General features: G+C 42.0%; 53 protein-coding genes, 3 tRNA genes and 3 pseudogenes (1 of these 59 cut by a window edge). 32 read left to right on the forward strand and 27 right to left on the reverse strand.

The window, feature by feature from the left end:
• The first annotated feature begins 13 nt into the window (after positions 1-13).
• Complete coding sequence (locus G8D99_RS01050; protein WP_166321819.1) at positions 14-259, forward strand: hypothetical protein; 246 nt, start codon at positions 14-16, stop codon at positions 257-259.
• A gap of 96 nt (positions 260-355) precedes the next feature.
• On the opposite strand, the gene aqpZ is transcribed toward G8D99_RS01050, so the two are convergent.
• Positions 356-1,045 carry an aquaporin Z gene (gene aqpZ, locus G8D99_RS01055; RefSeq protein ID WP_166321821.1) on the reverse strand — a complete coding sequence of 230 codons (690 nt, stop codon included), beginning with the start codon at positions 1,043-1,045 and terminating at the stop codon, positions 356-358.
• Positions 1,046-1,154: 109 nt separating this feature from the next.
• A complete protein-coding gene (locus tag G8D99_RS01060) occupies positions 1,155-2,198 on the reverse strand; it encodes an AraC family transcriptional regulator (protein WP_166321823.1) in 1,044 nt (347 codons plus the stop codon).
• A 248-nt stretch (positions 2,199-2,446) separates the two neighbouring features.
• Here G8D99_RS01060 and G8D99_RS01065 point away from each other — a divergent pair, with 248 nt between their 5' ends.
• A complete protein-coding gene (locus G8D99_RS01065) occupies positions 2,447-3,055 on the forward strand; it encodes a sterol desaturase family protein (protein WP_166321825.1) in 609 nt (202 codons plus the stop codon).
• A gap of 122 nt (positions 3,056-3,177) precedes the next feature.
• Here G8D99_RS01065 and hisF read toward each other — a convergent pair whose 3' ends face one another.
• Positions 3,178-3,936 (reverse strand): imidazole glycerol phosphate synthase subunit HisF, encoded by a 759-nt coding sequence (gene hisF / locus G8D99_RS01070; protein ID WP_166321827.1) that lies wholly within the window; start codon positions 3,934-3,936, stop codon positions 3,178-3,180.
• Between the two features lie 113 nt (positions 3,937-4,049).
• On the opposite strand from hisF, the gene G8D99_RS01075 reads away from it, so the two are divergent.
• From G8D99_RS01075 to G8D99_RS01085, 3 genes are read left to right on the forward strand one after another with little or no spacing between them, the layout of a single operon-like run.
• Positions 4,050-5,000 carry a homoserine kinase gene (locus G8D99_RS01075; protein ID WP_166321829.1) on the forward strand — a complete coding sequence of 317 codons (951 nt, stop codon included), beginning with the start codon at positions 4,050-4,052 and terminating at the stop codon, positions 4,998-5,000.
• Between the two features lie 27 nt (positions 5,001-5,027).
• Complete coding sequence (locus tag G8D99_RS01080; protein WP_166321831.1) at positions 5,028-5,657, forward strand: DUF1294 domain-containing protein; 630 nt, start codon at positions 5,028-5,030, stop codon at positions 5,655-5,657.
• Positions 5,658-5,699: 42 nt separating this feature from the next.
• Positions 5,700-6,092, forward strand: a complete 393-nt coding sequence (locus G8D99_RS01085) for a DUF4870 family protein (protein ID WP_166321833.1) — start codon at positions 5,700-5,702, stop codon at positions 6,090-6,092.
• A 337-nt stretch (positions 6,093-6,429) separates the two neighbouring features.
• Here G8D99_RS01085 and G8D99_RS01090 read toward each other — a convergent pair whose 3' ends face one another.
• On the reverse strand, positions 6,430-6,789 hold the full coding sequence (locus tag G8D99_RS01090) for a transposase (RefSeq protein ID WP_166321835.1): 360 nt from the start codon (positions 6,787-6,789) through the stop codon (positions 6,430-6,432).
• A gap of 97 nt (positions 6,790-6,886) precedes the next feature.
• Between G8D99_RS01090 and G8D99_RS01095 the strand changes: the two are divergent.
• Positions 6,887-7,456: pseudogene (locus tag G8D99_RS01095) on the forward strand (APC family permease); the annotation flags it as partial.
• 22 nt (positions 7,457-7,478) lie between these two features.
• Here G8D99_RS01095 and G8D99_RS01100 read toward each other — a convergent pair.
• Together G8D99_RS01100 and G8D99_RS01105 are read right to left on the reverse strand one after the other, a co-directional pair.
• Positions 7,479-8,015: an IS630 family transposase gene (locus G8D99_RS01100; RefSeq protein WP_166321837.1), complete on the reverse strand. Its 537-nt coding sequence runs from the start codon at positions 8,013-8,015 to the stop codon at positions 7,479-7,481.
• Positions 8,016-8,018: 3 nt separating this feature from the next.
• Complete coding sequence (locus G8D99_RS01105; protein ID WP_166321839.1) at positions 8,019-8,396, reverse strand: IS630 transposase-related protein; 378 nt, start codon at positions 8,394-8,396, stop codon at positions 8,019-8,021.
• Between the two features lie 51 nt (positions 8,397-8,447).
• Between G8D99_RS01105 and G8D99_RS01110 the strand changes: the two are divergent.
• A pseudogene (locus G8D99_RS01110) lies at positions 8,448-9,212 on the forward strand (APC family permease); the annotation flags it as partial.
• 45 nt (positions 9,213-9,257) lie between these two features.
• Positions 9,258-10,670: an NAD(P)/FAD-dependent oxidoreductase gene (locus tag G8D99_RS01115; RefSeq protein WP_166321841.1), complete on the forward strand. Its 1,413-nt coding sequence runs from the start codon at positions 9,258-9,260 to the stop codon at positions 10,668-10,670.
• Between the two features lie 63 nt (positions 10,671-10,733).
• Here G8D99_RS01115 and G8D99_RS01120 read toward each other — a convergent pair whose 3' ends face one another.
• The 3 genes from G8D99_RS01120 to G8D99_RS01130 all read right to left on the reverse strand — a co-directional run bounded on the left by G8D99_RS01120 (position 10,734) and on the right by G8D99_RS01130 (position 13,188).
• Complete coding sequence (locus G8D99_RS01120; protein ID WP_166321843.1) at positions 10,734-11,636, reverse strand: DMT family transporter; 903 nt, start codon at positions 11,634-11,636, stop codon at positions 10,734-10,736.
• Between the two features lie 77 nt (positions 11,637-11,713).
• Entirely contained in the window at positions 11,714-12,445 is a 732-nt protein-coding gene (hisA, locus tag G8D99_RS01125) for a 1-(5-phosphoribosyl)-5-[(5-phosphoribosylamino)methylideneamino]imidazole-4-carboxamide isomerase (protein WP_166321845.1), read from the reverse strand.
• A gap of 68 nt (positions 12,446-12,513) precedes the next feature.
• Positions 12,514-13,188: a 3'-5' exonuclease gene (locus G8D99_RS01130; protein ID WP_406741502.1), complete on the reverse strand. Its 675-nt coding sequence runs from the start codon at positions 13,186-13,188 to the stop codon at positions 12,514-12,516.
• A 100-nt stretch (positions 13,189-13,288) separates the two neighbouring features.
• On the opposite strand from G8D99_RS01130, the gene G8D99_RS01135 reads away from it, so the two are divergent.
• On the forward strand, positions 13,289-13,714 hold the full coding sequence (locus G8D99_RS01135; RefSeq protein ID WP_166321847.1) for a helix-turn-helix domain-containing protein: 426 nt from the start codon (positions 13,289-13,291) through the stop codon (positions 13,712-13,714).
• Positions 13,715-13,793: 79 nt separating this feature from the next.
• On the opposite strand, the gene G8D99_RS01140 is transcribed toward G8D99_RS01135, so the two are convergent.
• The 3 genes from G8D99_RS01140 to hisB form a co-directional block, all read right to left on the reverse strand.
• Entirely contained in the window at positions 13,794-14,324 is a 531-nt protein-coding gene (locus tag G8D99_RS01140) for a DUF805 domain-containing protein (protein ID WP_166321849.1), read from the reverse strand.
• A 176-nt stretch (positions 14,325-14,500) separates the two neighbouring features.
• Positions 14,501-15,118 (reverse strand): imidazole glycerol phosphate synthase subunit HisH, encoded by a 618-nt coding sequence (gene hisH / locus G8D99_RS01145; protein ID WP_166321851.1) that lies wholly within the window; start codon positions 15,116-15,118, stop codon positions 14,501-14,503.
• Positions 15,118-15,711, reverse strand: coding sequence for an imidazoleglycerol-phosphate dehydratase HisB (gene hisB / locus G8D99_RS01150; RefSeq protein WP_166321853.1), 594 nt, complete (start codon positions 15,709-15,711; stop codon positions 15,118-15,120). Before hisB ends, hisH begins: the two co-directional genes overlap by 1 nt.
• Before the next feature lie 94 nt (positions 15,712-15,805).
• On the opposite strand from hisB, the gene G8D99_RS01155 reads away from it, so the two are divergent.
• From G8D99_RS01155 to G8D99_RS01170, 4 genes are all read left to right on the forward strand, one after another.
• The gene (locus tag G8D99_RS01155; RefSeq protein WP_166321855.1) at positions 15,806-16,183 is read left to right on the forward strand and encodes a GNAT family N-acetyltransferase; all 378 of its coding nucleotides are present in this window, start codon (positions 15,806-15,808) and stop codon (positions 16,181-16,183) included.
• 232 nt (positions 16,184-16,415) lie between these two features.
• Positions 16,416-16,491: transfer RNA gene (locus G8D99_RS01160), tRNA-Phe, on the forward strand.
• A 141-nt stretch (positions 16,492-16,632) separates the two neighbouring features.
• A tRNA-Phe gene (locus G8D99_RS01165) sits at positions 16,633-16,708 on the forward strand.
• A 186-nt stretch (positions 16,709-16,894) separates the two neighbouring features.
• Positions 16,895-17,707, forward strand: coding sequence for a class I SAM-dependent methyltransferase (locus G8D99_RS01170; protein ID WP_166321857.1), 813 nt, complete (start codon positions 16,895-16,897; stop codon positions 17,705-17,707).
• 57 nt (positions 17,708-17,764) lie between these two features.
• Here G8D99_RS01170 and G8D99_RS01175 read toward each other — a convergent pair.
• Positions 17,765-18,184, reverse strand: a pseudogene (locus tag G8D99_RS01175) (GNAT family acetyltransferase).
• A 275-nt stretch (positions 18,185-18,459) separates the two neighbouring features.
• Here G8D99_RS01175 and G8D99_RS01180 point away from each other — a divergent pair.
• Complete coding sequence (locus G8D99_RS01180; RefSeq protein WP_166321859.1) at positions 18,460-18,915, forward strand: hypothetical protein; 456 nt, start codon at positions 18,460-18,462, stop codon at positions 18,913-18,915.
• A 91-nt stretch (positions 18,916-19,006) separates the two neighbouring features.
• Here the strand turns inward: G8D99_RS01180 and G8D99_RS01185 are convergent, their stop codons facing one another.
• The 3 genes from G8D99_RS01185 to ompR all read right to left on the reverse strand — a co-directional run bounded on the left by G8D99_RS01185 (position 19,007) and on the right by ompR (position 23,185).
• Positions 19,007-20,524, reverse strand: coding sequence for an acetyl-CoA hydrolase/transferase family protein (locus tag G8D99_RS01185; RefSeq protein ID WP_166321861.1), 1,518 nt, complete (start codon positions 20,522-20,524; stop codon positions 19,007-19,009).
• A 205-nt stretch (positions 20,525-20,729) separates the two neighbouring features.
• Positions 20,730-22,190, reverse strand: a complete 1,461-nt coding sequence (locus G8D99_RS01190; RefSeq protein WP_166321863.1) for an ATP-binding protein — start codon at positions 22,188-22,190, stop codon at positions 20,730-20,732.
• Between the two features lie 230 nt (positions 22,191-22,420).
• Positions 22,421-23,185 (reverse strand): osmolarity response regulator transcription factor OmpR, encoded by a 765-nt coding sequence (gene ompR / locus G8D99_RS01195; protein WP_166008748.1) that lies wholly within the window; start codon positions 23,183-23,185, stop codon positions 22,421-22,423.
• 534 nt (positions 23,186-23,719) lie between these two features.
• Here ompR and G8D99_RS01200 point away from each other — a divergent pair.
• On the forward strand, positions 23,720-26,095 hold the full coding sequence (locus tag G8D99_RS01200) for a Tex family protein (protein WP_166321865.1): 2,376 nt from the start codon (positions 23,720-23,722) through the stop codon (positions 26,093-26,095).
• A gap of 77 nt (positions 26,096-26,172) precedes the next feature.
• Here the strand turns inward: G8D99_RS01200 and G8D99_RS01205 are convergent, their stop codons facing one another.
• Positions 26,173-26,490: a hypothetical protein gene (locus tag G8D99_RS01205; RefSeq protein WP_166321867.1), complete on the reverse strand. Its 318-nt coding sequence runs from the start codon at positions 26,488-26,490 to the stop codon at positions 26,173-26,175.
• A gap of 654 nt (positions 26,491-27,144) precedes the next feature.
• Here G8D99_RS01205 and G8D99_RS01210 point away from each other — a divergent pair.
• Complete coding sequence (locus G8D99_RS01210) at positions 27,145-29,328, forward strand: SulP family inorganic anion transporter (protein ID WP_166321869.1); 2,184 nt, start codon at positions 27,145-27,147, stop codon at positions 29,326-29,328.
• A gap of 97 nt (positions 29,329-29,425) precedes the next feature.
• Here G8D99_RS01210 and G8D99_RS01215 read toward each other — a convergent pair whose 3' ends face one another.
• The 3 genes from G8D99_RS01215 to G8D99_RS01225 form a co-directional block, all read right to left on the reverse strand.
• Complete coding sequence (locus G8D99_RS01215; protein WP_166321871.1) at positions 29,426-29,758, reverse strand: hypothetical protein; 333 nt, start codon at positions 29,756-29,758, stop codon at positions 29,426-29,428.
• A 156-nt stretch (positions 29,759-29,914) separates the two neighbouring features.
• Entirely contained in the window at positions 29,915-30,802 is an 888-nt protein-coding gene (locus tag G8D99_RS01220) for an SDR family NAD(P)-dependent oxidoreductase (RefSeq protein ID WP_166321873.1), read from the reverse strand.
• A 320-nt stretch (positions 30,803-31,122) separates the two neighbouring features.
• The gene (locus G8D99_RS01225; RefSeq protein ID WP_166321875.1) at positions 31,123-32,400 is read right to left on the reverse strand and encodes an O-acetylhomoserine aminocarboxypropyltransferase/cysteine synthase family protein; all 1,278 of its coding nucleotides are present in this window, start codon (positions 32,398-32,400) and stop codon (positions 31,123-31,125) included.
• A 294-nt stretch (positions 32,401-32,694) separates the two neighbouring features.
• Here G8D99_RS01225 and ettA point away from each other — a divergent pair, with 294 nt between their 5' ends.
• A complete protein-coding gene (ettA, locus tag G8D99_RS01230) occupies positions 32,695-34,356 on the forward strand; it encodes an energy-dependent translational throttle protein EttA (protein WP_166321877.1) in 1,662 nt (553 codons plus the stop codon).
• 88 nt (positions 34,357-34,444) lie between these two features.
• Here the strand turns inward: ettA and G8D99_RS01235 are convergent, their stop codons facing one another.
• Positions 34,445-34,798 (reverse strand): SEL1-like repeat protein, encoded by a 354-nt coding sequence (locus tag G8D99_RS01235; protein ID WP_166321879.1) that lies wholly within the window; start codon positions 34,796-34,798, stop codon positions 34,445-34,447.
• Positions 34,799-34,990: 192 nt separating this feature from the next.
• Between G8D99_RS01235 and G8D99_RS01240 the strand changes: the two genes are divergently transcribed.
• Positions 34,991-35,980: a cation diffusion facilitator family transporter gene (locus G8D99_RS01240; RefSeq protein WP_166321881.1), complete on the forward strand. Its 990-nt coding sequence runs from the start codon at positions 34,991-34,993 to the stop codon at positions 35,978-35,980.
• Between the two features lie 138 nt (positions 35,981-36,118).
• Here G8D99_RS01240 and G8D99_RS01245 read toward each other — a convergent pair whose 3' ends face one another.
• The 4 genes from G8D99_RS01245 to G8D99_RS01260 all read right to left on the reverse strand — a co-directional run bounded on the left by G8D99_RS01245 (position 36,119) and on the right by G8D99_RS01260 (position 38,765).
• Positions 36,119-36,460 (reverse strand): zinc-ribbon domain-containing protein, encoded by a 342-nt coding sequence (locus G8D99_RS01245; RefSeq protein WP_166321883.1) that lies wholly within the window; start codon positions 36,458-36,460, stop codon positions 36,119-36,121.
• A gap of 104 nt (positions 36,461-36,564) precedes the next feature.
• A tRNA-Glu gene (locus tag G8D99_RS01250) sits at positions 36,565-36,640 on the reverse strand.
• 111 nt (positions 36,641-36,751) lie between these two features.
• Complete coding sequence (gene gltX / locus G8D99_RS01255) at positions 36,752-38,260, reverse strand: glutamate--tRNA ligase (RefSeq protein ID WP_166321885.1); 1,509 nt, start codon at positions 38,258-38,260, stop codon at positions 36,752-36,754.
• 172 nt (positions 38,261-38,432) lie between these two features.
• Complete coding sequence (locus tag G8D99_RS01260; protein WP_166321887.1) at positions 38,433-38,765, reverse strand: DUF4179 domain-containing protein; 333 nt, start codon at positions 38,763-38,765, stop codon at positions 38,433-38,435.
• Positions 38,766-39,141: 376 nt separating this feature from the next.
• Between G8D99_RS01260 and G8D99_RS01265 the strand changes: the two genes are divergently transcribed.
• Positions 39,142-40,155, forward strand: coding sequence for a sulfate ABC transporter substrate-binding protein (locus G8D99_RS01265; protein WP_166321889.1), 1,014 nt, complete (start codon positions 39,142-39,144; stop codon positions 40,153-40,155).
• 197 nt (positions 40,156-40,352) lie between these two features.
• On the forward strand, positions 40,353-41,372 hold the full coding sequence (locus tag G8D99_RS01270; RefSeq protein WP_166321891.1) for a sulfate ABC transporter substrate-binding protein: 1,020 nt from the start codon (positions 40,353-40,355) through the stop codon (positions 41,370-41,372).
• A 72-nt stretch (positions 41,373-41,444) separates the two neighbouring features.
• Here G8D99_RS01270 and G8D99_RS01275 read toward each other — a convergent pair whose 3' ends face one another.
• Positions 41,445-41,789 (reverse strand): hypothetical protein, encoded by a 345-nt coding sequence (locus G8D99_RS01275; RefSeq protein ID WP_166321893.1) that lies wholly within the window; start codon positions 41,787-41,789, stop codon positions 41,445-41,447.
• Between the two features lie 341 nt (positions 41,790-42,130).
• Between G8D99_RS01275 and rsmH the strand changes: the two genes are divergently transcribed.
• From rsmH to G8D99_RS01310, 7 genes are all read left to right on the forward strand, one after another.
• The gene (gene rsmH, locus G8D99_RS01280) at positions 42,131-43,045 is read left to right on the forward strand and encodes a 16S rRNA (cytosine(1402)-N(4))-methyltransferase RsmH (protein WP_166321895.1); all 915 of its coding nucleotides are present in this window, start codon (positions 42,131-42,133) and stop codon (positions 43,043-43,045) included.
• Between the two features lie 10 nt (positions 43,046-43,055).
• Positions 43,056-43,391 carry a cell division protein FtsL gene (ftsL, locus tag G8D99_RS01285; RefSeq protein WP_166321897.1) on the forward strand — a complete coding sequence of 112 codons (336 nt, stop codon included), beginning with the start codon at positions 43,056-43,058 and terminating at the stop codon, positions 43,389-43,391.
• Between the two features lie 13 nt (positions 43,392-43,404).
• Entirely contained in the window at positions 43,405-45,231 is a 1,827-nt protein-coding gene (ftsI, locus tag G8D99_RS01290) for a penicillin-binding protein PBP3 (protein WP_166321899.1), read from the forward strand.
• Between the two features lie 11 nt (positions 45,232-45,242).
• Positions 45,243-46,739, forward strand: a complete 1,497-nt coding sequence (locus G8D99_RS01295; RefSeq protein WP_166321901.1) for a UDP-N-acetylmuramoyl-L-alanyl-D-glutamate--2,6-diaminopimelate ligase — start codon at positions 45,243-45,245, stop codon at positions 46,737-46,739.
• 10 nt (positions 46,740-46,749) lie between these two features.
• Complete coding sequence (locus tag G8D99_RS01300) at positions 46,750-48,159, forward strand: UDP-N-acetylmuramoyl-tripeptide--D-alanyl-D-alanine ligase (RefSeq protein ID WP_166321903.1); 1,410 nt, start codon at positions 46,750-46,752, stop codon at positions 48,157-48,159.
• Positions 48,160-49,278 (forward strand): phospho-N-acetylmuramoyl-pentapeptide-transferase, encoded by a 1,119-nt coding sequence (gene mraY, locus G8D99_RS01305; RefSeq protein WP_166321905.1) that lies wholly within the window; start codon positions 48,160-48,162, stop codon positions 49,276-49,278.
• 68 nt (positions 49,279-49,346) lie between these two features.
• Positions 49,347-50,153: a putative RNA methyltransferase gene (locus tag G8D99_RS01310; protein ID WP_166327430.1), complete on the forward strand. Its 807-nt coding sequence runs from the start codon at positions 49,347-49,349 to the stop codon at positions 50,151-50,153.
• An 80-nt stretch (positions 50,154-50,233) separates the two neighbouring features.
• On the opposite strand, the gene ponA is transcribed toward G8D99_RS01310, so the two are convergent.
• On the reverse strand, positions 50,234-52,786 hold the full coding sequence (gene ponA, locus G8D99_RS01315) for a penicillin-binding protein PBP1a (protein ID WP_166321907.1): 2,553 nt from the start codon (positions 52,784-52,786) through the stop codon (positions 50,234-50,236).
• Positions 52,787-52,950: 164 nt separating this feature from the next.
• Here ponA and G8D99_RS01320 point away from each other — a divergent pair, with 164 nt between their 5' ends.
• The 5 genes in view from G8D99_RS01320 to pilQ are tightly spaced (at most 19 nt apart) and all read left to right on the forward strand, a layout consistent with a single transcriptional unit that may run on beyond the window.
• Positions 52,951-54,009, forward strand: coding sequence for a pilus assembly protein PilM (locus G8D99_RS01320; RefSeq protein WP_166321909.1), 1,059 nt, complete (start codon positions 52,951-52,953; stop codon positions 54,007-54,009).
• Positions 54,009-54,635 carry a PilN domain-containing protein gene (locus G8D99_RS01325; RefSeq protein WP_166321911.1) on the forward strand — a complete coding sequence of 209 codons (627 nt, stop codon included), beginning with the start codon at positions 54,009-54,011 and terminating at the stop codon, positions 54,633-54,635. The genes G8D99_RS01320 and G8D99_RS01325 overlap by 1 nt, the downstream gene beginning before the upstream one ends.
• Positions 54,632-55,390, forward strand: coding sequence for a type IV pilus inner membrane component PilO (gene pilO, locus G8D99_RS01330; RefSeq protein WP_166321913.1), 759 nt, complete (start codon positions 54,632-54,634; stop codon positions 55,388-55,390). Before G8D99_RS01325 ends, pilO begins: the two co-directional genes overlap by 4 nt.
• Entirely contained in the window at positions 55,387-55,914 is a 528-nt protein-coding gene (locus G8D99_RS01335; RefSeq protein WP_166321915.1) for a pilus assembly protein PilP, read from the forward strand. Before pilO ends, G8D99_RS01335 begins: the two co-directional genes overlap by 4 nt.
• 19 nt (positions 55,915-55,933) lie before the next feature.
• On the forward strand, positions 55,934-57,671 hold the 5' portion of the coding sequence (gene pilQ / locus G8D99_RS01340) for a type IV pilus secretin PilQ (protein ID WP_166321917.1). 452 nt of this gene lie beyond the right edge of the window; the window shows 1,738 of its 2,190 coding nt (coding positions 1-1,738); its start codon is at positions 55,934-55,936; its stop codon lies beyond the right edge, outside the window.

Genomic DNA, 57,671 nt, shown 5'->3' on the forward strand with positions numbered 1-57,671 from the left:
TTGAGAAAATAACATGTTCAAGCCTTTTGTTGGTGGGACTGAATCGCATGCCATTCATGACCTGACCTTAGAAAATGATCTAGATCGTATTAATGTGTATGGCAATTTACAGATCACCAAAGATCAAGCCGGTCTAGCGGCGGCCAAAGCCTTACAAGCGTATTTGAATGAGATTGTCAGTGCTTTAGAACAGGATAAAGCGCTGCCTGAAGCGATTGAAACACCAGATGAAAACGAAGTTGAAAATCCATTTCTATAACATCGCATTGTTCTAAATGTGATGAAATGCTGAGAAAAAAGCCTGCATATTGCAGGCTTTTTTATGCGTGGTTAATATTAAGATGGGTTCAGCCGTTTATTTAGGTTCGTTGGCAAAGCCTTTATAGATTAATGCTCCGATTATTGCACCGACAATTGGCGCAATCCAGAATACCCAGAGTTGCTGTAAGGCATCGGTTGCGGCAAAGAAGGCCACACCGGTACTCCGTGCAGGGTTAACTGAGGTATTGGTCACTGGAATACTGATTAAATGAATCAAGGTTAAAGCCAAACCAATCGCAATCGGTGCAAAGCCCGCAGGAGCACGTTTGTCGGTAGAACCCATGATCACAATCAGGAAGAAAGCTGTCAGTACAATTTCAATGATGATCACTGAGCTAAGCGCATATTTGCCTGGGGATAAATCCCCATAACCATTGGTGGCAAAACCGCCAGTGGTGGTAAAGCCAGCTTGACCTTGAACAATCAGATACAGCACAAATGCCGCAGCGGTTGCACCGATCACTTGCGCAATAATATACGGAAGCAAATCTTTGGCATCAAAACGCCCACCGACCCATAAACCTACGCTGACCGCAGGATTAAAATGTCCGCCTGAAATATGACCTAGAGCATAAGCAGCGGTGAGTACGCTAAGACCGAAAGCAAGCGCAACCCCTGCAAAGCCAATACCGAGTTCTGGGAAAGCAGCAGCCAATACCGCACTACCACACCCTCCGAAAACGAGCCAAAAAGTCCCTAAAAATTCAGCCATATATTTATTCATTGTTATTCCTATTCGATTTATATTTTTAAAATTTAATGATTCTTAAAATGTGAATCCGGTTTACACAACCACTTTATTGATGTTGTGGTGCTTGTATTTTAATCTGTTTTTAAGTTTTGTCTTCATTAGGCGATGAGCTGTCTTTCGCTTGATGTCTGTGCTTGATTCGCCATTGTTGTGGCGTCATGCCCATCCATTGTTTAAATGCCCGCTGAAAAGCACTTTGTTCCGAATAACTCAGCAACAAAGCGATCTCTTGTAAGCTCAAATAAGGATCTTGTAAATATTGTATTGCCAACAGTTGGCGTACCGCCTGAACCCGTTGCTGATAGGTGGTGTGTTGCTGTTTTAAATGCCGTTGCAGTTGGCGTACCGACAGGTTGAGTTGAGCGGCAATGGTGTCGATCTGATAACGATTCTTCTGTAAGCCCAATAAAATAGATTGTTGCAGCCGTTCATCCAATTGGGTGCTATTGGGTAGTTGATCTAACAACGCGTTGGCTTGTTGCAGCAGTAATTTTTGTAAGGTCTGGTCGGCTTGCTTAATGGGAGTTTGTAGAAACTGTAGTGGAAAAAGGATCTGTACTGTAGGCTGTGAAAATCTCACTTTACAATGAAAAAAACCTTCATACAGGGCAACATTTTTTGGGGCAGGATATTTGAAATGCACTTCATGAATGACAAGTTGATCGACTTGCAGATACAACCTCAAAAATTGCACCAATAAGGCAATGGCGATTTCATCGGTGATTTGTGTGGTCAAATGAACTGGAAGTTCATCCCAACGTACCGCTAAATGTTCACCCACTAGATCAATCTTTAAGGGTGAACCATCGTAAATCAAACGATGTAAATCGTGATAACGTGTCAGCGCTTCCGCTAAGGTGTCACAAGACAACGCAATATAGGCAATAATCCCCAAATGCTTAGGTTCCACATAGCCAGCAATGTCTAAACCTAAAGCCGGGCTATGACCACATTGTTGAATTTCATTGAGAATTTCTCGCCAGAGACTAAAATCAAAACGCTCGGCTTGTTGCACATTCGCCAAAGTAGCAGGAATCTCGAGCCCTTTACACGCACAATAATGATAGAGCAGTTGCCCGAGTCCGCCATAGACGGAACCTGAATAGTCTTTAAGTGGTGCTGTCATGGGACTCTTTTTTATTTTCAATTTGATTTTTTCAAGAATCGTTTAGATTACTCGCTTATCTCAAGTCTGAACATACCTAATCTTAGATGGACGAACCATGTAAAATTAAACCTCCAATGCTGAACCTCATCTATTGAGATCAATGTCGTGATTTGTCAATGAAATAAAAATAAATGGTCAATCATGTTAAATAGCGTTCGGCTATATTAAAGCTCATAAGATTGAAGAATAAAGAGTGAGCAATTCAGATGTTAAAAGGATTTTTAATCGGATTGGTGTTTGCCAATGGTTTTGAATGGGTGGCACATAAATATATTTTGCATGGCACGCATCGCACAGGACAACCACGTTTTAGCCCGATACCACGTAGTATGAAGTCGCATTGGGCACATCATCGGGAAGTACGCACTGCAAGCTTCCATGATGTGGGTTATGTTGAAGGTATTTCTAATTGGCGCACTAAAAATGAAATTGTATCTTTAGCCATTGTCGCAGGGGGGGCGAGTTTAGCGTTTTATCCGATCTCTAAAGGCATGGTATTGGCATCACTATATAGCGCTGGCAATTATTATTATATTCACCGCCGTGCGCATTTAGAGCCTGAGTGGGCGAAAGGCAAAATTCCGTGGCACTATGATCATCATATGAATGCCAATCAGGATGCCAATTGGTGTGTGACTAAACCGTGGTTTGACTATTTACTTGGGACTCGAGTCATTTCATCTGCCGATTTACAGGAGAAAAATCCTTTGGGTATTGCTTTGCCTAAGCCACTGTCGATATGGCTGAGCGACAAAGTCAATCGGGTTTTTCCGGCCAAGTGGGTTGAACAGCCTCAGACATTAACAACACAATGAGCATATTAAGTTCTCAACCACTCCTATTTGAAAAGCTTGGGTTTATTTTGGGTGTATTCTTCGGGCATAAAAAAGAGGTCATTTGACCTCTTTCTTCAATAGCGTATTTGAATAGTGCGCTATCAAAGACGCATTTCAATGCCTTGTGCTGCCAAATACTGTTTCGCTTCTGGAATGGTGTGCTGACCAAAGTGGAAAATAGACGCAGCCAGTACAGCATCTGCACCGCCTTGTAAAATACCATCAGCCAAATGCTGTAGATTCCCGACACCGCCTGAAGCAATGGTTGGAATCGTCACGCGGTCATTAATTTGACGCATCAATTTTAGGTCATAGCCAGCTTTGGTGCCATCGGCATCCATTGAAGTAATCAACAATTCGCCTGCGCCGTATTCCGCCATTTTCACAGCCCATTCAATCGCATCAATGCCGGTTTCTTTACGCCCGCCATGGGTAAAAATTTCCCATTTATTCTCAGCAGTACGTTTGGCATCAATTGCGACCACGATGCACTGTGCACCAAAGCGTTGAGACGCTTCTTGCACAAATTCAGGGTTATAAATCGCGGCTGAGTTGATGCTGACTTTGTCTGCACCTGCATTGAGCAATAAACGGATGTCTTCCACTTTACGTACGCCACCACCGACAGTTAGCGGTACAAATACGCTTTCTGCCATACGTTCAACGGTACGGTAAGTAGTATCACGACCATTCGATGTCGCAGTGATATCTAGGAAGGTAATTTCATCGGCACCTTGCTCATTATATCGGCGTGCCACTTCAACAGGATCACCTGCATCACGGATATCCAAAAACTGAACACCTTTCACCACTCGACCATTATCTACGTCAAGGCAAGGAATAATACGTTTAGCAAGCATAATTTTTTCCAAAAATAACAGCCGATTATGAAACTTCCCGCCTTAGGTGCTACACCTTGCTAGTGGGAGCGGGTATTCTATCAAAATTATGTAAGTTTTATCGCAGGTTTTCTATGTCGGTCTATACCACTTTGACTTTAAAGGAAGTTCAAGATTTTGCAGCGCCTTATGGCTTAAAAATCGTGGACTTGATTCCAATTCAAGGCGGTATTCAAAATACCAACTACTTTATTGTCGGTGAAAATGATCAACAATTTGTACTGACCATTTTTGAAGAAATGGATGAACAAGGTGCAGGGGAGTTGGTACCGGTGCTTGAGCATTTGGGCAAACAGGGGCTTGCTGTACCTGTTCCACTGACTCACAGTGGTCGTGCGATTCAAAGTTTAAAAGACAAACCTGCACAAATTGCACCGCGTTTAATCGGCAAACATCCGATGCCATCGAATATTGAGCAAGTCAAAGAAATTGCCATTGCTCAAGCCAAGATCCATGTGGCATTACAAGATTTCCCACTTGAACGTGCTTCATACCGCAATCATGATTATTGGCTCAGTGTGGCAAAGAGCATTAAGCCGACATTGAATCCTGCCGATACAGTGCTACTCAATAATCTGCTCGGTCTCTATGACGCCTTAACTGCCATGTATCCAAACCGTCCTAAAGGCTTTATTCACTCAGATTTGTTCCGTGACAATACCTTATTTGAAGGCGATCAGCTCAACGGTATTTTAGATTTTTATGAGTTAAATAAAGATGAATTACTGTTTGATATTGCGATTACCATCAATGACTTCTGCACCGAATATCCAGACGTGCATCTCAATGAAGCCAAAGCTCAAGCGTATTTAGAATCCTATGAAAGCGTGCGCCCACTCACTTCAGATGAGAAAGCCTGTTTAGAGCTTTACTTAGCAATGGCAGCAGGACGTTTCTGGATGATGCGCTTACAAGTGGCACAGAAAAATGCGGAATTGGGGCGTACCGGGGGCGATATTTTGCAAAAAAATCCGGATGAGATGCGTAATATGTTGGTAGAACGATTAAAATTCGTCACTGCTTAAACTTAAGACATTGAAATAGGAATAACAATGCGCGATCAGGGTCGATTAGTAGAATGGTTTGATGATAAAGGTTATGGCTTTATTCAACCCAATGATGAAAGTAAAGGTCGCGTGTTTTTACATATTAAGGATTTTGCTCGTCCCGGTCCGCGTCCCATTAACGGTTGTGCCTTAGAGTACATCGTGCAATTGGATGGGCAGGGGCGGTATAAAGCCAAGCAAGTGACCTATTTAAAAGCCTCACAAACCCAAAAGGCTCAGCCACTCAAACATAATAAAAATATAAAACAGAAGCCTACAAAGTTACAGCCGATGCAAATCGCAGCAATCATCTATATCGTGGGTTTAGCATTGTTGACATTTACAGGGTATCTAAATTCGATGTTGCTATTAGTGATTAGCATTATTAATGCGATCACCTATTGGATGTATGCACAGGATAAAGAAGCTGCGCAATTGGGCAATCGCCGTGTGCCTGAAAATACCCTGCACCTTTTGTCGTTTTTAGGGGGCTGGCCGGCGGCATGGCTCGCGCAACAACGATTACGACATAAAACACAAAAACAACCGTTTCGAAAAATCTATTTCTGTACCATAGTCTTTAATATACTGTTGATTCTTTGGCTGATTTCGCCTTTGAACCTGCTTAAAATGTAAAGTGCTTAAAATGTAAAATAGACTGACTTAAAAAGGATAAAAATGAATTATTCAGTAGATCAAGATTCAAATCGATTCCTCACCATTATTTTATATATCCTATATATCATTGCGATTTTCTCAGCAGGGATTTTGGCGCTTATTGCATTGCTGATTAATTACGCAAAACGTGATTCAGTGCGAGGTTCAATTTTTGAAAGTCATTTTACTTGGCAAATTCGCACCTTTTGGTGGTATCTGATTTGGAACATAATTGCTTTTATTCCCTTCCTGTTTTTATTTTTTACCGGTGAAAACGCAACAGCATTTGCAGGGGTAGCACTGGGTGCATCGACCTTCTGTATTGCGGTAGTGGGTTTGTCTTGGGTCTGGATTGTATATCGTGCGATTAAAGGCTTGATCAAAGTGAATGATAATCAGCCGATGTATCAGTAATACACAGGTGGTGAGAAAAGGGTGGTGATGACCACCTTTTTTTATGTTCAAAATTTTTGTACGCATCACTGCGCCATTTTAAATCACATCATTGCAGGTATGCATCGTTTTGGATTGCTTTCTTGAATTAAACTTACTTTTTTATAATTTTAAATCAACATATTTAAAAAAATAAATTTACATTTTTTATATTTATAATTTACTTTTTTAAAATAATTAGTTTACATATTTAATATTTATAATTTACATTTTTAATAAAATAAATTTACATTAATGTGCAGTTATTTATTTAAATAAAAGACAGTGATTTTATTTAAATTTTTTGTGATGAAGTTGCTCAGGCATAGTAGCGTCCACGACGTCTCTTAAGACCCAATTGGTGAATGGAACGAACTAAAACGGCATAAGAAACAGCATAGCCAAAGTGCTGTTCAAATAAAGGGACTAAATCACTAATATTTTGAAATTTTGTATTTTTTACAAATACTTGGAATTCATTCATGTCTTTTATATGAGAGGGCGCACCACGATTTTTTGCAGCTTTTGGCACTAAGTCTCCCGTTTCTTCTTCAAGTTTAATCCATGCATCTAGCGTCACTCTAGAAATGTTAAATTCCTTGCAAACAGCTACCTTATAATCGGTCTTTTTGTACATTTGAATCGCCGCTTTTCGTATCTCTAAACTATATTTAGGCATAGATCCTCTGATTATTTAAATTTGATTTTTTTATTATATGGCATAGTTGTTGCAAAAATAAAAATATCTTTGATAAAAATATATGTGGGTGATTGAAATGGAAAAAAATGCTATTTCTTTCAAGAAGATGTCTTTGTGGCAAGTGGTGATCATTGGTGTGGCCTATATGACCCCCATGGTGGTGTTCGATACCTTTGGTATTGTTTCAGGGATTACTGATGGACGCGTTCCATTGGCTTACATTCTCGCGCTATTTGCCATGCTACTCACCGCATTTAGCTATGCACGGTTTAGCCGTCAATCGGATAAACCGGGTTCTGCTTATACCTATACCTCAGAAGCCTGCGGGCCAAAAGCGGGTTTCTTTGTGGGGTGGTGTGCCTTACTTGATTATATTTTGTTGCCTTTGGTGAATGCATTATTGGCAGGCATATATCTTGAAGCTGTGATTCCAAGCGTTCCCTATTGGGTTTGGGTCAGTCTCTTTGCTGGACTGGTCACTTTGATTAACTGCTTCCGAATTAATATTTTAGCCAATTTGAGCTTGATTTTCGTGGCGGCACCCTTGGTCTTGATGGGCATGTTCATATATTTGGTGATTCGCGGGATTGGGGAAGAACAAGGCTATGCGTATGTGCTGACGATTGCACCATTGTTTAATGGCGATATAGCTAAATAAAAAACATAAGCTACATCATTTTAAAGACGATATCTAAAGCTTCCTGAAAGGTTTTATTATTCTGAGCAACCATATGTCTGACTTTACTTTTTAGGACAGACCATGCTCTCTCAATAGGATTTAGATCAGGACTATATGCCGGTAGATAAACAATTCTTATCTGATATCGTGCTGCCAAATCATCAATTACTCGACCTTTATGAATGGATGCATTATCTAGAATCAGCAAATAACTCTTAGTCTGATCATCCTTTTGCTTTAAATCCTGCAACAAATATTCCAACCAACAGACAAAAATATTCCGATCACACGAACCGTGAAAAACTAAAGGTTGAGTAAACTTGAATGGTGCATTTGATCTGACCGCACTGATCATACTGAGTCTCGTGCCATGCCCACCTGACTTAAATGCATGACAACGTTGACCTTTTGGAGACCAACCATATTCTGCGGTTTCATTGGTATTGATGCCTGATTCATCGATATAAAGAATGTGATCTTCACCATATTGCTGCTTCCACTGAGGCAAACCATTCAAATACAGCACGGCTTAACTTGCAGGCTTGTTTGTAGAGAAAACTCTTTTTTTACGCGTCCAACCCATCTTATTTAGAGCTTTTAAAATGACATGATAGCCAACGCTATAACCGAATTTCTGTTCAAACAAAGGAATAAGATCTTTAGCTTGGGTAAATGGCGTTGTTTTTACAAATGCTTCAAAAGCTTGCAGGTCCAGAATCTTTGAGGGACGTCCTACATTTGGAGACTTAGGTTGTTTGAGTTGACCAGTCTGCTGTTCGATCAGAATCCAATCATCGAGCGTGGTTCTGGCAATATTAAATATTTCGCACGTCTTAGATTTATGCTTTGACTCTTTATAAAACTGCATGACTTTTTCACGTAGATCGACAGAATATGTTTTTGGCATAATTTTAAAGGTGAGTGTTTTTTCTATTGTAGCTCATCTTCTTAATTTAGCTATAGCAGTATTCTGCCACTGATTGCAGGGGCATCAATCCTGTGTTTCTCCTTCTTAGGCTTCGATGCAGTGACCACCATGTCGCATGAAACCAAAGATCCCAAACGAACCATTCCTCGTGCAGTGATGCTGACGACATTGATTGGTGGCGTGGTTTTCTTGGGAGCATCTTGGTTTATTCAGTTGTATTTCCCTAGCAATGTGCGTTTCAACAACCCAGATGAAGCCTTACCTGAAATCGTCCTGTATGTCGGTGGAGCATTGTTCCAGTCGGTGTTCCTGTGTGCTCAAATTATGAATACTTTTGCTTCAGGCCTAGCGACGCATGCCAGTGCATCACGTTTGATTCATATCATGGGGCGCGATGGTATTTTCCCTAAATCTACTTTTGGTCAAGTACATGCCAAATTGGGAACGCCGCTTTATTCAGTATTGGGTGTTGGGCTGATTTCTATGTTCGCGATTGCACTTGACTTAGCCACAGTGGTCAGCATGGTGAGTTTCGGTGCACTGATTGCGTTTACTGCGGTGAATTTTTCAGTCTTTATGAAATTTTATATTCAAGATAAACAACGTAAAGGTTGGAAAAATAAATGTCTTAATTTGGTTTTACCTTGGATGTCGGTTGCCGTGATGATGGGGCTTTGGATCAACCTTGAAACAACAGCACTAACTTTTGGCTGTGTTTGGTTGGCGTGTGGCGTGGTGCTCTATATCTATAAACGTCTGAAAAAACAAAATATCGTGATTAGCGGTGCTTATTAAAACCGTTTTGAACCCTTTGAATTGAATAAAATGAGTGTGGTAAAAATGAAGATCGAGAAACCAAAATTTGTTGCAGATGTTGAATTTAAAAACAGTGTAAATGTACAAAGTAGTAAGGAATGGAATTGGATTCATCCAACAAAGGGACAGTTTGATTTTCCTGCCAATTATTATGAAAGTTCATTAGTAGATTGGCATCAATTTCCACAACTCAATGCAGATTTAGAATGTGATGTGGTGGTGATTGGCGGTGGCTTACTCGGCACATCCACTGCGCTGCATTTGTCTGAACAAGGTGTTGATACCATCTTGCTTGAAAAAAACCGAATTGGGGGAGCAGCATCAGGACGTAATGGTGGACAACTCACGCCTGGACTTGCACGGTGGGAAGCAGGCGAGATGATCGAGCATTTCAGTTATGCAGATGCAAAAAAACTCTGGCATTTCACTTCAACTGAAGCAATGAGCCTGATTGACCAAATCCAAGACCGATACCAATTAGATCTACAACGCAAACGTGGACATATCACCGCTGCCGTGCATGAAGGGCATTTGGTGGGATTGACTCAAGGCGCTGATGCACGAAAATTTTTAGGTGAAGCACATACCACCATTGTGGGTAAACATGAGCTTCAAGCGCATATCGCATCTGACAATTATTGTGGTGGTTTGATCGATTCATTAGGCGGACATATTCATCCCTTGGCATTAAACCGTGGCTTGGCGTATGGCTTCTGTCAAAATGGTGGAAAAATTTATGAACAAACTGAAGTGCTGTCTGTGGAAGAACGTGAAGACGGTGTGTATGTCACTACCACCCAAGGCGTGATTAAAGCACGTAAAAGTGTGGTGATGGGCGTACACCATGCTTCATTTAAGCTGTTAAAACAAAATAATCAAACCACCATTCCCTTTTATACCTATGTGTGTACCACAGCGCCTCTAGAGGTTGATCTCAAAGAACTTTTACCGACAGATGCACCTGTATACGACACCCAATTCCAAATTGATTATTACCGTGGTGTTTCCGAAAACCGCTTATTGTTCGGTGGAGAGGGCACAGGTTCATGTTGGAATCCAGACAAGACCTATCAATATTTATTAGGCCGAATCAAACATGTTTTTCCGCAGTTAAAGTCGGTTGAACTGGATTTTGTGTGGAGTGGCACAACGGACCTCACCATGAATGGTGCAGCGGACAGTCGTAAGTTTGGCCATAAATTCCCAATCTATGCAGTGCAAGGTTGGAGTGGGCATGGTGTGGCACAAACGGTACGTATTGGTAAAGCCATTGCAGATGACTTTTGTGGTCAAGCGGATGATTTCAATATGTTAACCAGCATTCAACACAAAGACATTTTATTTGGCCGTGCTTTGGCCCCACTGGTGATCCCAATGGCGAAAAGCGCCTATGGACTCGGTGCTTTGGTTAATCCGGGAAAAATGGTGTCATTCTAATATAGACTCTCCCTCTCTCTCAGCGAAAAAGCGAGTGAGAGGGAGTGAAACGAATAAATAACGTTACGAATGGACTTCTTTCTTTTTCTTTAGAAACTTCGGTCGCCATTCACTGGTGATTACACCCAACACCACCAAAGCACCCCCTAAAATAGCCAAAAGCGGTAAGCGTTCACCGGCTAAACGACCAATCAATGCTGCCCACACCGGTTCACCTGAATAAATAATGGCGGCCTGAGAAGGATTCACTGCACGTTGCGCCCAGTTCATTACCAATTGAATGACTGCACTGGCAAAGCCTAAACCGCAGAGGATACTGACTAACATCCAATTCCACTGGGGTAAATGGGTTTCACCCAATATAGGTGCCATGATGAAACAGAACAATGAGGCGAAGATCAGTTGCAACACGGTCACACGTTTAACATTCACTTGGCCACCAAAGTGGCTGATCAAAATGATTTCTAGAGCAATCGCAATTGAACCTAAAATCGTAATGATCTGACCAAATTTCAGCTGGATGGCACCAAAACCATTCCCCGTTAAAAAGACCAAGCCTAAAAAGGCCAATAATGCCCCTAACCATGTCATCAGATGTGGTTTTTGGCGGAACAGTAACCATAACAAGATCGGTACAAGTGGTACGTAGAGGGCAGTTAAAAATGCCGACTCACTACTGCTGATACTTTGTAAACCAATGGTCTGTGTGCCGTAGCCAATCGCAATGACCGCACCAATACTGGCACCTGCAAGCAATTCTTTAAGATTAAAACCGCTTAACGATTTCCAAGAGATCACACTCACAGCAAACGCTGCGGCGGCAAAACGAAACGCCACGAATAGAATGGGTGTGGAAAACTGTAAACCGTATTGCACAGTCAGGAAACTACCGCCCCAAATCATGGTGATCAGCACCAAAGCAATTTGTGGCAGTTTAGCGTGAAGCGGATGCTGCGTTGAAATCATAGGAGAATGGAAAGTTCAAAAATAAAAAAATATAAAATAAAAAAGAGGCCCGAAGACCTCTTTAGCATACATTTGGCTTAGATGGCTTGGTCATCCCAAAGCGCTTGTGCTTCACGCAGGCTCAATGTGCCTTCATAAATCGCACGACCGGTAATTGCACCTAAAATGCCCGGCTGGCCTTTTAAGTTACGTACGTCATCGAGGTTGGTCACACCGCCTGAAGCAATTACTGGTAAACCAGAATAAGTCGCAAGATTTACCGTCTGTTCAATGTTGACCCCTTGCATCATGCCATCGCGTGCGATGTCGGTATAGACAATGCTGGACACGCCTGCATCCGCAAAACGTTTAGCAAGATCAGTTGCTTTCACGTCAGTCACATTGGCCCAACCATCGGTTGCCACCATGCCGTTCATGGCGTCGATCCCAACAATGATGTGACCTGCAAATTTTTTGCATGCTTCTTCAACAAAGGAAGGGTCTTGTACCGCTTTTGTTCCGATAATCACAAAAGAAACGCCTGCATCTAAATAATGCTCGATGGTTTCAAGTGAACGGATACCGCCCCCAATTTGAATTGGCAGTTCAGGTTGTGCTTTCGCAATCGCTTCAACCACAGGTTTATGAATAGGCGTACCTGCGAAAGCACCATTCAAATCGACGAGATGTAAGCGACGTGCGCCTTCATTGACCCAATGCTGTGCAGTTGCCACTGGATCGTCAGAAAATACGGTATCGTCTTCCATACGACCTTGTTTTAAACGGACACATTTGCCATCTTTCAGGTCAATTGCAGGGATGATCAGCATGCTTTCGCTCCTTGCCTCTATCTCATTAAATTTAATGTCCCCAATCTTAACAAAATATTGGCGATTCTCTAAGCCTCCGTTGGCTCTTTTATGGCATTTGTACGTATTGGATATTTCAAAGGGAATTTAAAAGAGGTATTGGGGGTTATTCCACGGCGTAATAATTCTTCTAAAATCAGCACAGGCGCATAGGCATCTGCCGCTGCATACAGGATTTGTTCGGGGTTTAATTTGGTTTTTGACCAATTTGAAGTGCTGATTTTTTTGTTTTTAATAAAGTGCTGTTGAAACAATACAGCCACCGCACTTTTAACCCCCATTTGGGTTTTAATGCCAAAAGATGAAAAGCTTTTTGCAAGATCCACAATGCCATTCAGTTCAATGCCTTTTTTACGAAATAAATGTGCATCATTTTTCAGACCAAATCCGACTTTGATTTGTGCTGGATTGGCCAAAATGGGGTGTAAAAATTCTAAAATGTTAGGACTGACTTGAAACAAATAAGCTTGATCAAAAGTTGCAAGCTGAATCAAGTGGGGGCCTGTAGACACTTCACCTTTACTGAAAGTCGGTTTGGATTCAGTATCAAAACCCAAAATTTGGGCTTTTGAGAGTTCTTCGGCAATCTCTTGGCATTGTGTGATGTTCTGAATCACCACAATCTGTTTAGTGCCGAGCGACTGAAACATCGGGAATTGGCGAATTGCATCGGGTTGGGGTAATACAGGAATTTGGGCGTCCACGTGGGTCTTAAATTTTCATGAGCAGTACACATCTTATAACAAGATTTGCTTCTATAATGATAGGGTAAAGTGCATAGATTGAAGTAAAGAGGTGAGTGCAATGAGTCATCAGGATGAAGACCTGTTTAGTGAAGGTGCAAAACGCATTAAGCAGTTGATTAAGGATAAAAACCTAAAACCGACTGACATTGTCAATGCTTTAGGTGTATCCAAAGAAACCGTATCTAAATGGGTACAAGAGTCTGCAACGCCCAATGCACAAAGCCTGATTGAATTGGCAAAATTATTAAGTGTCACGGAACGTTGGATTGCAGAAAGTAAAATACCGAAGAAAACCGAGCCGGAGAGCAAAGCGGTTGTCGTCCCAGAAGATAAAGCAGGGGTTCTGCTTAAACAGGCGTCGCCTGATCAATTGATTGCGGAACTTAAATCACGTTATGCCGCTTTAAATTTAAAAGCAGAGATCAAAGTCACCGTTGAACCAATTGCGGGCGGTTTTGTTTCGAAAGAGGGTTTTGAGGACTAAGTTTATAGGCTTGGTATCTTATATATTTTAGAGATGCTTCATCTAAGTCTCTCAAAAGTCTTATTAATTTTTATTAAAATTAAAATCTTAAGGCTTGTGAAAAGGCTGAAACAAAAATTAATAACAGAAATACCCCAATAATCACTGTGGCATATGCGACAAGTGACTCCCAACCTTTAGTTAATCGGGGTGCACCATATACGTTCTCTTGCAATTGCCCCTTTTTCATGACCAACCAAAACAAAAATAAGATATTCAAAATCGGGACAATGTTAAGCAGTGCTAGCCAACCAGAATAGCCCATGTCATGCACACGCTTGATAGTGAAGACAGTGATGAAATACCAAATGAATGCGTTATATAAATAAAAGAAAATATTTGAAGGGTTAGCGTATTCCTGAAGCCAAAAGATAAATTGCACCCAATCGGTCTTGTTTGTCTGTGAAAATACAAGATAACTAAGCAACAACAGGGCCAAACAGCAGAACATTAAAATAACGTTCCACGTAATAAAGGTGGCGCGGCCGATACGACCTTGATATGAATAAAAAGGTCGCTGATCACATTTAGATAAATCGAGGTGATATACCTCAGGAACAGTATCGTGCATCGTAATTCTCTTTATTGTTATCTTAAGATTTTAAAATTGGTTATTTTTGATTTTTAGTTTTGGGCTTGATCAATGTGATTTAGATCACTTTTTACACTGCCTAAATAAAAAGATCAAGTTTTGACAAACTTGATCTTAATAGAATGATCAGACAAACATAAAAGTGGAAGTAAAAATTAAATTTTCCATTCCACAAAGTTTTTCAGTAACTGTAAGCCTGCTGTATGACTCTTTTCAGGGTGGAACTGGGTCGCAAACAAGTTTTCTTTATGAATTGCGGTACAGAACTCTAAACCATAATCACAGGTCGCAGCCACAAGCTCAGCGTGTTTTGGTTCTACATAGAAGCTATGCACGAAGTAGAAACGCGCATCTTGTTCAATGTTATTCCACATTGGATGACTTGGATCAGCCTGATGCACTTGATTCCAACCCATATGCGGCACTTTTAAACCGTCCACATCGGGAAAACGTTTTACTGCACCTTCAAAAATACCCAAGGCATCAGCACCGCCATTTTCTTCAGAATGTTGCATCATTGCTTGCATACCGACACAAATCGCCAGTACCGGTTTATTGAAGACCGCATTGCGTACCACGTTATCAATGCCAGCTTCATGCATACCTTGCATACAGTCACGCATTGCACCTACACCCGGGAAAACAATTTTATCGGCTTGCGCAATCAGTTTTGGATCGTTGGTCACATCTACAGTAGCACCGACATGCTCCAATGCTTTCGCTGCAGAGTGTAAGTTGCCCATACCATAATCAAGAAGCGCGATACGGGTCATTACAAGCTCCCTTTGGTTGAAGCAACCGTATTTGATGCACGAGGGTCAACCTCGCACGCCATACGTAAAGCACGTGCAAATGCTTTAAACACACTTTCAATTTGGTGATGGCTGTTTTTGCCTTTCAAATTGTCAATGTGTAAGGTCATCAAGGCATGGTTTACAAAACCTTGGAAGAATTCAGAGAACAGATCCACATCAAAACGACCGATCATAGAACGGGTAAATGGAATATCCATAAATAAACCCGGACGACCTGATAAATCCACCACCACACGGCTTAAAGATTCATCGAGTGGTGCATAGAAATGACCATAGCGACGTAGGCCTTTTTTATCACCCAAAGCTTGTGCAAAGGCTTGACCTAAAGTGATACCGCAGTCTTCTACCGTATGGTGATCATCGATCTCTAAATCGCCATCACAATGGATATCAATATCAAATAAACCATGACGCTTGATTTGATCGATCATATGATCTAAAAATGGAACACCCGTATTGAGGGTGCCTTGACCCGTACCATCAAGATTCACTCGAACTCGAATTTTAGTTTCGTTCGTGTTTCTTACTACTTCACTGATACGTTGCGTCATAGACACGTTCCTCAAAAACGTTAAAAATGATGAATATAGATACTTCGCGGTGACCGAAGTCACAGCATATTAGATTGCTCAGGAGGGTTAATCAATGCCTATAACCGTACATGCAAATACTTCCATTGAAAATACAGAAGTACGTGAACAGCTTGAGCGTTTGTACGATACAAGCCCAGAATTTGGGGATGGGCAGGATGCCATTGAACAACTTGAGCAGAACCTTGCTCAGTATACCTTACTTTATACCGCAGTATTTAATACAAAAATCATTGCGGCAATTTGGTCAACCGGGCAAGGCGACCGCCGTACCCTAGAAAATATTGTGGTGCATCCTGCCAATCGTGGGCGTGGTGTGGCAGAACGCCTGGTCAGTGAAGTCTGTCGTATGGAAGAAGAGAAAGGGGTTAAACACTTTGAGCCGGGCTGTGGTGCGATTCATCGTTGCTTAACCAGTTTAGAAAAGATTTAAAACGCTGATTCGTCTTTCAATTTGCACTTTAAAAGATTAAGACAAATTAAAAGCAGTCCTCTAAAGGGCTGCTTTTTTAGTTGTGAATGATCTGAACTCAAAAAATGCTGCACTATTTTTAAACGAATAGCGGCTAAATACAGTCAATTTGATTTAAAACTAGGCATTTGCTTAGGTTTTTCGAAAAACCCGCTTGACGATCACGAGGCGAAACTGTTTAATACGCTTCATCGGCGTGATAGCTCAGTAGGTAGAGCAACGGATTGAAAATCCGTGTGTCCCCAGTTCGATCCTGGGTCTCGCCACCATATTCAAAAAATCTCTGACAAGTTCAGGGATTTTTTTTGCCTAGAATTTGCCTAAAGTTTGCTTAAATAGTATGCGAACAAATAAAAAACGCATGATTTATATTGACTAATGGGCTGAGTTACGGCTTAATACACGGCATCGGCGTGATAGCTCAGTAGGTAGAGCAACGGATTGAAAATCCGTGTGTCCCCAGTTCGATCCTGGGTCTCGCCACCATATTCGAAAAAACCTCAAACTTCAGTTTGGGGTTTTTTTATGCCCAAAATAAAGTTTTTACTGTTAAACAGTGCTGAATTTTATTGTTATTCAGATTAAATGATCGAAATTGTCAGACATATTTTTTCTATAAGCCCTGTTAAAGCATGTAGAGTGAAATCAAAACAACAATAATATCGAACCCATATGAAAGATTTATTCTCCGAATGTAGTGCCTTATATCAGCAAGCCCGCCCGAGTTACCCGCATAGCGTGATTTCTGAAATTTTAAACTATGTACCTTCTCAGCATTTTGCATGGGACTGTGGGGCAGGTTCAGGTCAATTTACCCAACTGTTGGCACCTTATTTTGAGCAAATTGTGGCAACTGATATGAGCGCTCAGCAATTGCATCAGGCGCCGTATTTTGAAAATGTCAGTTATCAAATTCAACAGGCAGAACAAACGACATTTTCAGACCATAGTTTTGATTTGATTACCGTTGCTCAAGCGATTCATTGGTTTGATTTCGATGCCTTTTATGCAGAAGTGCGCAGAACCTTAAAAAAAGAAGGCATCATTGCTGTCATCGGTTATGGCACGCTAAGCACACAAGATGTGGCGTTAAATCAGCAGATCCAGCATCTGTATAGCGAGATTTTAAAAGACGACTGGGATCCTGAACGAGGCTATATCGATGCACATTATCAAACCATTCCCTTTCCATTTGAAATCCTGTCTGATTCCACCTCAAGCATGCAGTTTGAGTGGAGTAAAGCGCAGTTGTTGGGCTATTTAAATACTTGGACTGCGGTGAAACATCATCGTGAAACGTATGCCCAAGATCCGCTTGCCAATATCACGGCATTTTTAAATGATCATGAAGAAAGTATTACAGTTGAATTTCCGCTTTTTGTTAAAATTGGCAAACTCAAGAAAACCAATGTGAAGCAACATCACAACCGTGACATGGGGCAGGTGTTTGGCTTATTTAAAATGCGTCGTCTGATCATGGGTTAGTCGATGGCTGTATCACCCTAAAAAAGAGAGCCTTTTAAGAGCAATGAAAGGCCATGCTTAATCTTGAATGAGCCGTTTGCCTAAACAGACCATATCCATTTCTTCATAGCCCAATTGTTCATAGAAGCTGTAAACATCGATATTCTCTTTAGGTAGCAACAGTTGTAGCTTCGGGCAACCGAGTGCAATCAAACGCTTTTCAAGTTGCTGGATCAATGCGGTCGCCACGCCATTGCGCTGAGCATGTGGATGTACCGCCAAATAATTCACCCAACCTCGATGCCCGTCATAGCCACCCATTAAGGTGGCAATCAACTGATCATCTTTCACCGCCACTAAAAACAGCCCATCCTTGTGTGCCACTTTTCTAAAAATGTCGATTTCAGGGTTATTCCATGGTTAGGTTAAATCACACAATTCCCATAGCACAATAATGTCGTCTAAATCACTTTCAAGATAAGGTCGGATAATGAACATCATATTAATGATTATTTATTGATCTACTTAAACTAGCGCAATTTTGATTTTTTAGTAAGTGAAATGAGTGTGATTTCTTTAGCTGATTACACAATCTAATGCCAAGGCGATCATTAAAAAAACTTTGTTTATGATATGTTTTACATATATTTTATTGATTGATAATTGATCAATTGTATTTAATAAATTGTTGTTTTAATAGGTTAATTTAACCTATTGTTGAATATTATTAATTCAACTAAAATCTAAGTTGTTTGATCTTGGGGCTTGAAGAAATGAATGTTCTAAAAAGTGCAACTCAGATTTTTTTGTCGCTCTTTTGCGCGATGACGGTTTCAGCTTATGCTAATCATACACTGATCGGTTTTAACCCAATCTCAGATGACGATTTAAGACAGGTGAGTGCAGCCTCTCGTTGGCTTGATGTGGCAAACCTCAATCATGTTCAACATCAATCGAAACGAATTAAGCAAGCTCAGTGGTCTTTACAAAATGAAGCATTGACGGCTGATACCAATGCGTTTGGGCAGGATCGGATCATTTCACTGTTCAATCACATGCAATCCAATCCTGCCACTCAATTTTCAATGCAGGACAATCAGATTGTGATTCAACTGAATAACGTACATTTTGAGCGCATAGAAGTGGATATGAATATCAATGGCTTAAAGAAGTTGATGGATCCTTTAAATATGACGCAATCATTGATGACTGGTGCAGTGGTCAGATAACAACGCGATCAGTACTCATAAGCGCTACAGATACTTTTGTTTAGCGTTAAAAAAACGCCCCATAGGGCGTTTTTTATGACTTAATTTTCGCTTAAGCTGTTTTTGCTTCGACTTGAGCAGCAAGCATATGACCTTGCTCTTCGAAGTTAGAGTGCCAAGACAACGCTTCACGAAGAAGATGAGGGGTTTGACCGCCTTTGGCACATGCACGATCAAAGTAGTCATTCAATGCATCGCGGTACATAGGATGCGCACAGTTGTCGATAATCGCACGTGCACGTTCACGCGGCGCTAAACCACGCAAGTCAGCCAGACCTTGTTCTGTCACCAATACGTCTACGTCATGACCAGTGTGGTCAACGTGAGAAGCAAATGGAACAACAGACGAGATATCGCCACCTTTGGCAATGGATTTGGTTACAAAGATCGCGATGTGCGCATTACGTGCAAAGTCACCTGAACCGCCAATACCATTCATCATTTTGGTGCCACATACATGCGTTGAGTTGACGTTACCGTAAATATCGAACTCAAGTGCCGTGTTGATCCCGATGATGCCTAAACGACGCACCAATTCAGGATGGTTCGAAATTTCCTGTGGACGAAGGACCAGTTTATCTTTGTAGTGTTCAAGGTTGTTAAATACTTTCTCACCATATTTAGCTGACAAAGTAATTGAAGAACCTGACGCAAATTTCATTTTGCCTGCATCGATTAATTCAAACGTACAGTCTTGCAGGACTTCTGAGTACATGATCAAGTCTTCAAAATTAGACTCTTTCAGACCTGTGAGTACTGCGTTGGCAATTGAACCGATCCCTGCTTGTAAAGGACCTAAGTTTTTCGGTAAACGACCAGTCTCAACTTCTTTTTCAAAGAAAGCGATCAAATGGTTAGCAATGCCTTGAGTCTCATCATCTGGTGCAGTGACAGTCGATGGAGAGTCATGCATTTCGTTATTAAATACGATACCGACGATTTTAGAAGGGTCAATTTGAATCGCAGCCGTACCGATACGCTCATCCACTTGTGTCAATGGAATCGCTTGACGGGTTGGACGGTAAGACGGGATATAGATATCGTGCAAGCCTTCAAACGCAGGGCTTAAGCTGGTGTTGATTTCAACAATCACTTTTTCAGCAAAAATTGCAAAGCTTGCAGAGTTACCAACAGACGTGGTTGGAATGATGCCACCATCTTCAGTAATCGCAACTGCTTCAATCACGGCAACATCTGGCTTTTTCAACTGTTGATTACGCATTTGTTCAACGGTTTCAGACAAATGCTGATCGATGAACATCACTTCGCCTTTGTTGATGGCTTTACGTAAAGTGCTGTCGACTTGGAAAGGGAGGCGACGTGCTAAAACACCGGCTTCAGTCAATTGCTTGTCGAGGTCATTCCCTAGAGATGCACCGGTAATCAACGTGATTTTGAGCGGGTTTGCATGCGCTTGTTTAACCAATGCTAGAGGTACAGCTTTTGCTTCGCCGGCACGAGTAAATCCACTCATACCTACCGTCATACCATCTTGGATAAAAGTAGCAGCTTGTTCAGCGCTCATGACTTTGTCATGAAGGGAAGCTAATCGAATACGATCTAAAGACATGGTTTAAGCTCAATTCTTGTTCAAAACTAGACGGATTGTACCGCCCTACAGCGTGATTGTGCATCTCTGTTAGGCTAAGGTCTAATTCTTTCAAAAAATAGAGGTATAAATTTTGGTGATGATTTTTAAGATATTGTTTTAAAAAATTATTTTAAAAAGCATATATCAATTAAACTGATTCAACTGTTGTAAAAATAATCAAAACTCAAAATCGTTCCGATATCGATTGCTTAATCTTTTGGATTGGCGAGCTTGAGCTGATCTGTTCTTCGCCAACTGCGACAAGCGGTAACGAAATAATGGCTTCTAAACCGCCACCATCGCGATTTTGAATAATCAATTCACCCTGATGAATGTCCACAATTCGCTTTACAATCGCCAAGCCTAAACCGCTGCCTTGAATGGTCCGTGCCGAGTTTCCACGGACAAACGGCTGCATCAGTTCAGCAATTTGATCTTCAGGAATCCCTTCACCATGGTCGGCGACCCGTATTTGCAAATGCTCATTGTCCACAAAAGCCGATAGCTCGATTGGCTCTGCACCATAGCGTTTGGCATTGTTAATCAAATTACCGACCAAGCGTTTGAGCGACAGCGAACGTGCAGGAATCATGGGAGTGTCTTGCGGGGTAAAACGAATGTCGAGCGGTTTAAATTGGATGGCCAATTCTTGTAAAAGGGTATTGATATTGGTGTCTTGAAGTTCTTCGTCTGAACCATCACGCATATAAGAAATGAACTGATTTAAAATCGCATCCATATCTTCAACATCATAAATCAGACCTTCTTTTAAGAAGTCTTCATCCGGTATCATTTCTGCACTGAGTCGAATACGAGTCAATGGCGTGCGTAAGTCATGGGAAATCCCCGCCAACATAATCTGACGGTCACGTTCAGTTTGCTCAAGCGTATAAATCATATGGTTAAAGGCTTGATTCACCTGACGAATTTCAAGCGGACCATGATTGGTCTCTAAGTAGGGCGCTTTACCAGATTTACTATATAGGTTGGCGGCATTTTGCAGGCGGCGTAAAGGCCGATTGAGCTGACGTACCAAGGTTAAAATAATCACAGCAGAGATTAACGGTACACCCAATAGCCAGGCGAAGATCAGCTCAGGACTATAGTTGGCATAGGTTTTCAGTGGTTCTTCGACCCAGTTACCATTCATTTCCGGGGTTTGAATCCAAATACGGGGACTCGGTTTAAATTGGAAATACACCGTGACATTGGGCACATCGAGTTCTTTGGCTAAGGCTTTTTCAACCCGATTGGTAAAGAATTCTGCGATCAGTTTTTCACGCGGGTTTGGATATTCTCTCGGATCCGTCACATATTCAATGCCAGCGCGTTTTTTTAGCCATTCATCGACATCGAGTTCATTTTTGTCATGGAAAATTTGCAGTTTGGGGTTGTTAATAATTTCTAATTCAACCGCCAAATAACGGGCATGTTGTTGAATCTCAGGTAAATACAAGGTTTTCCAAAAAAACCATAACGACATAAACAAGCTAAAAAATACAACGAATAACACCAAGATGGTGGTACGCATAGCAGCGGAACGAGGTTTGATTTTATCTAGGAAGCGTTCCCACCGCGTACGTTTTTTTTCTGAGTACGTTTCGAATTCAGTAAAGCTTTGTGGGTCAACCGGGTCTAGTTTCACACCTTGTTCCTGTGAGATTTTAGAGAAGAATGTGCACGATGGAATCTTAAATCTATCGGTTTAATTGCAGGAGCTCGTTGTATTACTTTTTAGAAAAAGTAACCAAAAACTTTGCCATTCGCTGAACTCGCCCAACATTGACGAGACTTATAATTAAGCTCAGCTCAAACAGCAGCGAATGGCATTTGCGCGAATCAAATAGGGGATTTGATGCACGCTAAAATTTAAAGTTACTCAGCACCATCTGGAACAAACACATAACCTACACCCCAAACCGTTTGTATGTAGCGTGCACGTGCTGGGTTTTCTTCAATTAAACGGCGTAAACGAGACACTTGAACGTCAATCGAGCGCTCCATTGCGCCCCACTCACGACCACGCGCTAAATTCATCAGTTTGTCACGGGTTAAAGGCTCGCGTGGATGTTGAACCAGCGCTTTCAGTACCGCAAATTCACCTGTAGTCAACGTCACGACTTGACCTTCACGGGTCAGGGTGCGGGTCGATAAATCTAAAGACCATGGACCAAAAGACACCACTTCCACATTTTGACTCGGTGCACCCGGCACTTCACGCACTTGACGACGTAACACCGCACGAATACGGGCTAACAATTCATTCGGATTAAACGGTTTAGGTAAGTAATCGTCTGCACCTGCTTCAAGACCTGCAATACGGTCAGAGTCACTGCCACGTGCGGTCAGCATGATGATCGGGGTGTCAATATTAGACTGGCGTAAACGACGACAAATGCTTAAGCCATCTTCAACAGGTAGCATGAAATCCAGCACGATGAGTGAAAACAATTCACGTTGCAGTAAACGATCCATTTGCGTTGCATCATGGGCAGTTTTTACCACAAAGCCTTTGTCTTCTAAAAAACGCTGTAAAAGGGTACGTAAACGCACATCATCATCGACAACTAAAATGCGTTCGACGCGGTCTGTTTCATTGTGTACAACATCTGTGTTTTCAGCAGGTACAACCAAACTCATGATGCACTCCCTTAAGTTGTATTTATAAATATTCGTTAGTCTCAGTATACAGGCTAAGTTCTTGTTAAGACTATGTATCAATTTGCTCAAAAATACAATTTTAAGCGTACTTTGAAACCAAATAACAACATGTAACAGTATTGAGCGCCTATGCTTTGTTTATAGAGAAAAATCAGGGACTTTGAAATCAAAAATCGCATGACTTAATTGTCCAAAGGTGGATTTGTTGAAAGTTTCAGCTTTTCGATTAGCAAAACTTCATAATACGCTTCAAACTTAAACACCTGAAAGAGCTGTTATTGGTTGATCTTATGTAATGGGAAAAGTTGAAATAAAATGCTTTAGGTAATTGAAGTTATTATTTTTTAAGCAAAGGATTGTAGGCTCAGATTTAAAATTAATCGTTTAAAAAAAGCAAGTTTTTGCACTTTTATTAAAATTTCCACTGCAAATATTCAAAACAACTGTGGATTTTATGGTCTCGGTCTTTATAATCACTAACTTTTAGTCCTTATCCTTGTGGAATTAAACACGATGACTGACTTAGTTCAGCAGTTGGCAAAAGAAATTGCCGTACGTCCAAACCAAATAGAAGCTGCCATTAAGCTGATTGATGAAGGTTCTAGTGTTCCATTTATCGCACGTTACCGTAAAGAAGTAACGCAAGGTTTAGACGATGCACAATTACGCCAACTCGATACGCGCTTAACGTATTTACGTGATTTATTTGAACGTCGTGAAAAAGTCATTGAATCACTCAAAGAACAAAACAAACTCACCGATGATTTGCTTGCGCGCGTCAATGCGGTTGAAACTAAAAATGCATTAGAAGAAATTTACGCACCGTATCGTCCAAAACGTACCAGTAAATCATTTAAAGCCAAAGAAGCCGGCTTAGGTCCGATTGCTGAGAAAATCCTGACTGAAAATGTTGAGCCTAACGACGCGCTGGCAGGTTTTAGCCATGAAGATTATGCAGATCTTGAAGCGCAGTTAGATGCCATCCAACACATTATTATTGATGATTGGGCACAGAACATTGCTTTAACCACAGAATTAAAAGCAACTTTCGCAAAAACAGCGGTACTGAAAAGTTTAGTTGCAAGTGAAGAGAAAAAAGAAGTCGGCAAGAAATTCCGTGATTACTTCGATTTCTCTGAAAACCTCAATAAAGTGCCTTCACATCGTTTATTGGCGATGCTGCGTGGCCGTCAAGAAAATGTATTGGGCTTAAAAGTTGATGGTCAAGATGACGCACCATTGGCACGTATTGAAACTGAATACAACTTAGATCAAATTCAACCCCAAGCACGTCAAGACTTTTTAAAGCAAACGGCAAAATTATTTTGGTTAGGTAAAGTTCGTCCAGCCATTGAACATTCGCTGTTAACTGAAAAGCGTTTGGCTGCTGAAGCAGAAGCGATGGACGTATTTGCTGAAAACTTACGTCACTTGTTGTTGTCTGCGCCTGCAGGCGCGCGTACGACTTTGGGTGTGGATCCTGGTATTCGTACAGGCGTGAAATTGGCGGTGGTGAATGCATCAGGTGATGTTCTTGCACATAGCACAATTTATCCGTTTGCACCGAAAGAAGATAAAGCAGGTTCAATTGCTGAACTTGAACGTCTATGCCGTGAATTCAATGTCGATTTAATCGCGATTGGTAATGGTACTGCAAGCCGTGAAACTGAAGCGGTTGTGGCTGAAATGATGGCTGCACATGCTGATCTTAAATTGACGCGTGTTTCTGTTTCAGAAGCGGGTGCATCTGTTTATTCAGCATCTGAATTGGCTTCACAAGAATTGCCAGATCTAGATGTTTCAATTCGTGGTGCAGTATCGATTGCACGTCGTTTACAAGATCCTTTAGCAGAACTGGTGAAGATTGATCCGAAATCGATTGGTGTAGGTCAGTATCAACATGACGTCAACCAAACCGGTTTAGCAAAAACCCTTGAAGCGGTGGTTGAAGACTGTGTGAACTCAGTGGGCGTGGATGTGAATACAGCATCTTCTGCAATCTTGGGTTATATCGCAGGTTTAAATAAATCAATCGCTCAGCAGATTGTAGACTTCCGTAAAGAAAATGGTCGTTTCGATAACCGTCAAGCGTTGAAAAACGTGCCACGTTTAGGCGAGCGTACCTTTGAACAAGCAGCAGGTTTCTTACGTATTCAAGACGGTACAGAACCTCTAGATGCCTCTGCAGTTCACCCTGAGTCATATGCTTTGGTGTCTAAAATTGTTGAAGCGAAAGCAACCACAGTAAAAGATATTATTGGCAATACTGAAATTATCCGTCAAATTGATGCTGAAGCATTCGTTGATGAAAAATTCGGTCTGCCAACCATTAAAGATGTTTTGGCTGAACTGGAAAAACCAGGTCGTGACCCACGTCCAGAATTCCGTACTGCGAAGTTCCGTGAAGACATCACTGATGTAAAACAACTCACTGAAGGTCTACAGCTTGAAGGTGTGATCACCAATGTAACCAACTTCGGTGCCTTCGTGGATATCGGTGTACATCAAGACGGTTTGGTGCATATTTCTGAACTTGCCAATGAGTTTGTGGCGGATCCGCATAAAGTGGTGAAACCAGGTCAAATCGTACAAGTGCGTGTTTTGCAAATTGATGCTGAACGTAACCGTGTCAATTTATCGATGCGTCCTGAAGGCTCTGAAGCGCCGGTGAAAGCGCCGCGTCAGCCACGTCGTGAGCCTGCAAATGGCGAACAACGTACAGAACGTAAACCACAGGGCAAGCGTCCGCAAAATGCACGTCCTCAAGGCGATCGTCCACAGGGTGAACGTCCGCAACGTCAAAAGCCACAAAATGCGAAACCACAAGAAGCGAAAATTGGTGGTTTAGGGGCATTGTTACTTCAAGCAGGGATTAAAGGTTCGAAGTAATCTTTAAGCTTTAAATAAAAGACCGCCTGATTGGGCGGTTTTTTTATGCGTTTAGATTGGTGTTCTAGAGGGCGTATTTATCCATTAATGATGGGTACAATCCAACTACAGATAATCAATAAAATGCCAAAATGTCCGATCTTACGGCAGACTTTAACAAAATTCGGTACAGGCTGTTCGAGTTGTTGCGCATATTCTTGCAGATTACGGCTTTTACTTTTTCGGGTGTACCAAAGAAATACCATCAAATCGATACAGATTAACAGTGTCCCCACATTTGCCACCAGATCCATGACCTTGAAATCATGCGTATAGGCTGAAATCGCAATCACATAAGTTAAATAAAAGCTAAACGCAACCGTGACACAAAGCAGAATCGATTTTAAATAAGACATAAAACATCGAACATTAAAATGGAACTTAATTTATAACATAAACAATCAATTTATAAGGAAATTCATGTGAAAAATATGTGGGGTAAATGATCACTATTGGCTCTGTTTTATTGAAATATTTTGGGCAAAGCGTATTGAAAATGCTCAACTTTATCAGACCAAAATGAACTGAATCTGAAATCAGTACATTGACTAAGAAAAGCACACACAAGTCTATAAAAACAGCACTATTCGCTGTGGTTATTGTCAGACAATATCTTAAACACCTGATGATAATGCGTTGAATCATCAGATGAATATTGTTTTACATGTCTGTTTTTGAGTGGGTGAGTGACTGATGTTAATTTCTAATTTTTGCTTTGCAAAGCGTTGTATTTGTTCCTGTGTTGATGTGTTGAATCACATGTCCTATTTCGAATCCTGAATGAATTGGACTGAACTGAGTGAAAGATTAAATTCAACTCATTCAATGCTTTTTTTCATTTTCTTTTTCCCGAAAAATAAAGCCATTTTGAAATGATTATTTCTTGATAAATCAATGGACTTCGCATAAAGTATGCGCATTATAAAAGTGTGATGTGTATCACACTATAATGAAGCACTTGAACATCAATAAATCATAATTTCAGTGTTGGCTTTTAGAGAATAATAAATATGTCGAATACAATCCACAAAAGAGGGTTTTACGCCAGTGACCTGCTATCTGGTCTGGTGGTTTTTTTAGTCGCATTACCGCTGTGTTTAGGCATTGCAAGTGCATCAGGCGCACCGCTGATTTCCGGTGTGATTGCGGGCGTGATCGGTGGCATCGTTGTCGGGTTTCTCAGTGGTTCCCACATTAGTGTGTCAGGTCCGGCAGCAGGTTTGGCTGCGATCGTATTGTCCTTATTGACTCAGTTAGAGGGAAATTACCAAGCCTTTTTACTGTGTTTGGTTTTGGCGGGTGTGGTTCAAATCGCCTTTGGTCTTTTTAAACTCGGTTCATTTTCAAACTTTATTCCCACCAATGTCATTTTAGGTCTATTGGCTGCCATTGGTTTGATCCTGATTATCAATCAATTACCGCATTTGCTTGGCATTAAGATGGACTTGCTCAAAGCACACTGGCAAGACGGTTGGGGGATATTGTCTCAACATTTTGATTATGGTGCAGCGCTGATTGGACTCATTTCGGTCGCATTGATTTTAGTGTGGGATAAAACCCCACTGAAAAAAACTCAACTGCCTTCGGCCTTGGTGGCAGTGGTTTTGGCAGGAGTACTGAACTATATCTTTACCCATACCGGTTCGAGTTTGGCGGTGCGTGATGAGCATTTAATTCATTTACCCAATGTATTGTCTGGCACTGAATCAATTTTTAGTTTCCCAGATTTTAGCTATTGGAATAATTCGATCATCTATACTGGTGCGATTACTCTTGCGGTGGTGGCTTCAATCGAAACCTTATTGAACCTTGAAGCGGCAGATAAGATGGACCCGAAAAAGCGGGCATCACCACCAAACCGTGAACTGTTTGCACAAGGGGTTGGGAATACCTTTTCTGGTTTGATTGGCGGTATGCCGATTACCTCTGTGATTGTGCGCAGTTCTGTCAATGCCACCAGTGGTTCTAAAACCAAATTCTCTGCGATTTTCCATGGGGTGTTATTGGCAGTCGCACTCATTTTACTGACACCATTAATTAATGTTGTTCCGCTTTCTGCACTGGCAGCCATTTTGATTTTGACCGGTTTTAAACTGGCAAGCCCAGCACTATTTAAGCGTTTGTATGGCGAAGGCTGGAAGCAATTTTTACCGTTTATCGTGACCGTGGTTGCGATCATTTTTACCGATCTTTTGATGGGCATCACTATTGGGTTGGTGCTGAGTCTGATGATTATTTTAAAAAATAATTTAAAGCGAGGCGTGCGTGTGATTCATGAAACGCATTTACATGGCAAGATGACGCGCATTGAGTTGGCGCCGAATATTTCATTTTTAAATCGGGCAGCTTTGGTGTCGGCTTTAGAAAAATTGAAAAAAGGTGAAACTGCGATTATCGATGCATCGAATACCTATTACATCGACCCTGATGTATATACGGTAATTAAAGAGTTTAAGGATGAAACCGCACAGAAAAATCATATCGATTTAAAACTGATTGGCTTTAAAGCGCATTACCCTGAGTTGGTGGAAGAAGAGCTTGATATCAACATCAGTACCCAAGAAGTGCAACGCCAATTGACCCCGGCACAGGTACTTCAATTATTGAAAGAGGGCAATCATCGTTTCGTCAATCATGAGCGACTACATCACAATATTGCACGTCAAATTCAAGTGACTTCTGAGGCAGGGCAACATCCCTTTGCGGCGGTCTTGGGGTGTATGGACTCGCGAGCACCGACAGAACGTATTTTTGATGTCGGGATTGGGGATCTGTTCAGCTTACGTATTGCAGGTAATATTGCAGGTCAAAAAGTATTGGGTTCTTTGGAATTTGCCTGTAAAAGTAAAGGTTCCAAATTGGTGGTGGTGTTGGGGCATACCGACTGTGGTGCTGTGACCTCAGCATGTCAGTTGTATGAACAAAATCAGGACATCACCAAAGTCACAGAAACCCCGAATGTGCAGTACTTCTTAAAGCCGATTATGGAAGCAGCACATACCGTGAAAACTGAGCAATCGAGTTATCAGTTGACCAGTAATTTTATTCACGCAGTGACGGTGCTGAATGTGCAAAACAACATTCGCTATATTTTGCAAAATAGCCCAGTGCTCAAACAGATGGTAGATGAGGGTGAGATTTGTATTGTCGGTGCGATTTATGATGTGCATACCGGTAAAGTCGATTTCATCTAATTGTTAACATAGCTAAAATAAAAAAGCCTTCGTAATGAAGGCTTTTTATGTCGAGCTGAATTAAACGGAAATCAAACTGAAATCAAAATAAACCCGCTTAAATCATCAAGCTTTCACATAAAAAACCTGAGGCTAAGGTTGCCAAACCGATTTTAGACCAAACATAATCTTTAGTTTGGCTATTGGAAGATGAATTCTGTGCCAATAGCTGTTGATCTATATTATGGATCGGTTGCTGATGTGGTGAAAAAGCGAAGCCTTTGGGTGCCAATGTTAACTTCAGTGCCAGCTCAATACACAGCATCATCAATCCGATCCGCATGATTGAATTGAAACTCAACAGTTGTGCGCGATCCATCTGCATAAAATCAAGCAAAAGCCATGTGGCACATACGATAAAAAATAAGCGGAATACAGGTTCTATTGTCATTATTAGATCACTCAGGTTGAGTTTCTTTTGAATGATAAGGATGAATTCTTAAAATTTGATTAATTTTTTATACGGTTTTGTTGTTTAAAAGCTGAAACCTGCATCGAACTCAAGACTGAACTATCGATGCATTTTGATCGTTGCTCACCAAAGAGATTACCAATGCTCACCGGGGAAAATGCGCGCATAAGCACGTTGCACAAAATTGAGTTTTTCTTGCTCTCCTACAGAAGCAGTCGAACTTGGGAACAGGTTATAACCAATCGACATCAGTTTATTGTTAATATCCGGCGCAATGGAATAGGTAATCGATGCCAAGCGTCCCAAATGCGTCGCGACTTTTTTCGGACGTTTTACGATGGCTTCCGCAATTAAATCTGCTGCTTGTTCAGGGCTGAGTGCAGGGACATATTTATAGATTTTGGTCGGCGCAATCATCGGGGTACGTACCAAAGGCATATAGACCGAGGTAATTGCAATTTTATGTGAATGTACTTCTGCAGATAGACAACGACTAAAGGCATCCAGTGCGGCCTTTGATGCAACATAGGCAGAGAAGCGTGTGGCATTGGCCAGTACGCCAATCGAGCTGATGTTAATAATATGACCCGCTTTACGCTCCATCATTTGTGGTAAAACATTTAGGATTAAACGCACTGAACCAAAGTAGTTCAGTTGCATCGTACGTTCAAAGTCATGAAAACGTTGAGTCGACTCATGTACTGCACGACGGATTGAACGACCTGCATTATTAATCAGAATATCGATATGATCGACGGAAGCTAAAATCTGTTGGGAAACTTCATCAATCTGGCGTAGATCATTAAGATCACATGGGAAAATGCTGGCTTGACCGCCCTTGGCTTCGATCTCTCGTTTGGCTTCAATCAGCGCGTCTTCTGTACGTGCCACCAAGATCACATGTGCACCTGCATCGGCAAGTTTATACGCTACAGTTAAGCCAATCCCGCTCGAAGCCCCTGTAATCAGCACGACTTTGCCATGCACTCTGTGTTGGAAACGTTGTTCTAATTTCTTATTCATTCGAATTTTCCCTATCAGATACCCATATTCATTTTTGAAATATACGGTGTGATCTCATTACATCGGAGAGGGATGTAAGGATTAATGAGTAATATAAGGGAATCATAGCTAAAATAGGAAAAATTACTATATATAACTATATGAAATTACAAAATATTTTAGAGTAATTGCTCTATTTTGATTCTTGTTTTAATTATTCTTTATAACCCATTTTATGACTCAATCCAAGAGAAATAACAAACTTTAAGCGAGTCAAAATTAACCTTAAATATGTATAAAAAAGCCACCGTATCGATGGCTCAGTAGATTGTTTTTAAAGCTTAAACTTGGGCTAAGGCTTGCTCTAAGTCTGCAATGAGATCATCTGCATGTTCAATTCCAATCGATAAGCGCACCATGTCAATGCTCACGCCTGCAGCTTTCAACTCTTCTTCATTGAGCTGACGGTGGGTGGTGGTCGCAGGGTGACACGCCAAACTTTTGGCATCACCGATATTCACTAGGCGGGTAAACAATTGCAGTGCGTCGATAAAACGAGTTCCGCCTTCTAGACCATCCTGTACCCCAAAAGAAAGGATCGCCGAAGGTTTGCCTTTGACGTATTTCTGGGCTAGTGCATGTTGAGGGTGATCTTTTAAGCCGGCGTAATTCACCCATTTCACTTTTGGATGGGCTTTGAGATATTCAGCGACTTTGAGTGCGTTCTCAGTATGACGTTCCATACGTAAGCTGAGGGTTTCTAAGCCTTGTAAGATTAAAAACACATTGTGCGGGCTAATGGCAGCCCCTGTGTTACGCAGCGGCACCACACGTGCACGTGCGATATAGGCAGCTTCACCTAAAGCTTCTACATAGTTGACGCCGTGATAACTTGGGTCAGGCGTGTTGAGTGCCTTAAAGCGTTCAGGGTATTTGCCCCAAGGGAATTTACCGCTATCCACAATCATCCCGCCAATTGAATTACCGTGACCACCAATATATTTGGTCAATGAATGCACCACAATGTCTGCCCCGAATTCAAAGGACTTTTGCAGAACTGGGGTTGCCACCGTATTGTCCACCACCACAGGCACACCATATTCATGCGCAATTTTAGCAATGGCTTCCAAATCAATAATATTGCCGAGCGGGTTGCCAATTGACTCAACAAAAACGAGTTTGGTTTTATCGTCAATTAAATTGCGGAGTGCTTCAGGGTCTTGGTAGTCAAAAAAGCGCACTTCAATCCCTTGCTTCGGCAGGGTATGCGCAAAAAGGTTATAGGTACCGCCATACAGCGTCGACACTGATGCAATATTGTCACCCGCTTCGGCAATGGTTTGAATGGCATAAGTGATTGCAGCCATACCCGATGCCAATGCCAGTGCCCCAATGCCACCTTCAAGTGCGGCAACACGCTGCTCAAGCACCGCCGTGGTTGGATTCATAATGCGGGTATAGATATTGCCTTGAACTTTTAAATCAAATAGGTCAGCGCCATGTTGGGTGTTATCAAAGGCATAAGAGGTGGTTTGATAAATCGGGACAGCCACAGCTTTGGTGGTTGCTTCAGGTGTATAACCGGCATGAATGGCTAAGGTTTCGTCTTTATAAGGCATTGAAATAGCTTCTTGTTGATTGATTATTATTCAAATATAGCACTCTTCCTTATACAGAGAAGCGCCAAATTGATGAAATGTTTATCTAAAAATTGCATAAGATTTCTCCAGCATGGCTTGGATATTTGCAATCTGATCAAGGCTAAATTTGTTTCATCGTTTAACTTGTAACAATGCATGCAAGATCAGATTCATGCCTTATTTTTTTAATGTATTCATCGTATAATGCCTGCGGATATTGTTCGCGTATTTTTTATTCTTGCGAATGTTGATTTTTTTATAGAGGAGTCCTACGTGGCCCAATATATTTACACGATGAACCGTGTGTCGAAAATGGTTCCGCCGAAACGCGAAATCTTGAAAGACATCTCTTTATCATTTTTCCCAGGCGCTAAAATTGGTGTTCTTGGTTTAAACGGTGCAGGTAAATCTACCTTGCTTCGTATTATGGCTGGCGTAGATAAAGATTTCTCAGGGGAAGCACGTGCTCAACCGGGCATCAAAATCGGTTACCTTGAGCAAGAGCCACCACTTGACGAAACTAAAGACGTTCGTGGTAACGTTGAAGATGGTTTACGTGAACCATTGGACGCATTGGCGCGTTTGGACGAAGTTTTTGCTGAATATGCGGCTGAAGATGCTGACTTCGATGCCCTTGCAAAAGAGCAAGAGAAGCTAGAAGCGATCATCCATGCTTGGGATGCCCATAACCTTGGCAATCAAATGGATCAAGCGGCAGCTGCATTAAACCTTCCAGCTTGGGATGCAGACGTATCTAAGTTGTCTGGTGGTGAGCGTCGTCGTGTTGCATTGTGTCGTTTGCTTTTGTCTAAACCTGACATGTTGCTTCTTGACGAACCGACGAACCATTTAGATGCATCTTCTGTCTCTTGGTTAGAACGTTTCTTGAAAGACTTCGCAGGTACGATCGTTGCGATTACGCATGACCGTTATTTCTTGGACAACGTGGCTGAGTGGATTCTTGAGCTTGACCGTGGCATGGGGATTCCATACCAAGGGAACTACTCTTCTTGGTTAGAGCAAAAAAATGCTCGCTTAGAACAAGAGAACAAGCAAGAAGAATCTTTTGCCAAAGCATTGAAAAAAGAACTTGAGTGGGTTCGTTCAAATGCGAAAGGTCAGCAAAAGAAAAACAAAGCGCGTATGGAGCGTTTTGAAGAGCTTAACTCGCGTGAATTCCAACAGCGTAACGAAACGTCTGAAATCTACATTCCACCGGGTCCACGTTTAGGGAACAAGGTTGTAGAAGTTGAAGGCATCAGCAAATCGTTTGGTGATCGTACGCTTTATAAAGATTTATCATTCGTTGTTCCACCTGCTGCGATCGTCGGTATCGTGGGTGAGAATGGTGCAGGTAAAACGACACTATTCCGTATGATGACGGGCGAACAACAACCGGATACCGGTTCTGTGGTTCTCGGTGAGTCTGTGAAAGTGGCTTATGTAGGTCAGATTCGTGACACCTTAGATAACAACAAAACGGTTTGGGAAGAAGTTTCTGGCGGTTTGGATATCTTGAAGATTGGCGAATACGAAATTGCATCTCGTGCATATATCGGTCGCTTTAACTTTAAAGGTCAGGATCAGCAAAAACGTGTAGGTCAATTGTCAGGTGGTGAGCGTAACCGTCTACAACTTGCGAAAATCCTGCAAATGGGTGCAAACGTCATCTTACTCGATGAACCATCGAATGACTTGGATATCGAAACATTACGTGCACTTGAAGATGCAATCCTAGTATTCCCAGGTACTGTAATGGTGATCTCGCATGACCGTTGGTTCCTTGACCGTATTGCAACGCACATCTTGTCATTCGAAGGTGAAACACCTGAATTCTTCACAGGTAACTATGCTGAGTTCGAAGAATACCGTCGTAAACGTGATGGTGATGATTTAGTGGCGAAGCGTCAAAAATATCGCAAAATTGGTAACTAATTTTTAGTTCTGATTTAAAAAAACCAGCCTCAGGGCTGGTTTTTTATTGCTTATACAAAAATGGCTTGAGCTTAGTTAAACCGAATCTTTAGGAAATCGAGATTTCAGTGAGGGCTTTTTCAAGCTCAATTTTGGCTGCTTCGTGACCTTGATAACTCGCTTGGTTTAGCCAGCGTTCTGCCAACACATAGCTTCGATCTAAACTCAGTTCACCTTTAAGATAACTCATGCCCATTTGGTACTGTGCATCTTTGTCACCTCTTAAGGCTGCTCTCAAATAATACCACATTGCATTACGGACTTCATTTGAAGCTGTTTCAGGTGTTGAATTGGTTGTATAAACCTGCTGTGAATCAGATTTAGCTAACGTTTTTGGGTTTAACTCATCCTGAGTTTCAGCATAGACAACACGCTGATTTGAATTATTTAAAGACAGAGACATATCCACCTCCACAATCATCCATGTGATTAAAATTGTATTTATATGTTTTTTTAGTACGACCACCTCTTTAGTTTTAAGTTAAGGTGAGCCGATATGCAAATAAAAAACAGGCTGAATTGATTTTATTTGTAACTATTCAGTCCGTGCTTAAAAAGCTTTTAAAATCATCCAACAATAAAAAGAGGGTATTCAATGTCAGCGCATCATGGACATGATCATTCCCATGCAGTAGTGACCGAAGAAAATGCCAAGAAACTCAGTATCGCCTTACTGTTGACCACCACATTTTTGCTGATTGAAATTGTTGCAGGCTTCATCACCCAAAGTTTGGCCCTTCTGTCTGATGCGGCGCATATGTTTACCGATGCTGCTGCTTTAGCCATCGCTTTGATTGCTATTAAAATCGGCAAGATGCCAGCAGACAATAAACGCACTTTTGGTTATCAGCGTTTTGAAATTTTGGCGGCATTGTTTAATGCGCTAATGTTGTTTGTGGTGGCGATATATATCGTGTATGAGGCCTATCAACGTTTTAGTCAACCACCTGAAATTCAAAGTCTAGGTATGCTGAGTGTTGCTATAGTCGGTTTGGTGATTAACCTGATCTCGATGAAAATTCTATTTTCCAGCAGTGAAGGGAGTCTGAATGTTAAAGGAGCATATCTTGAAGTACTGAGTGATGCGATTGGCTCGGTTGGAGTGATTCTCGGGGCAATCGTGATTTATTTTACGGGGTGGATGTGGGTTGATACGGTGATTGCTGTGCTGATTGGTTTTTGGGTGCTACCCAGAACATGGCTGTTGTTAAAGCAAAGTATCAATATTTTACTAGAAGGTGTGCCTGAAGAAATTGATATTGAGCGACTCAGAAGCGATTTGCTGAATTTAAATGGGATAGAGAGTATTCATCAACTCAAAGTTTGGGCAATCACCTCCAAAAATATTCATTTAACCGTGCATTTATATGCCCCCGAAACCGATCATCGCCTGTTGTATCGGGAGGCGTTAGAGATGCTGAGTTATGTGCATGGGATTTCTGAAATGACTTTACAAATTGAAGATGATCTGTGTTTGAACCATTTGCATCAACATAAGACTATAGATCAAAACCAAGAGATGGATGAGCAGCACAATGCTCATCGTGGTCATAGTTATGGTCATGGTCATGAGCATAAACATTAGCATTAAAAAAAGCATTCCCATGCGCACTATGCTGATGGGAATGCTTTTAAATATTAGAGCTGATCTCTTAGTCTGAACTCATGCATTACAATTCACACTGAGCTTCAACACAATGAAACATCAATCAAGAATGGAAAATTAGTTTTCCCATTCGTGGTTACATTCACGACATTTCCACTTTTTCTGTGATTGCATGAAGGCTTGCATTGAAATTTTAAAATCAGGAAGGTCACGCCAGAACATAATGCCTGATACCACTGCCACTGCGGCAGCCGCATACGTTAAAATTTGCAGGGTCTGACCGACACCACTGCCAAAAATAGACATTACGATACAAATGATGATCAGCAACAATAAAACCAAGATCGTTGGAATTAAAATCACGAGGCTTTTAGGCACCATTGGGCGTGCGGCGACACCATTGGCTTGAGCAACGGGCATCACTTTACGACTTTGGCATTTCGGGCATTGGTATTGCATGACAACTCCACAATTCTTTTGGCTAATTCTATAACATTGCAGTGCAAATCGAAAATTTACAGATAAAAAAAAGCCACTGATTGAATCAGTGGCTTTTTAGAATTTGGCGTCCCTACGGGGATTCGAACCCCGGTTACCGCCGTGAAAGGGCGATGTCCTAGGCCTCTAGACGATAGGGACAATTGAGGCAACACTGGTTAGCTAACTTAGCTCAACCGACATTGTTATTCACGCTGTCTGTGTGGTCGCTATATTAGGGGCATCACGACCACACGTCAACATTAAATTCAATTAAGCTTGATCAACTGCATCATTTTTCGGCAGTTTTAGGCTTTCATTGAGTTTTTCCCATACTTTCGCTTCTTTTTTACTCGGACCGCCTACAATTTCAAGGGCATGACGTAAACGAGCAAAGGTCAAATCAGGACCAATCGTCACCATAGACTGCATTACTGGCGTTGAAGAGGTTGAACCTGCAATCGCAATAAAGAAAGTCGGCATGAAATCACGCAGTTTGATTTCCATTTGGTTGGCCAAGTCCATTAAGGTTTGGCTCACCGTGTCATTGTTCCAGGTAAACAAGCTCTCTAAACGCCAAATAGCAAATTGAAGACTTTGACGCACTTGTTCTTCAGAGAGTTTCTTGCTTTCAAACTGTTCTTTAGACAAAGTCGGGAACTGGTTGAAGTAGAAGCCTGCCCAATTCACTGCTTCAGACAATAAATTGATACGTGGTTGAATCGCAGCAGCAATCTCTTCTAAGGTTTGACGGTCAGATTTCCATGCCAATAGAGTGTCGAGTAACTGACCTGGAGTAAGCGCTTTAATCCACTGACCATTCAGCCAATTGAGTTTTTCAACATCAAAAATTGGACCACCTAAAGACACACGTTTAATGTCGAAGTTTTCGATCATCTCAGCTAAAGTGAATTTTTCACTTTCGTCTGGCATCGACCAACCCATACGACCTAAGTAGTTGAGCAACGCTTCAGGTAAAACACCGATGTCTTTATAGTAGTTAATTGAGGTTGGATTTTTACGTTTAGACAATTTTGATTTGTCAGGGTTACGTAGCAATGGCATGTGACACAATACAGGCATGTCCCAACCAAAGTATTGGTATAACAACTGATGTTTCGGTGCAGATGGAATCCATTCTTCACCACGGATCACGTGCGTGATTTCCATCAAGTGGTCATCAACCACGTTAGCCAAATGGTAGGTCGGTAAGCCATCCGTTTTGAGTAGAATTTGCATATCCACTTGTGCCCATGGAATTTCTACTTCACCACGCAGCATGTCGTTAAATTTACAAACGCCTTCAGTGGGCACTTTCATACGAATCACGTGTGGTTCGCCAGCAGCAAGGCGACGTTGTACTTCTTCTTCTGACAACAATAAACCACGACCGTCATAACGTGGAGATTCGCCACGGGCTTGCTGTTCCGCACGCATTTGATCAAGCTCTTCAGCGGTTGCGAAGCAGTAGAATGCATGACCTTTTTCGACCAGTTCCAAAGCGTACTGTTTATAAATGCCCATACGCTCAGATTGACGGTAAGGTGCATGTGGGCCACCGACATCTGGGCCTTCAGACCAGTTTAAACCCAACCAACGCAGTGAATCTAAAATCATTTTCTCAGATTCAGGAGTTGAGCGAAGTTGGTCAGTGTCTTCAATACGAAGAATAAATTCACCACCATGTTGTTTAGCAAAGCATAAGTTAAACAACGCAATATAAGCTGTACCTACATGAGGGAAACCTGTAGGAGACGGGGCAATACGAGTACGAACAGTCATAGTCGAAAATTATTCAAATATAAATTGCATCTATTATAACGAAAAAGCCCAATCGCTTAATGATTAATTCATCATTTCAGGATCGGGCTTTCAAAATCTTGCGAGGGCTCAAGATTTGCGTAATTTTTTTATATGTTAGCTAAGCTAATAAACTGTTTTCAGAAACCTTTGATTAACTATGTTGTGGGAAAATCGATTGAACAAAACGTGAAAAACGTTGATGCTGTTCGGCAAAGAAATTCTGCGTCGGTGCAATTTGAATGGTGGTCATGACTTTGATTTGGTCATTATCAATGACCGTATTGGAATCATGACGATCACGTTTTTGTTGTGACAAGGCTTTTTCAATTGGAGACAAAGGTTTGAGTAATTTGTCCGACTTTTCCATGACCATATTGGTCTGCACAGCGGCAGTGGTCTTTTTCAAAGCTGCAGAATGACCAACTTGCACAGTGGTCGCAATCATTAGGCTTAAGCCGAGTGTCTTATAAAATGCTGTTTTCATGTAATGTCGTTCCCCCGAACTTGATATTGTTATGTACGTTTTACATTATGGATTATATTTTAACCATAAATTCCATAAAAAGTACAATTACATCACACTTTTTTACAAACTATGCTTAAAAAAAGCAGGACATGTAATGAAGTGCAACCGTTATGGCCATTTTTATATTTGTAACAAATAAATATGAACTGAACATGAAGATGTCTATTTGCATCTAAAAATACAGCTTTTTACAAGCCCAGGAGGCGATTCAATAGACAATAGGGGTATATCTTAAAAAAAGAATTGCACATTTTTTATTCTTATAACCAAATGATTGTGAAATAAAAAAAATAAAAATATAGTGCTCTCAATCATAAAAAAATAAGCGAAATCCATGAAAAAAATCATTTTAAGCACCTTACTCAGTGTGGTCGGTGTGTCTGGACTGCTAAGCAGTGTAAATGCTTTCGCCGCCGATAAAACTTTATTAAACGTGTCTTATGATCCGACTCGTGAGTTTTATCAAGAATACAACAGCAGTTTTGGTGAATATTGGAAAAAGCGCACCGGTCAGTCAGTGGATTTTAAACAATCACATGGCGGCTCAGGTAAACAAGCGCGTTCCGTGGTCGATGGTTTACAAGCCGATGTGGTGACATTGGCATTGGCCAATGACATTGAAGAAATCGTTAAGGCGGGGCTGATTCAACCGGGTTGGCAAAAAGAATTTCCCAATAATTCGGCCCCTTATACCTCGACCATCGTATTCTTGGTGCGTAAGGGCAATCCTAAAGGGATTAAAGACTGGAACGATTTGATCAAACCCGGTGTTGAAATCATTACCCCAAATCCAAAAACAGGCGGTGCACCACGTTGGATCTACTTATCGGCTTGGGGTTATGCCCTCAAACAACCCGGTGGAAATGATGCCAAAGCACGAGAGTTAGTGAAAAAAATCTATAAAAATGTCAAAGTTTTGGACTCTGGTGCGCGTGGTTCATTGACTACGTTTGCTGAGCGTGGCATTGGTGATGTGTTGCTGTCTTGGGAGAATGAAGCGTTGCTTGCGACACAAGGTCCTGAAAAAGATAAATATCAAATCATTTATCCATCGATTTCTATTTTGGCTGAACCATCGGTGGCGATCGTGGACAAAGTGGTCGATAAAAATGGCAATCGTAATTTGGCCAAAGGTTATTTGAATTACTTGTATTCGCCGTTAGGGCAAGATTTAGCAGCCAAATATAATTTCCGTCCTCGTGATGCTAAAGCTGCAGCCAAATATGGCAATAAATTCCCGAAAATCCAATTGTTCACCATTGATAAGGTCTTCGGTGGTTGGGCAAAAGCACAGAAAACCCATTTCGTGAATGGCGCGATTTACGATCAAATCGTGGCTGAAAAATAGTTTAAATTTCGAGTCATTATAGAAAAAAAGAGTGCATCAATTTGTGCTCTTTTTTTATTTGAATATACGGCTTTTAATACGATTTAATTTTAACAAGATAGTGTGAAGCAAAGATTGATAGTGATTTAAGGTGAATGATTTGCGGTTTATATCTGAATTTCATATATTGAGCGCAATATGATTAAAATTGAGCCGTGATGAAATTAAAATTTAAAACTGTGTTGACCCATGTACTGTTGGTCGCAGGTCTTACGGGGACTGCAGTTACTACACAAGCCGCTGAGCGTGAATTTTTAAATGTGTCTTATGATGCAACACGCGAATTTTATACCGAATTTAACCAATCTTTTGGTGACTATTGGCATAAGCGTACCGGTCAAAAGATTCATTTTAAACAATCGCATGGCGGTTCAGGCAAACAAGCACGTTCGGTGGTCGATGGTTTAAAAGCCGATGTGGTGACTTTAGCTTTAGCCAACGACATTGAAGAAATCGTGAAATCAGGTCAGATTAAATCAGGTTGGCAGAAAGAGTTCCCGCATAATTCTGCACCTTATACTTCAACCATCGTATTTATGGTACGTAAGGGCAATCCAAAACACATTAAAGATTGGACCGATTTGACCAAGCCGGGCGTACAGATCATTACCCCAAATCCAAAGACCGGTGGATTACCACGTTGGGTGTACTTGTCGGCATGGGGTTATGCACTGAAACAACCCGGTGGTAATGAAGCCAAAGCCAAAGAGATGGTGTCGAAGCTGTATCACAACGTGAAAGTGATGGATTCGGCTGCACGTGCTTCAATGACCACCTTTGCGGAACGTAATATTGGGGATGTGTTACTGACGTGGGAAAATGAAGCATTGGTGACGCAAAAAACTTTGGGTAAAAACAAGTTTGATATCGTCTATCCATCGATGTCGATTTTGACCGAACCTTCAGTTGCGATCGTGGATAAAACTGCTGAGAAAAATGGCAACAAATGGTTAGCACAAGGTTATATCAACTATTTGTATTCACCACTCGGTCAAGATATGGCAGCGAAGCATTATTACCGTCCGCGTAATCCACAGGTGCTGGCAAAATACAAAGCACAATTCCCAACTTTAAAAACCTTTACCATTGATGAAGTGTTTGGTGGCTGGGCAAAAGCGCAACAGACCCATTTTGCCAATGGGGGTATGTTCGACCAAATCTATAACAACAAACGTTAATGGGTTAATGACTCATTCAATGCAAAAAAGCCAATCTTTCGAGATTGGCTTTTTGTCGAGGTCGTCTAAAAATTATTGATCAGCAAGCGCTTTAAAACAATGCGCATAATCTTGTCGAACATTGGCTTGATCTGCTGGGCTCATTGCCAGATATTGATCAATTTTTTTTGCGACAAATCCTGCATAGTATTTGGGCTGACTCAAGGCATAACTTGGCGTACTTTTCTTAAAGAAACGTTCGGCCTCTTCAACTAAGGTGCTTTGATCTGCATCTACAGCCAATTTTTGAATGGTATTACATACTGTTGCAGTATGAATCGCTTTTTGTTCTGCATTTGGACCACGATTAATGAGCCACACAACAGCAATAAGTATTACGACACAAATGCCAAGGATGGGGAGCATTTTTTTGGACATAGCGTTGTCATCATTTTGAATGAAGCTCTATCATGAATCATAAAAAAATGACCATGACAGCCGAATCAACAGGGGGAGGGGATTGGTTCACTAAGCCAATATATTAACAAAAATCCAAGATCATCGAGCAAAGTTTTTTGTTTTCTCTGATGATTGGAGCGCTGCATTTTAAAGATTATATTCATGTTTTTGTACAAGAGATGCTTTGAATTGGAATATTTAGATCAAAAAAATCAAATTCGTCTTGAAAAGTAATATTTCCGTACAAAAAGTCGTTTGGAGCTTTGACAAAACAAGGTAATAATGTGCAGTTAAATTTTCATGGTCTTGATTAAACAATTATGTCGCATATTTCTGTATTACTTCACGAAACTGTTGATGCCTTAGTGGCGGATCGCAATACAGGAATCTTCATTGATGGTACCTTTGGGCGAGGTGGCCATACTCGTTTATTACTGTCTAAATTAGATGAAAATGCGCGTGTTTATGCTTTTGATAAAGATCCGCAAGCACTTGCAGTCGCCGCAGAACTCGAGCAAGAAGATCCACGTTTTAAAATTATTCATGCCAGCTTTGCTGACCTGAAAGCTGAAATGAATCAACGTGGTATCGAAGAAGTTGATGGGATTATGGCAGACTTAGGGGTGTCATCACCACAGCTCGATCAGGCTGAACGTGGTTTCAGCTTTATGAAAGATGGCCCACTCGATATGCGTATGGACAACTCTCAAGGCTTAACGGCGGCAGAATGGTTGGTTGAAGTGGATGAAGAGCATTTGGCCAATATTATTTTCCAATATGGGGAAGAGCGTTATAGTCGCCGTATTGCCAAAGCGATTAAAGCGGCAGGTTATATTGAAACCACAGCGCAATTGGCTGAAATTGTCAAAGTCGCGCATCCGAAATGGGAAAAGAATAAACACGCCGCAACCCGCACTTTCCAAGCGATTCGTATTGAAATCAATAAAGAACTCGATGATGTACACGCATTTTTGCCACAGGCTTTAGATTTGTTAAAATCAGGTGGGCGTTTGGCGGTGATCAGCTTCCATTCTTTGGAAGATCGTATTATTAAACAATTTATTCAAAAAGAATCGACACTACCTGAAGACACCAGTTGGGGTATGCCACAAAAAGTGCAAGATAACCGTCGATTGAAAAAAATTGATCGTGTCCGTGCCAGTGAAGCAGAAGTCAAACAAAATCCACGTTCACGTAGTGCGTGGCTACGTGTTGCGGAACGCTTAGAGAAATAAAAGGCGAACAATGAAAGCAGAAAGTGTAGAAGAACAAATCAGCACAACCGATCGCTTGGCACGAAATAAAATCATTGCGTATAGCATCCTTGCGCTGTTGGTTTTAAGCAGCGCTTTTATGGTGGTGTATCAAGTGTATTTGTATCGTCATGATTTTCGTGAGTTCAATACACATATGCGTGATCGTGAAGACATTAATGCAGAGTGGGGGCGTTTGCTGATTGAACAGCAAACCTTTGGTGCTACGGCACAAATTGGGACACGTGCGGTAACGCAACTGCGTATGTATTCGCCACCAACTGCACAAACCGCAGTGATTTCATTACCAACAACACCAGCAAAATAAATAGGCATGCTGAATGGTCGATAAACGGACAACCAAACAACCCCGTAAAAAGCAGCAATCTATAACAGAAAAACCGACGATTGCAGTCGATATGTGGCGTTTTTATTTAATGTGGGGCGTGGTGCTGTTGTGCTTCGTGGTTTTGGTTGCACGTGCCTTTTATGTGCAAGTGGTCAATAAAGACTTCTTGCAAAATAAAGCCAATGCCAAAATTTTAAGAACTGAAAAACTCAAAGCCATGCGCGGTGTGATCAGTGACCGCAATGGTGTGCCGCTTGCGATCAGTACACCGATCATGAAGGTAGTGATTGACCCGCAGAACTATTTTGAAACCAAAGAAACCTTTGACAAAATTACGGCTGAACTGAAGAAAAATCCAAACAGCTATAAGCTGAAAAATCAGCTACCTAAAGAAAATCTGAACCTTGATGACTTGGCGGATGCGGTCAGCATTGATCGTGCTGAACTGAAAAAACGGGTTGAAGCAAAAAGACGCTCACGTTATGTGGTACTCAAAAAAGAAGTGCCACCACCGCAAGCCGATTTATTGGTTCAGCGTAATTTCGCTGGGGTATATGCAGAGAAATCTTATAAGCGTTATTACCCACAGCCACAGCCCAATGCGCAAATTATTGGCTTAACCAATACCGAAGGCACCGGGATTGAAGGCCTAGAAATGCAGGTCAACAAACGTTTGGCCGGTGTCGATGGTGAGCAGAAAATTGCCCGTGACAAACAGGGTAATCGTGTCAAAACCCCTGAAGTGATTAAAGAAGTTCAGCCCGGTGAAAATATTACCTTGAGTATCGACTCGCGTTTACAGTACATCATGTATCGTGAATTAACAGCAGTCGGTGTGGCCAATAATGCACGTTCAGCCACAGCCATTGCAGTCGATGTCAAAACCGGTGAAATTTTAGCGATGACCAGTTGGCCGTCGTATAACCCAAATGATAAGAATAGTTTAGCCAACAAAGATGCCATGCGTAACCGTGGTGCGGTCGATTCATTTGAACCGGGTTCTACCATGAAGCCGTTGACCATTGCTATGGCCTTGGAAAGTGGCAAATTCACCACCAATTCTGTGATTAATACCTCGCCGGGTTCAATGCGTGTGGGCAACCATACCATTCGAGATACGCATAACTATGGTGCACTGACTTTGGGTGGGATTATCCAAAAATCATCCAACGTCGGGGTGTCTAAAATAGCCTTGTCATTGCCTTATCCAACCTTGCCGACTTTTTATAAACGTTTAGGTTTTGGACAACGTTCTGCCGTTAAATTCCCAGGTGAAAGTCCAGGTTTGATTTTGCCGCCAAGTAAATGGAACGTATCTGAAGTTGCGACCATGTCCTATGGTTATGGTTTGAATGCGACTGTACTGCAAATGGCAGATGCCTATGCCATGCTGGCCAATAAAGGTTTAAAAATGCCTTTAAGCTTGTACAAGCTCGACAAGCAACCCAAAGGTGAGCAAATGATTGATCCAAAAATTGCGGATCAAGTTTTGTTGATGATGGAAGGCGCGACTTTACCGGGCGGTACGGCAACGCGAGCAGCGATTCCGGGATACCGTGTGGCGGGTAAAACCGGTACAGCACATAAGCTTCGTCCAGACCGTAAAGGCTATTCAACCACCGAATACCGTGCACTGTTTGCTGGTGTTGCACCAGTTAGTGATCCACGACTGGCGATGGTGATGGTGGTTGAGAATCCGAAAGGCGCATATTTCGGTGGTACGGTGTCTGCACCGGTGTTTGCCAAAGTGATGCAAGAGTCGTTACGTTTGCTCAATGTACCTTTAGATAAACCTTTAGAAACTCCAAAATTCCAGTAAATAGGTGAAGAATGTCCATTACATTTTTAGATCTTTACACCGTTGAGCAAGCACCTGAATGGATGAAGCAATCCTTTCAGGGCTTCAATCTGGATAGTCGTAAGGTCAGCGCAGGGCAAATTTTTATTGCCCTGACGTCATTTTCACAGCCTGAAAAAACCATCGAATTTGCGCAAAAAGCGCTTGAGAATGGTGCAATCGGGGTGATTTCTGAAACCGATTTAGGCTTAAAGAATGGGTATGTCATTGCTCAAGTTCGCCACTTGATGGGCACATGGCAACAACATTATTTACACGCCACTCAACCCTTAACGCCTGCACGGATTATTGCGGTCACAGGCACCAATGGTAAAACCACCATTTCACGTTTGATTGCTGAGCTTTTAATGCTGAAAGGCAAAAAGTGTGCGGTGATGGGAACCACAGGTAACGGTATTTTACCGAATCTTGAGTCGTCATCGCATACCACGCTGGATGCTTTGCGTTTGCAAACAGCCTTGCATGAATATGCACAACAAGGTGCTGAATTTTCATCAATTGAAGCCAGTTCACATGGTTTAGAGCAAGGGCGTTTAAATGGCTGTGCGATTGAAATTGCAGCCTATTCGAATCTGAGTCGTGATCATTTGGATTATCACGGTACGCTTGAAGCCTATGCGGAAGCCAAATCGCGATTATTTCAGTTTGAGTCACTGAAAGTGGTGATCATCAATATTGATGATGCGCATGCTCAAGTGATGCTGGATGCGGCACGAAACAATCCTGCACAGCCAAAGATTTTAACTTACTCAACCACCCAAGCGGCCGACTATCAAGTCCAAGGAATTCAATATAGCTTGAATGGGGCACATTTTCAGTTGGTGACGAAAGATGCACGCTATGCCGTGCATAGTCCATTGCTCGGTCATTTTAACATTGAAAATATCGTGGCGAGTTTGGTGGCAGCAGAGCAGGCAGGCTTTGAGCTAGGTGAACTCATTGCACGGGCACCTCAATTGAAAGGTGCACCGGGCCGTATGCAAGTCATTCGTGACGGTGAACGTTTATTTGTCGTGGATTATGCGCATACCCCTGATGCTTTAATTCAAGTGTTAACAACATTAAAACGTCATGTATCGAAAAATTTATGGGCGTTGTTTGGCTGTGGTGGAGATCGTGATCGTGGCAAGCGTCCGCTCATGACCCAAGCTGCACTTAATTATGCCGATGTAGCATTAATCACCTCAGATAATCCACGTACTGAGAACCCTGAGCAGATTTTTGCGGATATGAAAGCGGGCATCGATTTTGAAAACAAAATCGTGCATGAAATTCATGACCGTCGTGAAGCGATTAAATTTGTCGTTCAACAGGCAAACGAGGGTGATATTGTGGTGATTGCCGGTAAAGGGCATGAAAATTATCAAGAAATTGATGGTGTTCGACATTGGTTTGATGATGTGGTGGAAGTACAAGCTGCGATTGATGCCCAACATCATGATTTAGATTCCGCATTTCCTGCACAATAAGGACATTGATATGCATACTTCAACCACCAGTACGGTTCCTTTAATGCCTTGGACTGCGGAGGAGTTGGTTCAAGCGACACAAGGGCATTGGCACAATAACAAAGCGCCTCAAACCACGATCAAACGTATTTTGACCGATTCACGCCACGCTGAGCAAGGTGATGCTTTCTTGGCGCTCAAAGGTGAACGTTTCGACGCGCATGATTTTATTGCTCAAGTTGCAGAAAATGGCTGTGAAGTCGCGATCGTGAGCCATCCTGTCGATGCTGATCTTTGCCAATTGGTGGTTGAAGACACGCGCTTGGCTTTAGGTCATTTGGGCGCATTTCGCCGCCAACAATATGCTGAGCTTAAAGTCATTGCTTTGACAGGCAGCAGTGGTAAAACCACAACCAAAGAAATGCTCGGTAGTATCTTAAGCCGATTAGCACCAACCTTGATCACACGCGGTAATTTAAACAATGATTTAGGTGTACCGATGATGCTGTTAGAGCTTCGTCCTGAACATCAATACGCCGTGATGGAGCTTGGTGCGAGTCATCAAGGCGAAATTGACTACACTTCCAATTTAGTTCAACCGCATGTGGCAGGGATCCTGAATATTGGTACAGCGCATTTGGGTGAGTTTGGTGGTCGTGATGGCATCTGCCGTGCTAAATCTGAAATTTATACCCATATTGCGAAAACAGGGACATCGATTGTGCCTGCTGCCGATGATTTCACAGATACCATTCGTCAAGCTGTGCAAACCGAGCAGCAGCTGAGTTTTGGCATGGGTGGGGACATTTTTGCTACCAATGTGCAGTTACATCCGCAGTCTTCAAGTTTCACTTTAAATACACCACAGGGTGTACGTGAAGTGAATTTGCCGTTTGCAGGAGAGCATAATGTTCAAAATGCCACTGCTGCGACTGCTTTTGCCTTAGCCATTGGGGTCGGTTTAGACGACATTGTGGCAGGTCTAGAACAAGCAGTCGGTGCAAAAGGACGTTTGAACTTTATTCAAAAAGATAAATACCTGTTTATCGATGACACCTATAATGCCAACCCAACCTCGATGCGTGCTGCGGGCGAAGTGCTTGCACAGCAAGAGGGAGTTCGCGTGATGGTGACTGGTGACATTGGTGAACTCGGTGCGAGTGCAGCACAACAACACTATATGTTAGGGCGTGACCTCGTTTCAATTCAAGGCATCAATTTTGTGGTAGCAGTCGGCGAATTTGCGCCTGCTGCACAAGAAGGTGCACGTAGTACACAATATGGTAAAAAAATGCAGGCGTTTTTAACTCAAGCGCAGGCACTGCCATTTCTTCTAGATCTAATTAAAACACATCAACCTCAGTCCATGAGTTTCCTGTTTAAAGGTTCTCGTTATACCCATATGGAAACGTTGATGGCTGACTTGATGGAGAAACTCTAAATGCTGTTATGGTTATTTGAACACTTGGCGGGCTATAACAGCTCGTTTCAGGTGGTTCGCTATTTAACGTTACGTTCACTGCTGAGTGTATTGACTGCTTTGACGATCGGGCTTGTTTTGGGGCCAGTGATGATTCGCAAGCTGCAAGCATTGAAATATGGTCAAGCTGTCAGCTCATATGCACCTGAAGGTCATGCGAAAAAAATGGGTACACCGACTATGGGGGGGGTGCTGATTTTACTGTCTATTGGAATCTCCACCTTATTGTGGGCAGACTTGTCTAATCCTTATGTTTGGATTGTGATGGGTGTGATGGTGATCTTTGGTGCAGTCGGTTGGGCAGATGACTGGATTAAAATTCGTTATAAAGACAATGCCGGTTTACCTGCCAAGAAAAAATTCTTTTGGACTTCAGTGGGTTCATTGGGTGCAGGTATTGCACTTTACGTGATTGCACAGCAACAGCCGAATCCTGTGACCACAGCGAACATGTTGGATTTGCTGATTCCATTTTTGAAGAATTTTAGTATTCCGTTGTCGATCATTCCCTTGGGTTTAGGCTTTATCATTTTCACTTACCTTGTGATTAATGGTGCATCAAATGCGGTGAACTTAACTGATGGTCTAGATGGTCTGGCGATTATGCCGATTGTCTTGGTTGCAACAGGTTTAGGCGTGTTTGCTTACCTAGCAGGGGACACACGTTTTGCGACTTACTTACATATTCCGTATGTAAAATATTCATCTGAGTTGGTGGTGATCTGTGCAGCAATGATTGGTGCCGGTTTAGCATTCCTTTGGTATAACGCGCATCCTGCTCAAGTCTTCATGGGGGATGTCGGTGCATTATCACTTGGTGCAATGCTTGGTACGATTGCGGTGATGGTTCGTCAAGAAATCGTGTTTGCGATCATGGGTGGTGTATTCGTTGTGGAAGCAGTCTCTGTATTCCTGCAAATTGGTTCACTGCGTATGCGTCAAAAGCGTGTGTTCCTGATGGCACCTTTGCATCATCATTACGAGAAGAAAGGCTGGCGTGAAACCCAAGTCGTGATTCGTTTCTGGATTATTACGATTATGCTGGTAGTTTTAGGCTTAATGACCTTAAAATTACGTTAAGCAAAAGACATTCAAAAAAGAGTCGGCATGTGCCGGCTTTTTTTTCGCTAAAAAGACTGGAGAAAATGATGAATCTGCTGATGTGTCCTGTATGTCGTCAGGCATTAGTGCTCAAAGACAAAACGTGGCGCTGTGCAAGCCATCATAGTTATGATGTTGCGAAGCAAGGTTATGTCAATTTACATGTGGTACAGCACAAACACAGTAAAAATCCAGGCGATACCCCTGAATCAGTACAAGCACGCCGCGCTTTTTTAAGTGCAGGGTTTTATGCACCACTACAACAAGCCGTGGTCAAACTGATCCGTGAATTGTGTATTGAAAATTTACTCGATATCGGCTGTGGTGAAGGCTATTACACTGACGCGATGCAAGCTGAAGTGCTGCAATGTGTAGGCGTAGATATTGCCAAAAATGCCGTTCAGGTGGCTGCTAAGCTGAATAAAAACGTGACGTGGGTGGTGGGTACAGGCGCCGTTCTTCCTGTGGTCGATGCGTCTATCAATTTATGTACCAGCTTATTTAGCCCGATTCCTGAGCAAGAAATTTTACGTGTACTGAAAGATCAAGGCTATTTAATGGTGGTGACGCCTGCGACTGAGCATCTCTATGCGATGCGGGAAGCCTTATTTGAAGAAGTGAATCCGCATGAGCCGGCTAAATTTGTTGAGCAGTTAAGTTTGCATTTTGACTTGGTTCAAGAGCATGTGATTGATGCGCCCATGCTATTGCAGCAACAAGATCTTAAACATCTTATTGCAATGACGCCTTATGCTTACAAAGCCAAACCTGAGCTACGTCAAGCATTGGAGCAAAAACAGCAATTTGAGTTAAATGCACAATTCCAAATTTATCTGTTCCAGAAAAAAGCCTGATTAATACAAGGGTTGTGGTATTGCACTTGTATTAAAAAAGCCCTCATTGGAGGGCTTTTTTTATGTGGTAGGACTCGGTTCTATTCCACTTCATTGATTAAATCTTCAAGTGCATCTTGCTTCGGTGTGACTGGTTTAGATGGCGCTTGATTCATTGCCGGTGGCGCTGTTCGTTCAGGTTTTAGCGTTTGTTCCTGCCCGGGTAAATCATCAAAATCCGAGTTGTTGTTTTGTGGCACAACCGGTTTTGGACGATAGATCGGTCGAGCCAGTGGAGGGGTACGATCAGTCCGTTCTGCTTCAACGGGCTGAGGTGTATTGCCACGCTGATCTCGACTTAAAGGTGCTTTGGCATTTTTATCTAAGCTGACCCACGCTGCTGGTGTACCTTCAAGCGCTTTGGCCATAAAGTTACTCCAAATGGGCAGTGCTGCAATGCCACCATATTCACGACGACCAAGTGTAGACGGGGAGTCGAAACCGACCCAAGTGATGGTGACCAGTTTGCCATTAAAACCAGCAAACCATGCATCTTTGGCATCGTTGGTGGTGCCTGTTTTACCGCCTAAATCACTGCGACCAATTTTCAAAGCTGCACGACCTGTACCGTGCACAATCACATCATGCAGAATATTGGCCATATCAAACGCAGAGCTTGATTTTAAAATCCGCTGTGCTTGACGATATTGGCTACTTTCTTCTTTACTCAAAGCTTGTTGCGGTTTCGCTTGTTCTACTTTCTTATTGGTGATTTCTATCACTTCATCATCAGGTGTCGTCGCTTCGGTGGTTTCAGTTGGCTCAGGCTCATCTTTGGCATTAATACATGGGATGCACGCATAGTCTGGATTGGCTTGATAAATGACTTTTCCATAAGCATCTTCAATCCGACTAATAAAATGCGGCTGCACACGGAAGCCACCATTGGCAATGGCTGAATAACCTGTCGCCATTTGCACAGGCAGCACCTGAGGTGTACCGAGCGCGATGGTGTAGTTACGCGGAATTTGATCTTCTTGCAAACCAAAATCCATAAACAATTGGCGAGTACGCTCAATGCCTACGGTTTGTAACAGTCGAACAGACACCGTATTACGCGATAAATACAGCGCACGACGTAAGGGAATCATCCCTAAATAGCGACCATCCGAGTTTTTCGGTGACCATTTTCCAATGGTGATCGGATTATCATTGACCATGCTGTAGGGAGTCATGCCACGCTCTAAAGCCAATGCATAGACAAAGGGTTTAATGGTTGAACCCGGTTGACGCCAGCCTTGTAAGGCACGGTTAAATTTAGATTGATAAAAATTATAACCACCAACGATGGCAATAATAGAACCATCATTTGGATTAACTGCAATCAACTGACCTTGCACTTTCGGCACTTGCACCAATGACCAAGAAGTTTTACTTTCATTTGGACGCAGGCGAACAATATCTTTGACTTTAACAATTTGTGAAGCTCGGCTAGGCGCGCCGCCGACACTATTGGCATTACGATAAGGACGTGCCCAAGACATCCCTGACCACGGTACAGTCACAGTTTTTCCATCTTGCATTAACGCTTCAAAAGAATTGCTATTGACCTTGGTCACTTCCACGGGATAAGTATTGGCATAAGCGACAAAATCTTTAAGCGGTTTGTCATGCGCTTCTGCACCACGCCAGCCATGACGACGGTCATACTCTTCTAGACCTTTTTGTACCGATTCTTCTGCAAATGCTTGGCGTTTATAGTCAATGGTGGTGTAAACCTTGTAACCTGAGTCGACCGCTAATTCACCAAATTTACTCACTAATTCTGAGCGGACCATTTCGCCGACGTAGGGAAAACGATTGCTGATACCGCGATCAGGCATGTTCAGCACCACAGGCTCCGCGACAGCGGTTTGATATTGCGCTTGGCTGATATAACCTAATTGCAACATCCGTCCTAAAATCCAGTTACGACGCTCTAAGGCACGTTCTGGATTTGCTACAGGGTTGTATTTTGATGGTGCTTTTGGAAGTCCTGCAATCATCGCCATTTGAGCAATGCTGAGTTGATCTAAACTCTTGTCATAATAAATCTTGGCTGCAGCAGCAATACCATAGGCATTTTTGCCTAAGAAAATCTTATTGACATATAAAGTTAAAATATCTTCTTTGGATAAATTTTGTTCTATTTTGCGTGCCAAGAAAATTTCAGTCAGTTTGCGCTTTAAGGTTCGATCTGCAGATAAATAATAGTTTTTTGCCACCTGCATGGTGATGGTAGAACCACCTGTTTGTACATCAGAACCGGTTACCGTTTCACTGACGGCACGCCCTAAACCTTTAAAACTAATCCCACTGTGTTCAAAAAATGAAGAATCTTCAGCGGCTAAAAAAGCATGAATAAAAGGCTTTGGAATTTGATTATATTCAACAGGTACTGAAAGTTTGCCCCCATATTCAGCAATCAATTGATTGTCTGCAGTGTATACCTGTAACGGTTTTAGCAAAGGTGCCTTTTTCAATGAACCCATCTCTGGAAGAGAAGGCGCAATGTAAAGATACATGCCATAAAAGCCCATCGGAATCGTGACTAAAATGATGATAATCAGCAAAAAAAAGGGATGAATGTGTCCACAACAAGATAGCTTTTTCATAACAAGTAAGTTTTAATAGGTGCTAAAGGCAAACTAATTGATGGTCAGTATAGCTTCTCATTTAACGGAAATGTTAGTTGAGTTTTTATATCCGCAAAAAAATTAGACCAAATGTATTGAGTTTGTGTTGTTGTTGGGGAAAGAAAAATAATAGGAATTGCATCGTGCTTAGACTTTATCGTAAGCCAAATAAGGGGTTAATGGGAGTGGATATTAGTTCCACTTCTGTAAAGATTTTAGAACTCTCTGTTAAAAATGGCCGTTACTGGGTAGAAAGCTATGGGCTAAGTCCATTGGTTGACGGCAGTGTCGTCGAAAAAAATATTTTAAATGCTGAAAATGTCGCAGATGCTTTAGAGCGTGCGATGAATATTGCCAATCCACAATCTTCCAATGCAGCGATTGCTGTACCGACTTCGATGGTGATCAATAAAATCATCGAGATGGACGCTGACATGAGCGATGATGAACGTGAAGTTCAGATTCGTATGGATGCAGAGCAATACATTCCATTTCCATTGGATGAAGTGAGTTTGGACTTTGAAGTTCTCCCTGAAAAACTCGCCAATCCACAACGGGTTAATGTGCTCTTGGTGGCAACACGTACTGAAAATGTCGATTCTCGTGTCGAGGTTTTGGATCTGGTTGGACTGGAGCCGAAAGTGGCGGATGTCGAAAGTTATGCACTCGAGCGTAGTTTTGAGGTGTTTGCAGATACTTTACCGATTGGCGTGAACTTGGTTGGTATTTTAGATATTGGTCACACCATGACCACTTTATCTGTGATGCAAAACGGCAAGATTATTTATACCCGTGAACAGGTCTTCGGCGGCAAACAATTGACTCAAGACGTGCAAAATCGTTATGGACTGTCTTTTGGGGAAGCAGGGCGTGCCAAGAAAGATCGCACGCTACCTGATGATTATGAATCAGAAGTTTTAATGCCATTTTTAGATGCGGTGGTACAGCAAGCTGCGCGTTCATTGCAGTTCTTCTTTTCTTCTTCTCAGTTTAATGAGATTGATCATATTTTATTGGCGGGTGGTAATGCCAATATTCCTGGTCTACAAAAACTCATGCAACAAAAATTAGGCTATCGTGTCACTGTTGCCAACCCATTTCTACAAATGGGTTTTTCTCCTCAAATCGATCTTAGAAAAATAGAAAATGATGCGCCATCTTTGTTGGTGGCGTGCGGATTAGCATTGAGGAGTTTTGATTAATGGCAAAGATTAATTTACTCCCTTGGCGTGATGAGCTAAGAGAACAACGAAAAAAACAATTTATCACCATTTGTATCGCTGTTGCGTTATTGGCCATTGCTTCGGTCTTGGGGACTTGGTTTTATTTGAATCAAAAGTTGGATGATCAAGAACAAGCCAATCAACTGGTGACCAGTACCAATCAAAATTTGGATACCCAACTCAAAACCCTAGATGGTCTGCAAGAACGCCGTAATAGTGTGATTGAACGGATGAAACTGATTCAAGGTCTAGAAGGGCAACGCCCAGTGACTGTGCGTTTGGTTGATGAGTTGGTTCGGGTGATGCCTAGTACGGTTTATGTGACCAAATTTAGCCGTGTTGGGGATAAATTTACCATTGAAGGCAATGCCGAAAGTCCGAACAGTGTCGCTGAATTACTACGTGGCTTAGAAGCCTCCGAATGGTATCGCAATGCCTTTATGAACTCGTTCTTGGCAGCGCCAGAAGTCAAAGACAAAGCGCCAAGTTCAGTGGTTCCGCGTGTTGAAGAATCCTATGGCACCTTTGTCGTGACGGCGGATATTGGGGAAATTGCATTACCGGCGCCAACAGATTCAAATAATAATAAGGGGGCTACGCCATGAGCCGTGAAGACTTAGACGATTTTGATGATGCGCTCGATACACCGAAAAAAAATAAAATGACGGTGGATAAGTTTTTTCAACAGTTCAATACCTTAGATACCAATAACTTTGGAAGCTGGCCTTTATCGGTCAAAATTACCGTGTGGTTATTTTTGTTTTTTGTGGTGTGTGCCATTGGTTATTTTCTGGCGATTAAGCCGAAACTTGAGGCGATTGATCAAGCCCATGCACAAGAGCAAAACTTGCTGAATGAGTTTAAAGACAAAGATTCAAAATTACGTAATCTGCAACAGTATCAAGCGCAACTCCAACAGATGGAAGCCAATTTTAATCAGCAACTGCAACAGTTGCCGAAAGAAACTGAAATTCCAAGTTTGGTTGAAGACATTAACGTGACCGGTGTCAATTCAGGACTCAAGTTTAAAAATATTCGTTTGGAAAATGAGGTCACGCAAGAGTTCTTTATTGAACAGCCGATTTCGATTGAAGCGACGGGCGACTATCATGCTTTTGGAATGTTTGTCAGTGGAATAGCAACCTTACCACGTATCGTGACCTTGCATGATTTTGTGATTACCGCAACGCAAAATACCGATAAAAAATCGGATATTCCAACAGTCGATTATTCACTCAAAGCCAAAACATACCGTTATGTAGCTAATGCCAATGATGTTCAGACATCAACACCTGTCAACACTGCAAATACTGGAGAAGCACCGCCACCTGCACCAACAACTGAGGAGGTGAAACAATGAAAAAAATAAGCATACTTTCTACCTTAGCGGTTTTGGCAGTGTTGAGCGGTTGTGACTCGCGTATTGATGCAGTCAATCAAGAAATGGCGAATATTCGAAATCAGCCACCATTACCGATTGAACCTGCACCGGTGTTTAATCCTGTACCGGTGTTTCACTATTCTGCTCAGCAACTGCGTAGTCCAATTTTGCCGAATTCGTTGGCCAATGAGCTGAAAATTATGTCGGGCAAACGGGTCTATCCGAATTTTTCTCGGCCGCAGCAGCCCCTTGAAAGCTATCCATTAGAAACTTTGAATTTGAAAGGCAGTTTGAAAAGTAAAAGTGGTCAAATTTTGGCGCTAATTCAAACGCCTGATGGGGAAATTGAAAAGGTTCAGCGTGGCAGTTATATGGGTGTCAATCAGGGGCGTATTGTGAATATCACCCCGACACGTATTGATTTGCTCGAAATTGTACCTGATGGCCGAGACGGTTATATCGAACGACCAAGAAGTTTGGTGTTAATTGGTCCAGTCGATTGAGATGCAATAAGGAATAACAATGAAAAATAGTCTGCAAAAAATTTTGGGTGGGGAACGTCACTTTATGAATATTTCAATGCGCCAATTTGCTCTGGCAACGGTCAGTATGGCTGTAATGCAAGCAGTATCCGCACAAATCACCATGACCAATGTTGTCCCAATGCAACTCCCTGGTCAGGGCACTGAAATTCGTGTGATGTTTAATGGTTTACCTCCACAACCTCAAGCGTATCAAGTGGAAAATCCATCGCGTTTAATTTTGGATTTCAATCAAGCCAAACAATCCTTGGTACAGTCTACGATTCCTGTATCGACAGCAGAAGCCAGCTCGGTTGAAGTGGCCTCCGATGATCAGCGCTCACGTTTGACGGTGAATTTAAATCAACCGGGCAATTACACCACGCGAGTTGAAGGCAATACCTTTATTCTAAAGATCAATAATAGCAATACGAATGTCGCAACAAGCTTGCCCAATATTGCACCTGTTGCCACGCGTCCAAGTCAAGGTCTTGCAGATATTGGCTTTCAGCGTGGTGGAGCGGGTGAAGGACAGGTCATTTTAAACTTGCAAGGGGCCAATACCCCTGTGGATGTACAGCAGCAAGGCAGTAAAGTGGTGGTGCGCTTCCTAGGCAATAAAATTCCCGCACACTTGATTCGTCGTCTGAATGTCAATGATTTTGCCACGCCAGTTTCTACAGTCGATGCCTATAATGATGGTTCTAATGGTGTGATTACCATTCAGTCTACCGGCAGCTATGAATATATGGCTTTTCAGGCAGAAGATAAGCTGACGATCAGTTTAAAACGCCCTGAAGAGAAAAAAGGCATTAAAAATCCTTTGGCCAATACCCATTATGTCGGTAATAAAATTTCACTCGATTTCCAAGATATTGAAGTGCGCCGTGTATTACAGTTATTGGCGGATTTCACCGGCATCAATATGGTGGCATCCGATACGGTGCAAGGCAATATTACCTTACGTCTAAAAGATGTGCCTTGGGATCAAGCCTTAGATATTATTTTAAAAACCAAGAATTTAGACAAACGCCGTAATGGCAGTGTGATTTGGATCGCACCGGTGACTGAACTGATTAAAGCGGAAGAAGATGAAGCCAAAGCCATTGCACAAAGTGTTAAATTGGCACCGCTCCAAACCGAGTATCTGCAACTGAATTATGCCAAAGTGGAAGATATTGAAAAGCTGATTACCCAAGGTAAAAATAACAACAGTAATGGTAATAGCAATGGCAGTGGGGGTTCATCAGACCCATTGGGCGACAGTGTGGGATCATTGCTGAGTCCACGCGGGACAGTCTCTGTTGACCCACGAACCAATACCTTAATTATCAATGATACGGCGCAGAAAATTGACCAAATCCGTAAAATGGTGGATTTGCTCGATGTGTCAGTGAAACAAGTCATGATCGAAGCACGTATTGTCCGTGCGACCACCGACTTTACCCGTGAGATGGGGGTGAAATGGGGACTGGTTTCTCAAGGCATTAATAAAAATAATGATTTCTTGGTGGGCGGTTCTCAACAAACACTATGGGATCTCAAAACCCCAGATGATGATGGAAAAATTACCATTACCCGTCCAGATAATCTCAATGTCGATTTAGGCACAACAGCAACAGCTGCGGGTAAAATTGCTTTTGGTTTAATCAGTATGTCTGACTTTATGTTGGATCTTGAACTGTCCGCCCTGCAAGCCGATGGTCACGGAGAAGTGATTTCTACACCGAAAGTACTGA

It is taken from the genome of Acinetobacter lanii (genome assembly GCF_011578285.1).
Classification (GTDB): Bacteria; Pseudomonadota; Gammaproteobacteria; order Pseudomonadales; family Moraxellaceae; genus Acinetobacter; species Acinetobacter lanii.

Coding starts and splice junctions, on each gene's coding strand:
- G8D99_RS01135 (WP_166321847.1), top strand. CDS start 13,289: ATGAGTCATCAGGATGAAGACCTGTTTAGTGAAGGTGCAAAACGCATT.
- ompR (WP_166008748.1), bottom strand. CDS start 23,185: ATGAGTTTGGTTGTACCTGCTGAAAACACAGATGTTGTACACAATGAA.
- G8D99_RS01050 (WP_166321819.1), top strand. CDS start 14: ATGTTCAAGCCTTTTGTTGGTGGGACTGAATCGCATGCCATTCATGAC.
- G8D99_RS01120 (WP_166321843.1), bottom strand. CDS start 11,636: ATGATTTCAACGCAGCATCCGCTTCACGCTAAACTGCCACAAATTGCT.
- G8D99_RS01085 (WP_166321833.1), top strand. CDS start 5,700: ATGAATTATTCAGTAGATCAAGATTCAAATCGATTCCTCACCATTATT.
- G8D99_RS01180 (WP_166321859.1), top strand. CDS start 18,460: ATGAATGTTCTAAAAAGTGCAACTCAGATTTTTTTGTCGCTCTTTTGC.
- ftsI (WP_166321899.1), top strand. CDS start 43,405: ATGGTCGATAAACGGACAACCAAACAACCCCGTAAAAAGCAGCAATCT.
- hisF (WP_166321827.1), bottom strand. CDS start 3,936: ATGCTTGCTAAACGTATTATTCCTTGCCTTGACGTAGATAATGGTCGA.
- hisH (WP_166321851.1), bottom strand. CDS start 15,118: ATGACCCGTATCGCGCTTCTTGATTATGGTATGGGCAACTTACACTCT.
- G8D99_RS01140 (WP_166321849.1), bottom strand. CDS start 14,324: ATGCACGATACTGTTCCTGAGGTATATCACCTCGATTTATCTAAATGT.
- G8D99_RS01260 (WP_166321887.1), bottom strand. CDS start 38,765: ATGAAAACAGCATTTTATAAGACACTCGGCTTAAGCCTAATGATTGCG.
- G8D99_RS01335 (WP_166321915.1), top strand. CDS start 55,387: ATGAAAAAAATAAGCATACTTTCTACCTTAGCGGTTTTGGCAGTGTTG.
- ftsL (WP_166321897.1), top strand. CDS start 43,056: ATGAAAGCAGAAAGTGTAGAAGAACAAATCAGCACAACCGATCGCTTG.
- G8D99_RS01210 (WP_166321869.1), top strand. CDS start 27,145: ATGTCGAATACAATCCACAAAAGAGGGTTTTACGCCAGTGACCTGCTA.
- rsmH (WP_166321895.1), top strand. CDS start 42,131: ATGTCGCATATTTCTGTATTACTTCACGAAACTGTTGATGCCTTAGTG.
- G8D99_RS01075 (WP_166321829.1), top strand. CDS start 4,050: ATGTCGGTCTATACCACTTTGACTTTAAAGGAAGTTCAAGATTTTGCA.
- G8D99_RS01325 (WP_166321911.1), top strand. CDS start 54,009: ATGGCAAAGATTAATTTACTCCCTTGGCGTGATGAGCTAAGAGAACAA.
- G8D99_RS01235 (WP_166321879.1), bottom strand. CDS start 34,798: ATGTCTCTGTCTTTAAATAATTCAAATCAGCGTGTTGTCTATGCTGAA.
- aqpZ (WP_166321821.1), bottom strand. CDS start 1,045: ATGAATAAATATATGGCTGAATTTTTAGGGACTTTTTGGCTCGTTTTC.
- hisA (WP_166321845.1), bottom strand. CDS start 12,445: ATGCTGATCATCCCTGCAATTGACCTGAAAGATGGCAAATGTGTCCGT.
- G8D99_RS01185 (WP_166321861.1), bottom strand. CDS start 20,524: ATGTCTTTAGATCGTATTCGATTAGCTTCCCTTCATGACAAAGTCATG.
- hisB (WP_166321853.1), bottom strand. CDS start 15,711: ATGACGCAACGTATCAGTGAAGTAGTAAGAAACACGAACGAAACTAAA.
- G8D99_RS01200 (WP_166321865.1), top strand. CDS start 23,720: ATGACTGACTTAGTTCAGCAGTTGGCAAAAGAAATTGCCGTACGTCCA.
- G8D99_RS01170 (WP_166321857.1), top strand. CDS start 16,895: ATGAAAGATTTATTCTCCGAATGTAGTGCCTTATATCAGCAAGCCCGC.
- pilO (WP_166321913.1), top strand. CDS start 54,632: ATGAGCCGTGAAGACTTAGACGATTTTGATGATGCGCTCGATACACCG.
- G8D99_RS01275 (WP_166321893.1), bottom strand. CDS start 41,789: ATGTCCAAAAAAATGCTCCCCATCCTTGGCATTTGTGTCGTAATACTT.
- G8D99_RS01105 (WP_166321839.1), bottom strand. CDS start 8,396: ATGCCAAAAACATATTCTGTCGATCTACGTGAAAAAGTCATGCAGTTT.
- G8D99_RS01060 (WP_166321823.1), bottom strand. CDS start 2,198: ATGACAGCACCACTTAAAGACTATTCAGGTTCCGTCTATGGCGGACTC.
- G8D99_RS01225 (WP_166321875.1), bottom strand. CDS start 32,400: ATGCCTTATAAAGACGAAACCTTAGCCATTCATGCCGGTTATACACCT.
- G8D99_RS01215 (WP_166321871.1), bottom strand. CDS start 29,758: ATGACAATAGAACCTGTATTCCGCTTATTTTTTATCGTATGTGCCACA.
- G8D99_RS01270 (WP_166321891.1), top strand. CDS start 40,353: ATGAAATTAAAATTTAAAACTGTGTTGACCCATGTACTGTTGGTCGCA.
- G8D99_RS01220 (WP_166321873.1), bottom strand. CDS start 30,802: ATGAATAAGAAATTAGAACAACGTTTCCAACACAGAGTGCATGGCAAA.
- G8D99_RS01295 (WP_166321901.1), top strand. CDS start 45,243: ATGTCCATTACATTTTTAGATCTTTACACCGTTGAGCAAGCACCTGAA.
- mraY (WP_166321905.1), top strand. CDS start 48,160: ATGCTGTTATGGTTATTTGAACACTTGGCGGGCTATAACAGCTCGTTT.
- G8D99_RS01240 (WP_166321881.1), top strand. CDS start 34,991: ATGTCAGCGCATCATGGACATGATCATTCCCATGCAGTAGTGACCGAA.
- G8D99_RS01310 (WP_166327430.1), top strand. CDS start 49,347: ATGAATCTGCTGATGTGTCCTGTATGTCGTCAGGCATTAGTGCTCAAA.
- ponA (WP_166321907.1), bottom strand. CDS start 52,786: ATGAAAAAGCTATCTTGTTGTGGACACATTCATCCCTTTTTTTTGCTG.
- G8D99_RS01080 (WP_166321831.1), top strand. CDS start 5,028: ATGCGCGATCAGGGTCGATTAGTAGAATGGTTTGATGATAAAGGTTAT.
- G8D99_RS01205 (WP_166321867.1), bottom strand. CDS start 26,490: ATGTCTTATTTAAAATCGATTCTGCTTTGTGTCACGGTTGCGTTTAGC.
- gltX (WP_166321885.1), bottom strand. CDS start 38,260: ATGACTGTTCGTACTCGTATTGCCCCGTCTCCTACAGGTTTCCCTCAT.
- G8D99_RS01065 (WP_166321825.1), top strand. CDS start 2,447: ATGTTAAAAGGATTTTTAATCGGATTGGTGTTTGCCAATGGTTTTGAA.
- G8D99_RS01300 (WP_166321903.1), top strand. CDS start 46,750: ATGCATACTTCAACCACCAGTACGGTTCCTTTAATGCCTTGGACTGCG.
- G8D99_RS01265 (WP_166321889.1), top strand. CDS start 39,142: ATGAAAAAAATCATTTTAAGCACCTTACTCAGTGTGGTCGGTGTGTCT.
- G8D99_RS01115 (WP_166321841.1), top strand. CDS start 9,258: ATGAAGATCGAGAAACCAAAATTTGTTGCAGATGTTGAATTTAAAAAC.
- G8D99_RS01245 (WP_166321883.1), bottom strand. CDS start 36,460: ATGCAATACCAATGCCCGAAATGCCAAAGTCGTAAAGTGATGCCCGTT.
- G8D99_RS01155 (WP_166321855.1), top strand. CDS start 15,806: ATGCCTATAACCGTACATGCAAATACTTCCATTGAAAATACAGAAGTA.
- G8D99_RS01090 (WP_166321835.1), bottom strand. CDS start 6,789: ATGCCTAAATATAGTTTAGAGATACGAAAAGCGGCGATTCAAATGTAC.